Origin of the sequence: Corynebacterium sp. HMSC14H10 (assembly GCF_001807105.1) — a bacterium.
GTDB lineage: Bacteria > Actinomycetota > Actinomycetes > Mycobacteriales > Mycobacteriaceae > Corynebacterium > Corynebacterium jeikeium_D.
Genome location: NZ_KV787443.1, coordinates 57,672 through 114,299, shown reverse-complemented (window position 1 = coordinate 114,299; position 56,628 = coordinate 57,672). Strand labels below are relative to the sequence as shown.

At 58.8% G+C, this 56,628-nt stretch carries 50 protein-coding genes and 3 tRNA genes (1 of these 53 cut by a window edge); 26 read left to right on the top strand and 27 right to left on the bottom strand.

Annotated elements, in window-relative coordinates; all coding sequences use genetic code 11:
* Together HMPREF3135_RS09090 and HMPREF3135_RS09085 are read right to left on the bottom strand one after the other, a co-directional pair.
* A protein-coding gene (locus HMPREF3135_RS09090; protein WP_049189819.1) for an alpha/beta hydrolase family protein crosses the window boundary here: on the bottom strand, positions 1-860 show its 5' portion. The gene continues 88 nt to the left of window position 1, outside the view; the window shows 860 of its 948 coding nt (coding positions 1-860); the start codon lies at positions 858-860; its stop codon lies off the left edge, out of view.
* A 109-nt stretch (positions 861-969) separates the two neighbouring features.
* Entirely contained in the window at positions 970-1,863 is an 894-nt protein-coding gene (locus HMPREF3135_RS09085; RefSeq protein WP_070439271.1) for a cation diffusion facilitator family transporter, read from the bottom strand.
* Positions 1,864-1,906: 43 nt separating this feature from the next.
* On the opposite strand from HMPREF3135_RS09085, the gene HMPREF3135_RS09080 reads away from it, so the two are divergent.
* Positions 1,907-4,324 (top strand): ATP-dependent RNA helicase, encoded by a 2,418-nt coding sequence (locus tag HMPREF3135_RS09080; RefSeq protein WP_070429091.1) that lies wholly within the window; start codon positions 1,907-1,909, stop codon positions 4,322-4,324.
* A 12-nt stretch (positions 4,325-4,336) separates the two neighbouring features.
* Here HMPREF3135_RS09080 and HMPREF3135_RS09075 read toward each other — a convergent pair whose 3' ends face one another.
* Positions 4,337-5,503 (bottom strand): glycosyltransferase 87 family protein, encoded by a 1,167-nt coding sequence (locus HMPREF3135_RS09075; RefSeq protein ID WP_246815081.1) that lies wholly within the window; start codon positions 5,501-5,503, stop codon positions 4,337-4,339.
* An 84-nt stretch (positions 5,504-5,587) separates the two neighbouring features.
* Here HMPREF3135_RS09075 and HMPREF3135_RS09070 point away from each other — a divergent pair, with 84 nt between their 5' ends.
* Both HMPREF3135_RS09070 and HMPREF3135_RS09065 read left to right on the top strand, forming a co-directional pair.
* Positions 5,588-6,310, top strand: a complete 723-nt coding sequence (locus tag HMPREF3135_RS09070; protein ID WP_070429089.1) for a YggS family pyridoxal phosphate-dependent enzyme — start codon at positions 5,588-5,590, stop codon at positions 6,308-6,310.
* A gap of 30 nt (positions 6,311-6,340) precedes the next feature.
* Complete coding sequence (locus HMPREF3135_RS09065; protein ID WP_049172555.1) at positions 6,341-6,727, top strand: Rieske (2Fe-2S) protein; 387 nt, start codon at positions 6,341-6,343, stop codon at positions 6,725-6,727.
* A 14-nt stretch (positions 6,728-6,741) separates the two neighbouring features.
* Here HMPREF3135_RS09065 and HMPREF3135_RS09060 read toward each other — a convergent pair whose 3' ends face one another.
* Positions 6,742-7,956, bottom strand: coding sequence for a Fic family protein (locus tag HMPREF3135_RS09060; protein ID WP_070439268.1), 1,215 nt, complete (start codon positions 7,954-7,956; stop codon positions 6,742-6,744).
* 200 nt (positions 7,957-8,156) lie between these two features.
* Positions 8,157-9,365 carry an MFS transporter gene (locus tag HMPREF3135_RS09055; protein WP_070429088.1) on the bottom strand — a complete coding sequence of 403 codons (1,209 nt, stop codon included), beginning with the start codon at positions 9,363-9,365 and terminating at the stop codon, positions 8,157-8,159.
* Between the two features lie 106 nt (positions 9,366-9,471).
* Between HMPREF3135_RS09055 and HMPREF3135_RS09050 the strand changes: the two genes are divergently transcribed.
* Positions 9,472-10,689: a saccharopine dehydrogenase family protein gene (locus tag HMPREF3135_RS09050; RefSeq protein WP_070429087.1), complete on the top strand. Its 1,218-nt coding sequence runs from the start codon at positions 9,472-9,474 to the stop codon at positions 10,687-10,689.
* A complete protein-coding gene (locus tag HMPREF3135_RS09045; protein ID WP_070429086.1) occupies positions 10,686-11,537 on the top strand; it encodes an SDR family NAD(P)-dependent oxidoreductase in 852 nt (283 codons plus the stop codon). The genes HMPREF3135_RS09050 and HMPREF3135_RS09045 overlap by 4 nt, the downstream gene beginning before the upstream one ends.
* Position 11,538: 1 nt before the next feature.
* Here HMPREF3135_RS09045 and HMPREF3135_RS09040 read toward each other — a convergent pair whose 3' ends face one another.
* From HMPREF3135_RS09040 to HMPREF3135_RS09030, 3 genes are all read right to left on the bottom strand, one after another.
* Positions 11,539-11,874, bottom strand: a complete 336-nt coding sequence (locus HMPREF3135_RS09040; RefSeq protein WP_049189837.1) for a YciI family protein — start codon at positions 11,872-11,874, stop codon at positions 11,539-11,541.
* A 108-nt stretch (positions 11,875-11,982) separates the two neighbouring features.
* Positions 11,983-12,387, bottom strand: a complete 405-nt coding sequence (locus tag HMPREF3135_RS09035) for a hypothetical protein (protein ID WP_049172567.1) — start codon at positions 12,385-12,387, stop codon at positions 11,983-11,985.
* Between the two features lie 79 nt (positions 12,388-12,466).
* Positions 12,467-13,795 (bottom strand): PepSY-associated TM helix domain-containing protein, encoded by a 1,329-nt coding sequence (locus HMPREF3135_RS09030; protein ID WP_070439262.1) that lies wholly within the window; start codon positions 13,793-13,795, stop codon positions 12,467-12,469.
* A gap of 145 nt (positions 13,796-13,940) precedes the next feature.
* On the opposite strand from HMPREF3135_RS09030, the gene HMPREF3135_RS09025 reads away from it, so the two are divergent.
* Positions 13,941-14,978 carry an aldo/keto reductase gene (locus HMPREF3135_RS09025; protein WP_070439259.1) on the top strand — a complete coding sequence of 346 codons (1,038 nt, stop codon included), beginning with the start codon at positions 13,941-13,943 and terminating at the stop codon, positions 14,976-14,978.
* On the opposite strand, the gene HMPREF3135_RS09020 is transcribed toward HMPREF3135_RS09025, so the two are convergent.
* The gene (locus tag HMPREF3135_RS09020) at positions 14,962-15,960 is read right to left on the bottom strand and encodes an LLM class oxidoreductase (protein WP_070439256.1); all 999 of its coding nucleotides are present in this window, start codon (positions 15,958-15,960) and stop codon (positions 14,962-14,964) included. The genes HMPREF3135_RS09025 and HMPREF3135_RS09020 overlap by 17 nt on opposite strands.
* A 54-nt stretch (positions 15,961-16,014) precedes the next feature.
* On the opposite strand from HMPREF3135_RS09020, the gene HMPREF3135_RS09015 reads away from it, so the two are divergent.
* On the top strand, positions 16,015-16,932 hold the full coding sequence (locus HMPREF3135_RS09015; RefSeq protein WP_070439253.1) for an FAD-dependent oxidoreductase: 918 nt from the start codon (positions 16,015-16,017) through the stop codon (positions 16,930-16,932).
* Here the strand turns inward: HMPREF3135_RS09015 and HMPREF3135_RS09010 are convergent.
* Complete coding sequence (locus HMPREF3135_RS09010) at positions 16,889-17,410, bottom strand: GNAT family N-acetyltransferase (RefSeq protein WP_070439250.1); 522 nt, start codon at positions 17,408-17,410, stop codon at positions 16,889-16,891. The genes HMPREF3135_RS09015 and HMPREF3135_RS09010 overlap by 44 nt on opposite strands.
* 296 nt (positions 17,411-17,706) lie before the next feature.
* On the opposite strand from HMPREF3135_RS09010, the gene HMPREF3135_RS09005 reads away from it, so the two are divergent.
* Positions 17,707-18,936 carry an HNH endonuclease signature motif containing protein gene (locus tag HMPREF3135_RS09005; RefSeq protein ID WP_016421766.1) on the top strand — a complete coding sequence of 410 codons (1,230 nt, stop codon included), beginning with the start codon at positions 17,707-17,709 and terminating at the stop codon, positions 18,934-18,936.
* On the opposite strand, the gene HMPREF3135_RS09000 is transcribed toward HMPREF3135_RS09005, so the two are convergent.
* Positions 18,933-19,259 (bottom strand): transglycosylase family protein, encoded by a 327-nt coding sequence (locus HMPREF3135_RS09000; RefSeq protein ID WP_005511827.1) that lies wholly within the window; start codon positions 19,257-19,259, stop codon positions 18,933-18,935. The two genes, HMPREF3135_RS09005 and HMPREF3135_RS09000, sit on opposite strands and share 4 nt — an antisense overlap.
* A 93-nt stretch (positions 19,260-19,352) precedes the next feature.
* Between HMPREF3135_RS09000 and HMPREF3135_RS08995 the strand changes: the two genes are divergently transcribed.
* Both HMPREF3135_RS08995 and HMPREF3135_RS08990 read left to right on the top strand, forming a co-directional pair.
* Entirely contained in the window at positions 19,353-20,366 is a 1,014-nt protein-coding gene (locus HMPREF3135_RS08995) for an App1 family protein (protein ID WP_070439247.1), read from the top strand.
* On the top strand, positions 20,363-21,055 hold the full coding sequence (locus HMPREF3135_RS08990) for an AAA family ATPase (protein ID WP_070439245.1): 693 nt from the start codon (positions 20,363-20,365) through the stop codon (positions 21,053-21,055). The genes HMPREF3135_RS08995 and HMPREF3135_RS08990 overlap by 4 nt, the downstream gene beginning before the upstream one ends.
* Here HMPREF3135_RS08990 and HMPREF3135_RS08985 read toward each other — a convergent pair.
* Positions 21,039-22,421, bottom strand: coding sequence for a DHA2 family efflux MFS transporter permease subunit (locus tag HMPREF3135_RS08985; RefSeq protein WP_070439242.1), 1,383 nt, complete (start codon positions 22,419-22,421; stop codon positions 21,039-21,041). The two genes, HMPREF3135_RS08990 and HMPREF3135_RS08985, sit on opposite strands and share 17 nt — an antisense overlap.
* Positions 22,422-22,480: 59 nt before the next feature.
* Between HMPREF3135_RS08985 and HMPREF3135_RS08980 the strand changes: the two genes are divergently transcribed.
* Positions 22,481-22,897: an iron chaperone gene (locus tag HMPREF3135_RS08980; RefSeq protein WP_070439239.1), complete on the top strand. Its 417-nt coding sequence runs from the start codon at positions 22,481-22,483 to the stop codon at positions 22,895-22,897.
* Positions 22,898-22,935: 38 nt separating this feature from the next.
* Here the strand turns inward: HMPREF3135_RS08980 and HMPREF3135_RS08975 are convergent, their stop codons facing one another.
* Positions 22,936-23,751 carry a hypothetical protein gene (locus tag HMPREF3135_RS08975; protein ID WP_070439236.1) on the bottom strand — a complete coding sequence of 272 codons (816 nt, stop codon included), beginning with the start codon at positions 23,749-23,751 and terminating at the stop codon, positions 22,936-22,938.
* Between the two features lie 635 nt (positions 23,752-24,386).
* Positions 24,387-24,470, bottom strand: a tRNA-Leu gene (locus HMPREF3135_RS08970).
* 265 nt (positions 24,471-24,735) lie between these two features.
* Here HMPREF3135_RS08970 and HMPREF3135_RS08965 point away from each other — a divergent pair.
* From HMPREF3135_RS08965 to pknB, 7 genes are all read left to right on the top strand, one after another.
* Positions 24,736-25,635 carry a DUF3662 and FHA domain-containing protein gene (locus HMPREF3135_RS08965; protein WP_070439233.1) on the top strand — a complete coding sequence of 300 codons (900 nt, stop codon included), beginning with the start codon at positions 24,736-24,738 and terminating at the stop codon, positions 25,633-25,635.
* A 136-nt stretch (positions 25,636-25,771) separates the two neighbouring features.
* Positions 25,772-26,233, top strand: coding sequence for an FHA domain-containing protein FhaB/FipA (locus tag HMPREF3135_RS08960; RefSeq protein ID WP_016421758.1), 462 nt, complete (start codon positions 25,772-25,774; stop codon positions 26,231-26,233).
* Positions 26,230-27,564 (top strand): PP2C family protein-serine/threonine phosphatase, encoded by a 1,335-nt coding sequence (locus HMPREF3135_RS08955; protein WP_016421757.1) that lies wholly within the window; start codon positions 26,230-26,232, stop codon positions 27,562-27,564. The genes HMPREF3135_RS08960 and HMPREF3135_RS08955 overlap by 4 nt, the downstream gene beginning before the upstream one ends.
* Positions 27,561-28,922, top strand: a complete 1,362-nt coding sequence (locus HMPREF3135_RS08950; protein WP_016421756.1) for an FtsW/RodA/SpoVE family cell cycle protein — start codon at positions 27,561-27,563, stop codon at positions 28,920-28,922. Before HMPREF3135_RS08955 ends, HMPREF3135_RS08950 begins: the two co-directional genes overlap by 4 nt.
* Positions 28,923-30,359, top strand: a complete 1,437-nt coding sequence (locus HMPREF3135_RS08945; RefSeq protein WP_070439230.1) for a penicillin-binding transpeptidase domain-containing protein — start codon at positions 28,923-28,925, stop codon at positions 30,357-30,359.
* A gap of 2 nt (positions 30,360-30,361) precedes the next feature.
* The gene (locus HMPREF3135_RS08940) at positions 30,362-31,834 is read left to right on the top strand and encodes a serine/threonine-protein kinase (RefSeq protein WP_070439227.1); all 1,473 of its coding nucleotides are present in this window, start codon (positions 30,362-30,364) and stop codon (positions 31,832-31,834) included.
* Positions 31,835-31,887: 53 nt separating this feature from the next.
* Entirely contained in the window at positions 31,888-33,957 is a 2,070-nt protein-coding gene (gene pknB / locus HMPREF3135_RS08935; RefSeq protein WP_070429076.1) for a Stk1 family PASTA domain-containing Ser/Thr kinase, read from the top strand.
* 3 nt (positions 33,958-33,960) lie between these two features.
* On the opposite strand, the gene HMPREF3135_RS08930 is transcribed toward pknB, so the two are convergent.
* A complete protein-coding gene (locus HMPREF3135_RS08930; RefSeq protein ID WP_048731900.1) occupies positions 33,961-34,632 on the bottom strand; it encodes an aminodeoxychorismate/anthranilate synthase component II in 672 nt (223 codons plus the stop codon).
* Between the two features lie 135 nt (positions 34,633-34,767).
* On the opposite strand from HMPREF3135_RS08930, the gene crgA reads away from it, so the two are divergent.
* Positions 34,768-35,037, top strand: coding sequence for a cell division protein CrgA (gene crgA / locus HMPREF3135_RS08925; RefSeq protein WP_005511903.1), 270 nt, complete (start codon positions 34,768-34,770; stop codon positions 35,035-35,037).
* Between the two features lie 698 nt (positions 35,038-35,735).
* Here crgA and HMPREF3135_RS08920 read toward each other — a convergent pair.
* Complete coding sequence (locus tag HMPREF3135_RS08920; protein WP_040361963.1) at positions 35,736-36,284, bottom strand: peptidylprolyl isomerase; 549 nt, start codon at positions 36,282-36,284, stop codon at positions 35,736-35,738.
* A gap of 292 nt (positions 36,285-36,576) precedes the next feature.
* Here HMPREF3135_RS08920 and HMPREF3135_RS08915 point away from each other — a divergent pair, with 292 nt between their 5' ends.
* From HMPREF3135_RS08915 to HMPREF3135_RS08895, 5 genes are all read left to right on the top strand, one after another.
* Positions 36,577-37,470 (top strand): hypothetical protein, encoded by an 894-nt coding sequence (locus tag HMPREF3135_RS08915; protein ID WP_016421751.1) that lies wholly within the window; start codon positions 36,577-36,579, stop codon positions 37,468-37,470.
* A 599-nt stretch (positions 37,471-38,069) separates the two neighbouring features.
* Positions 38,070-38,273 (top strand): helix-turn-helix domain-containing protein, encoded by a 204-nt coding sequence (locus tag HMPREF3135_RS08910; RefSeq protein ID WP_070439224.1) that lies wholly within the window; start codon positions 38,070-38,072, stop codon positions 38,271-38,273.
* Between the two features lie 366 nt (positions 38,274-38,639).
* Positions 38,640-40,085: a DNA primase family protein gene (locus tag HMPREF3135_RS08905; protein WP_168163241.1), complete on the top strand. Its 1,446-nt coding sequence runs from the start codon at positions 38,640-38,642 to the stop codon at positions 40,083-40,085.
* Positions 40,085-40,738, top strand: coding sequence for a hypothetical protein (locus HMPREF3135_RS08900; RefSeq protein WP_070439218.1), 654 nt, complete (start codon positions 40,085-40,087; stop codon positions 40,736-40,738). Before HMPREF3135_RS08905 ends, HMPREF3135_RS08900 begins: the two co-directional genes overlap by 1 nt.
* Before the next feature lie 365 nt (positions 40,739-41,103).
* Positions 41,104-41,802, top strand: coding sequence for a recombinase family protein (locus HMPREF3135_RS08895; protein WP_083280643.1), 699 nt, complete (start codon positions 41,104-41,106; stop codon positions 41,800-41,802).
* Between the two features lie 791 nt (positions 41,803-42,593).
* Here HMPREF3135_RS08895 and xerC read toward each other — a convergent pair.
* The 5 genes from xerC to gyrA all read right to left on the bottom strand — a co-directional run bounded on the left by xerC (position 42,594) and on the right by gyrA (position 47,333).
* A complete protein-coding gene (gene xerC / locus HMPREF3135_RS08890; protein ID WP_168163240.1) occupies positions 42,594-43,784 on the bottom strand; it encodes a site-specific integrase in 1,191 nt (396 codons plus the stop codon).
* Between the two features lie 227 nt (positions 43,785-44,011).
* Positions 44,012-44,084: transfer RNA gene (locus tag HMPREF3135_RS08885), tRNA-Ala, on the bottom strand.
* A 31-nt stretch (positions 44,085-44,115) separates the two neighbouring features.
* Positions 44,116-44,189: transfer RNA gene (locus tag HMPREF3135_RS08880), tRNA-Ile, on the bottom strand.
* A gap of 203 nt (positions 44,190-44,392) precedes the next feature.
* A complete protein-coding gene (locus HMPREF3135_RS08875) occupies positions 44,393-44,725 on the bottom strand; it encodes a DUF3566 domain-containing protein (protein WP_016421749.1) in 333 nt (110 codons plus the stop codon).
* Between the two features lie 4 nt (positions 44,726-44,729).
* A complete protein-coding gene (gyrA, locus tag HMPREF3135_RS08870; protein ID WP_070439212.1) occupies positions 44,730-47,333 on the bottom strand; it encodes a DNA gyrase subunit A in 2,604 nt (867 codons plus the stop codon).
* Positions 47,334-47,516: 183 nt separating this feature from the next.
* Here gyrA and HMPREF3135_RS08865 point away from each other — a divergent pair, with 183 nt between their 5' ends.
* On the top strand, positions 47,517-47,744 hold the full coding sequence (locus HMPREF3135_RS08865) for a CopG family transcriptional regulator (RefSeq protein ID WP_070439209.1): 228 nt from the start codon (positions 47,517-47,519) through the stop codon (positions 47,742-47,744).
* Entirely contained in the window at positions 47,741-48,079 is a 339-nt protein-coding gene (locus tag HMPREF3135_RS08860; RefSeq protein ID WP_049181939.1) for a hypothetical protein, read from the top strand. The genes HMPREF3135_RS08865 and HMPREF3135_RS08860 overlap by 4 nt, the downstream gene beginning before the upstream one ends.
* A 13-nt stretch (positions 48,080-48,092) precedes the next feature.
* Here the strand turns inward: HMPREF3135_RS08860 and HMPREF3135_RS08855 are convergent, their stop codons facing one another.
* The 6 genes from HMPREF3135_RS08855 to dnaN form a co-directional block, all read right to left on the bottom strand.
* A complete protein-coding gene (locus HMPREF3135_RS08855) occupies positions 48,093-50,045 on the bottom strand; it encodes an alkaline phosphatase family protein (protein ID WP_070439206.1) in 1,953 nt (650 codons plus the stop codon).
* A gap of 47 nt (positions 50,046-50,092) precedes the next feature.
* Entirely contained in the window at positions 50,093-50,989 is an 897-nt protein-coding gene (locus tag HMPREF3135_RS08850) for an alpha/beta fold hydrolase (protein WP_368664798.1), read from the bottom strand.
* A gap of 74 nt (positions 50,990-51,063) precedes the next feature.
* Positions 51,064-53,103, bottom strand: coding sequence for a DNA topoisomerase (ATP-hydrolyzing) subunit B (gyrB, locus tag HMPREF3135_RS08845; RefSeq protein ID WP_016421743.1), 2,040 nt, complete (start codon positions 53,101-53,103; stop codon positions 51,064-51,066).
* 289 nt (positions 53,104-53,392) lie between these two features.
* The gene (locus HMPREF3135_RS08840) at positions 53,393-54,055 is read right to left on the bottom strand and encodes a DciA family protein (protein ID WP_070439200.1); all 663 of its coding nucleotides are present in this window, start codon (positions 54,053-54,055) and stop codon (positions 53,393-53,395) included.
* A gap of 5 nt (positions 54,056-54,060) precedes the next feature.
* A complete protein-coding gene (gene recF / locus HMPREF3135_RS08835; RefSeq protein WP_049170115.1) occupies positions 54,061-55,260 on the bottom strand; it encodes a DNA replication/repair protein RecF in 1,200 nt (399 codons plus the stop codon).
* Positions 55,261-55,269: 9 nt separating this feature from the next.
* Complete coding sequence (gene dnaN / locus HMPREF3135_RS08830; RefSeq protein ID WP_048731377.1) at positions 55,270-56,460, bottom strand: DNA polymerase III subunit beta; 1,191 nt, start codon at positions 56,458-56,460, stop codon at positions 55,270-55,272.
* Between the last annotated feature and the right edge of the window lie 168 nt (positions 56,461-56,628).

The window sequence follows — 56,628 nt, the reverse complement described above, 5'->3', positions numbered from 1 at the left end:
TTGCCGCCAGCCGGCTGAGCCTGGCGCTTTTCAATCTTTTCAGCAGAGCTCATCACATTGGTGATCAGGTCTGCCGAGGACTCCTCAGTCCAGTAATCATCCGGAACGCGGATGGACAGGAACGGCTGCGGAGCCTTGGAGAAGCGGTTAGCGAAGTCGAACTCGGAATCGTCGAAGAAGTAGCCTTCCTTGCGAGCCCAGCGAGCCCACTGACGCATGACACCATTCGGCGGCTCAACAGCCAGACGCCACGCCGACGCCGGAATGTGGCCGGTAATGAAACCGCTAATCGGGCCGAGAATATTGAAGATGAAGAATGCGCGGACCTTGCCCGCCACGGACGGCACCTTGGAAATACGCATACCGCGGCAGTTGACCAACGCCGCTGCGTCATAGGTGCCCTCGGAGCCGGCGTAGACGATGCCGTGACCGCCAACCGCGTGGCCGACAGCGAAGTGCGGTACGTCCGGGTAGGTCTCCTTGGCCCACTCGATCACACCCGGAATATCCTTGGTGATCCAGTCCGACATCCGGATGTCTTCGTTGTTCTGGTCAGTCTTCAGAGCGGACTGGCCAATTCCGCGGTAATCATAGGTGATAACGCCGTAGCCCTTTTCTGCCACGGTCTCAGCGAAACGGTGGTAGAAACCCTGCGGCACACCGGTACCGGAGTGAACGGTGATGATGCCGTTGGGAATGTTCTCTGGGTTCTCCTTCGGGCGGAACATGGTTCCGCGCAGCAGGACGCGGTCATTAGCCGGAATAATGATGTCCTGCCGAGGGCACGGCTCCGGCAACTTCGGGCTCTTCGCGGAAAAACGGCTATCCCCAGTGGAAGTGGTTGAGGCTTCGGAGGTCATTTATGCAGTTCCTTCGAGTGGACTTAAACAGTGCATGATTTTGTATACACAATCTTAAAGTGTAAGGCTCATCACTTTCAGCGCTTTCGTGGAATTTGCCTCACACGCGTTACAACTGCACATCCCCATAGGCGCGTTCGTCCTCAATTGGCTCCAGATGCGAGGAGATATGCACACCTGGGAAACGCTCCCGCAGCTCATCTTCCATCGCGGTAAGCACATCGTGACCGCGCTCCACGCTCCACGCGCCCGGCACCAGCACATGGAACTCAATGAACTTCTGATGCCCCGACTCGCGAGTGCGGATTTCGTGGACGTCGATGCCACGACTCCGGTCACGGTGCGAGGCCAAAATCTCATCCACCGCCACGCGGTCGTCGCCCTCCATGGCCTTGTCCATCAGGCCGTTACCGGAATCGCGCAGCAGCTTGTAGCCGGTGACCAGGATGTTTACGGCCCCGGCCAGCGCGATAATCGGGTCGAGCCACCACAGGCCGGTAACCCACACCAGCGCCACACCTACGAGCACTCCGGCGGAGGTCCACACGTCGGTCATCAGATGCTTGCCGTCGGCGGTCAGCGCCAGGGAGTTGTGCTGGCGCCCGGCCTTAAGCAGAATCAGCGCCACCGCACCATTGATCACCGAGGCAATTACGGTCACGACGAGGCCCTGGCCAATCTGCTCAATCGGCTGCGGGTTCACCAACCGCTCGATGGAGACATAAATAATGGCCGCCGCCGCCACGAAGATCATGGCACCTTCCAGCCCGGCCGAGAAGTACTCTGCCTTGGAATGGCCGAACTCATGATCACGGTCCGCGGGCCGCGCGATAACCTTGAGCACAATAATTGCGACAACTGCCGCAACCAGATTGACAATCGACTCCGTCGCGTCGGAAAGCAGGCCCACCGATCCGGTCAGAGTGTAGCCCCAAAACTTCAGCGCGATGGTGACGACCGCCGCCCCCACTGAAAGCCAACCAAAACGAGATAAGTCCTGCATATGCGGGCACTTTACCCGCCTTTCCGGAGTTACTACCAGTTCTATGAGCACCGATTTCCAGTTCAATTTGCAGAACATTTCTGCAGGCCTGCCGTTCGCGTCGCAACTCGCCTCGCTTGCCGACGCCGTGCGCGACCACGACGTAGTAGTCCAGGCCCCACCGGGCACCGGCAAGACCACTTTGGTTCCGCCGGCAGTAGCCAACACCCTGGGCGGCCGCATTGTGGTCACGGCTCCCCGGCGTGTGGCGGTGCGCTCGGCAGCGCGGCGGTTGGCGCAGTTGTCGGGCACCAAGCTCGGTGAGGAAGTTGGCTACTCGGTGCGTGGCGACGCAAAAGTTTCCCGCGCCACCCGCGTGGAGTTTGTCACTCCCGGTGTGCTGCTGCGCCGACTGCTGCGCGACGGCGACGTGGATGCCAGCGCGGTGCTCATCGATGAGGTACACGAGCGCGGCTTGGACACCGACCTGGTGTTGGCAATGGTGCGCGACTTGCGGGATATCCGCGATGACCTGCGCCTTGTCGCTATGTCGGCAACGGTGGACGCACCGAAGTTCGCGGCCTTGCTCGGCGGCTCCACCCCGGCTCCCATTGTGGCGGCGGAGGCGGAGATCTTTCCTCTGGACATCCGCTACGCGCCCTTTCCGCAGCGGCTGAATGCACGCGGTGTGACCGACGACTTCCTGCAGCACGTTGCCGCCCAGGCCAGCACACTCGCGGAAGAAGCCGCCGGTGATGTGCTGGTTTTCCTCCCTGGCATCCGCGAGGTGGAACGCTGCGCAGGCTATATCGCGGATTCCTCGGAGGTGGCGGTGCTGACGCTGCACGGCCAGCAGAGCTCCGAGGAGCAGGACCGCGTGTTCCGTCGGCAAGCGGATGGTAGACGCGTAATTGTGTCCACCGCGATTGCGGAATCATCCGTGACTGTGCCGGGCGTGCGCGCCGTTGTCGACGCCTGCCTCGCGCGCGGACCGCGACTCGACATTGCGCGTGGCTTCTCCGGCCTGGTCACCAGCTCGTGTGCGCAGTCCTCCGCGAACCAGCGCGCTGGCCGAGCGGGACGTGAGGGCCCGGGCATCGTGGTGCGCTGCGTCTCCCAGTCGGAATTCGCGTCCTTTCCCGCCTGGCCCGCGCCGGAAATCGAGGTCGCCGACCTGACCCAGGCGCTCCTCGACGCCGCCGCGTGGGGCACGCCGGGGATGCAGGGACTGAAGCTTCTCGACGCCCCACCACCCCACCACGCCGAGGCTGCAAACCGCATTCTCGCTGGCCTGGGCGCTGTTGATGAGGCCGGTGACATCACGGAACTCGGCCGCACCCTGGCTACCCTGCCGGTGCATCCGCGCATGGGACGCGCGCTGCTGACCGCCACGGCCATGATGCCGCAGCACGCCGACGCGGTCGCACGCGCGGTGGAGAAACTCACCGATGCCCGCGGCTTGGCCAAGCAGGTGCGCCGCATTGAGCTGGATACTGAAGCCCCCGCCAACCTGCTGCCCTCGGACATCCCCGCGCTGGTCACGGCCCTGGCGTGGCCGGATTTCATCGGGCGACGGCGCAGTGCGAATTCCGACGAGTACCTTTTCACCGGCGGCACCGCAGCGGAACTCGCCCGCGGTTCTGACCTACACGGCCACGAATGGATCGCGGCCGCCGACATCTCGCGGCTCTCACACGGCCGCGCACTGATTCGCGACGGCGAGGCGATCGACCTGGAAATCGCCATGCTCGCCGCCGGCCACCTCGCCCGCACGGAGACCACGGCGCGCGTCGAACAGGGCCGCGTTCGCGCCCGCGAGCGTGACCTGCTCGGCGCCATCGAGCTGTCCTCCCGCCAGGTCTCCCCAACACCTGAGCAGTGCATTGCTGCCAACTCCGCCTGGCTTGCCGACGCGCTTGCCGACGCCGCCCCCAACCTCGACCGCGACACCGAACAACTCCGCCGCCGCATGGCCTTTCTCCACACTCATCGCGGTGCCCCATGGCCGGATGTCTCCCCCGCAGGGCTCGCGGCCCAGGCCGAGCTCCTCTTTGCTGGCGAGCTGGACCGCCCGACCCCTCCCAAGCTAGATGCCGAGCACCTCCGCCGCCTGCTGCCCTGGCCGGAGGCCACGGACTTCGACCGGCTGGTGCCCGAACGCCTGGAGGTCCCCTCCGGTTCGAAGATTCGCCTGGAGTACCCGGAGGACCCCACGAACCCTGAGGCAAAGATTGTGCTCGCCGTGAAGTTGCAGGAGTGCTTCGGCCTGGCGGAGACCCCGCAGGTATTGGAAAAGCCGGTGACAATGCACTTACTGTCACCGGCTCAGCGACCACTCGCGGTCACTGGAGACTTGGAAAGTTTCTGGAATGGCGCCTACGCACAGGTTCGCTCCGAGATGCGGGGCCGTTACCCCAAGCACCCGTGGCCGGAGAACCCGTGGGAGGAGCAGGCTACTGCGAGAACGAAGCGCCGTCGTTAAGCAGGCTCGTCGTTAAGCAACTGCCTGCGCCCGCACGCGACTGGGTTTGTACCAGAGGTAGATTGCGTAGCCCAGGCAGGTGAAGAAGAGCACGCCGCCCATGATTCCCTGCATGTTGCCGTAGAACCACTGCCCCACGCCCGCGGCGTGACCGAAGTCGTTGCCCACGAAGACCTTGTACGGCGCCCACCAGTGGGCGATCATGAACAAGGTGCCGACAACGATGTTCCCGATCTCGCGGACGAAGAGCACCAGCGGCACAAAGACCATGACAATCGACCAGTGGTGGCTGACCGCGTACGGTCCAGCAAAGCTGACCGCCAGCGCGACGAAACCGAGGGCTGCGACCTCATAGCCATTGCGGTGGTAGATCCACGCCACGAAAGCAGCGGCGATGGCACCAAAGAGGAAGAAACCGTAGATGCCAATATCGAGCGCAGTGCCCTCCACCCCGGCACGGGCGAGCAGACCACTGAACGCCTGGTTGGCCTCGTAAGCCGGGGCGCCACCGCGGTTGCCGGCGAAGAACTCATCGGTCCAGAAGTAGATGGACTCTTTAAAGCGCACGGCGAAACCAATGGCGACGGTCACCAGGAACCAGCAGAAGCTCTTGGCCACGGCCGCAAAGTCACGGCGCATGAGGAACACCAGCGCATATGCCGCGGGGGTGATCTTGATACCCGCCGCGATACCCACGCCCAATCCACGCAGCTTCTTGGGCAAAAAGCCCAGCACATCGGAGACCACCAGCAGCGCGAGGAAGACGTTGATCTGCCCGAAGAGCACGTTGGCGCGCAGCGGGTCGAGCAGCATCACCACCCCGAGCAGGCAGGTAGCCATCAGCTTCGGACGCTCAGAGCCGAGACGAGTGAAGACCATCCACAGCATCGCCCACACCGCCGCCAGCGTGGCGAACGTCCAGATGATTTGCAGGGTGACCGGCCCCGCCCAGGTCAGCGGGTAAAACAGCAGCGCTGCAAAGGGTGGGTAGATGAAGCGGAAACCCGATCTGGTGGGAAACTCTGGTGAGTAGAGATCCTGGTCTCGTCGTAGCGCCCAGCCGGCGTCTTGGAAGACCTCGAGGTCCATCATGTAGGCAGTTGCCGCAAGATAGATGAAGTCGATGACAACGACCAGCGACACCAGCCCAAATACAATTGCCAAGATCCGTCTCTGCATGACGGAAAGCGTCGAGAGTCTGTCCATGAGCATGATTCGACACTACCGCACAGTTCTTCCTACTCAGGCCTTAGAGTGGGAGGTATGTTCGTGGAAAACTATCGCAAGGTTCGCTCCGAGATCGACGACGCTTGCCGACGAGCTGGGCGCCAGCCCTCCGAGGTCCGCCTGCTGCCCGTCAGCAAGACTGTGCCTGTCGACGCCCTGGTGGAATCCTGGCCGGAGCTCGCAGCAGCCGGCTGCGCTGGCCTGGCGGAAAACCGCGTCCAGGAAGCGGTGGCCAAGGCGGAGGCATTCCGGGAGGCCTTCGGCGACAAGGCACCGCATATGGCCATCATTGGTCCACTGCAGACGAATAAGGCCGGCCACTTGGTCAGCTGTGCCGATGAGTTTCAGGCTCTGGACCGCCCGAAGGTGGCCGGAGCACTGCAGCGTCGCTTGGCCGATTCCGAGCGCACGCTCGATGTGCTGATTCAGGTCAACGCCTCCCGCGAGCCGCAGAAGTCGGGGCTGGCACCAAGCCACGCGGCGGAGTTTGTCCGCATGTTTGGACCCGATGGCGAGTACCCGAACCTGCGTCTGCGCGGGTTTATGACCATCGCGGCCCAGAATGATCCGAATGTGCGCGAGACCTTCGCGGAGCTGCGGGAGCTGCGGGACAGTCTGCTCGGGGATTTACCGGAGGGTGTCAGCCTCGACGAACTGTCAATGGGTATGTCCGGCGACTACCGCGAAGCCATCGCCGAAGGGGCGACCACCGTGCGTGTGGGACGCGCCATCTTCGGTGAGCGCTCCTATCAGAAATAAAGGTAATCAAATGAAGGTAATCTCAGTGCCATGAGTTCTGATGTCTCCCCGTGCTCCCGTCGTCGTTTCCTCCTGGGAACTGCCGCCACTGCAGCTGGCGCACTCGTAGCCGCTTGTGCACCAAAGTCTGCGGTGGAAAAGGTTGACGCTGCCGACATTCCGGTTGGCGGCGGTGTGGTGATTGGCAATTACGTCGTCACGCAGCCGGAGGAAGGCAAGTTCGCCGCTTTCTCCAGCTCCTGCCCGCACCAGAATGGTCGTATCACTGAGGTCAGCAATGGTGTGATGATTTGCCCGAACCACAACTCACACTTTGATATTGCTACTGGTGAGGTTGTTTCTGGCCCCTCGCGTAAGCCCGCTGGTCAGGCATCGCTTTCAGCCGAAGGCACTGAGCTGATTGTGGGCCAGAAGTAGGTTCCGGAAGCAGATTAGTGTTCGGTAGGTTCAAGGCCTAGAAGGTCTACGCCAGCCGGCGCCAGCTGGAATCGCAGCGGGCGGCGGCTCGTCGGCGTTGCCAGTCCTTGAGCCTCTAACTCGGCGAGATACTTTCGCGCTGTCCGCTTCTCCTTGCCGATGGTGTCGGCGACGTGTTCGAGCTTGATTCCATAATCAGGTCCGAACAACCGAGCCTGTGCCAGGACAAACAGCGTCCCGATTTCGTTGTCTGTCAGCGACACGGACAGTGCCTGCTCGGGCGAGTTGGTTAGCTCAGCTACCCGCTGTTCAAGCTTCTCGCACTGGTGGGACTTCATCTGCAGCTCTTCCAGCAAATATTGCTGAGCATTCAGAATGACATCAGCCATCACCTCGACGAAGAACGTGACTTCGCCCCGGTTCATTGGGTCTTCCGTAGTGGTAAAAGCCTTGTAATACTTCGCTTTATCCTCAGCAAGTTGGCGAGAAATAGTCAGCGCTGTGGCAGGTGAGAGTGTCTCCCGCAAAGCCACTGACAGCAGAAAACGCCCCATCCGACCATTGCCGTCATAAAACGGGTGAACGAACTCGAACATGAAATGGCTTGCCAGAATTCGAATAAGCCGATTGTCCTCTGAGGAATTCACCGTTTCCAGGAACTCATTGAGAAGTTGGTGAATGGCAGCTTCACTTTCAACACCGCGATGAATCTGTCGCTGCCCATCGGTAATTGTGACCGTTGATGCTCTAAAGAGTTCACCGTCTAACTCATCCTCGGCGCCAATTTCATCGCCGAGAAGTTGATCGTATTGCTGCCGGATCCCTGTGAGCGTTGTCGGAAACTCAATCCGCTCATCGTTTGCCAGCCGGAAATAGAGCTGACTGAACTCATGAAAGCGCTTGTGCTGGGTTCCCGAAGTGTTGTCCAACGCCTCGGCGACTTCTCGCCGTGTGGAGTGGATCCCCTCAATCTCATTGGTGGCTACCACCTCGGCCAGGAGCAGATTGAAGAGATAGTGAGTCCGCGCTGCACCCGGCAGGCGATTCCACAACTGTGAAATCTGCAGCTCTAGAGACAGAATCTTTTCAACCTTGGCTGCGAGATCGCTTGTAATGCAGCAAAAGAGTGGCCACTGCCCCAGCGGAAAGTGCCACTGAATCGTCGACGGGGAGTCTTTGCGTGACTGATACTCGCGCTCCACTGCCTGTTCCGCATCGTGTGCAGACATGTGGAAGATCCTCTTAAGCAGATAGTGCTTCACGGCGAGTCTCCCCCTTCTGTTTCCAATGCTTTTTACATGATGCTTTCTACATATAGTGCCCTAAAAACGAACCCTTAATGTAAAAAATCACCGTTTTTTACATTAAGGGTTCGTTTCTTGGTGTCTAAATGTACCTTGCTGGCGATTTTCCCCCTACCGCGTTACCCTTAGCGCCGCGGCTTCAACCCCGCCACAGCACACGCACCTGCGATGAAGGACAGCGCCACCAGCCATGGAATCAGTCCTGCCCACTCGAAGCGACTGAACACCATGCCGGATACCCAACCGACAATGGACGAACCCGCGTAGTAGCTGAACAGGTACATCGATGATGCCTCGGCGCGGTCGCGCTGTGCCACCAGCCCCACGCCGGACGAGGACAGCGAGTGCGCCACGAAGAACGAGGCCGTGAACACGAGCACGCCCACAATCAGCGCGGGCAGCCACGGTAGCAGCGCCAGCCCCAGGCCCAAGCACGCGGCCAGAGTCGCAATGGCGATGAGCCGACGGCGGCTCACCGTCTTCGCCCACACACCCGCGCGTGCCGACGACCATGTGCCCGACAGGTAGAGAATAAATACGAACCCTGCCAGTGCCGGGGAGAGCCCGAACTTATCGCCCAGTCGGAAGCCCAGGTAGTTGTACAGGGAGACAAACGCTCCCATAAACAGGAACGCCAGGGCGCACAGCGCCAGGATGCGCGGGTCGCGCAAGTGTCGCGCAATGGCCTGCCCCTCCCCTGCAAACGACAGTTTCTTCGGCTTAAACCTGCGCTGTTGCGGCAGGAAGTACCAGGTCAGAATGGCGAAGATGAACGCCACCGTCGCCGAGACCGCAATCGCCACCCGCCAGGAGGCGAACTCCAGCACAATGGACGGAATGATACGGCCGAGCAGGCCACCGACCGTCGTGCCCGAGATATACAGCCCCATCACGCGACTGACGTGGTCGGCGTGGACTTCCTCACTGACATACGCCATAGCCACTGCGGGCACACCGGCAATGACAATGCCCTGCAACAGGCGCAGCGCAATCATCGAACCGATGCCCGGCGCGATTGACACCACGAGCCCCAGTAGCGTTGCCACAAATGCGCTGATGACGATGACGCGCCTGCGTCCAAAGCGCTCCGACAAGATGGACACCGGGATAATCGCACAGGCCAAGCCACCGGTGGTGGCGGATACCGTCAGCGCCGCGGTGGCGGGGTCGACCGATAGCTCGTCGGAAAGCGTGGGCAGTAGCGCCTGCGTTGCATAGAGCGCTTGGAACGATGCCAGGCCGGCGAAAAGCACAGCGATAAGCGCGCGACGGAATCCGGGATCTTCTGGCCGTAGTCCTTCGATCTGTTCGGGGTTTTCGTTAGCGCTAGTCACTTGTCCTAGGTTAGCCCTCCCTCCAAACCCCTCGCTGAATACACGGATTCAGAAAACCTTTTTAATTCGCCCGCGGTATCGCTTTCGTTTTATTAGTTTCGTAGGCATGACTACTTCTTCCGCACAGCCACAGAGTCGCAATCACGACCGCGAGTACGACATCGTCGTCTACGGTGCCACGGGTTTCGTGGGCCGTTTGATTGTGGACTATCTGGCTAAACACGCCGGTCAGACGAAGGTGGCGCTTGCAGGCAGGAACGCCCAGAAGCTTGCCGACGTCGCGGAGAACGCAGGCGTATCGGACTGGCCGGTCATTGTTGCGGATGCTGCCGACCAGCCGGCGGTGGCTGAGCTTGCGGCCAGTACAAAGGTGGTGCTGACCGTTGTGGGGCCGTATGCGAAGTACGGTCGCACCCTGGTGGCCGAGTGCGCCAAGGCCGGTACTCACTACGTCGACCTTTGTGGCGAGGTGCTGTTCGTCCACGACTCCATTGCGAATAACCACGAGGTGGCGCAGCAGACCGGAGCGAAGATTGTCCACTCCTGCGGCTTCGACTCGATTCCTTCCGACGTCGCTGTCCGCGAGCTCCACGAGGCGGCCCACACCAAGCTCGGTGAGACAACCCTGTTGTTCAAGCACGTCAAGGGCGGGGTCTCCGGCGGCACTATCGATTCGGTCCGTGTCCAGCTAGCACAGGCCAAGAAGGACCCCAAGCTGCGTCGCATCATCGCGGATCAGTACGCCCTGGCTGAGCCGGGTCCCGACCAGGGTAAGTTCGGCGTCGACCTGCGCCCGGCGCGCTTCCGCCGCCATTGGCGAGCACCCTTCTTCATGTCGCCGTTCAACACCCGCATTGTTCAGCGCTCGGCGATGCTGGCGGATTACGGCGATTCCTTCCGCTACCGTGAGCTACTCAATGTCGGCCGTGGTCCGAAGGCTTTCGTGCGCGCAAATATTTTCGCGGCTGTCTGCAGGTTGGCGCTGGCGGCGATGGCGTTCGGGCCGACGGCCAAGCTCATTGATAAGAAGCTGCCGAAGCCGGGCGAGGGCCCAAGCGCTGAAGAACAGGCCGAGGGACGCTTCACCATCGAGGCCTACACCGTCGATACCTCCGGTATTCACTGGCGTTCCAAGGTGTCGCTCGAGGAAGACCCGGGGTACGCAGGCACCGCGATCATGATTTCCAGCGCCGCCCTTGCACTCGTCCACGACGATCTGCCGGACGCTACCGGCGTGCTCACTCCCACTGTCGCGCTTGGCGACGCCCTATCCCGCCGTCTCCGCGCGGGCGGCATGACCATTGAGGCGGTGCAGGCTCGATGACTGATGGCCTGACCGGTGCTTTTGCGAATCTCACCCGCGGACCGAAACTGCCGAGTGTAGGTGGCGGCCGTGCGTTAGTGACCGGCGCTTCCTCCGGCATCGGTTGGGCATGCGCGGAGGCACTGGTCAAGGACGGTTTCGAGGTCGTTGGCACGTCCCGCAGGGGCGCCGAGGCGCCGCACCCCGAGGGCGTGCAGATGGTGGCACTCGACATGTCCAGCGCCGACGACATCGCTGCTGTGGTCGCCCACGGGCCTTACGACGTCGTCGTCGCCAACGCCGGTGAGAGCCAGTCGGGCGCTTTCGAGGAGCTACCCCGCGAGGCGCTTGAGCGTCTCTTCCAAGTCAATGTTCTGGGGCAGGTGGAGCTGTTACAGCAGCTGCTGCCTGGCATGCGCGAGGCCGGTCGTGGCCGAATTGTGCTGGTTGGCTCGATGCTCGGCGGGTTGCCGCTGTCCTACCGTTCTTCCTATGTGGCGACGAAGGCCGCTATCCGCGGCTTTGGGCTTTCGTTGCGCGGTGAAGTCGCGCAGTTCGGTATTGGGGTGACGGTTGTCGAACCGGGTGCCATCAACACGGGGATTTCTACACGTCGGACGACGTATGGCGATGAGGGCTCCGTTTACGCTGCTGATGTCCACCGCATGCTGACGAAGTTGAACGCCAATGAGGAAGATGGCATTCCCGCTTCGGAGATTGCTGAGGTGGTTATGCGCGAGGTATCTGCCGAGCGACCTTTGGCTCTGGTGGCGCGGGGGTCGTCGGCAAGCGTTGCAGTGCCCTTCATGCGGCGAATCCCGACGCAAGCGGTGTTGACCATCATGCGCCGGGTGCACGGGCTGCGGTGAGTTAATCGGCGACGGCGCGCATTTCAACGGCCTGTGCACACGCCTCCGCGGCTTCGTGGGCTAGGTTGATGGCCTCTTGCTCGTCTGCGACTTGGACAATCCAAAAAGCTGACGGGAACGTCATCGCGTTGTAGTACGGCAAATCGCTATGTGAACCATCCGGCAGCACCGTCATGGCATCCTCCGGCGGTACCAGCCCGCCGGACATAACCCAGTGGCCTTCGTCCTGGAGCTTCTGATTGAAGCGTCCAATCCGTTCAAAGGCAGCGTGCATTTCCTCATCAGAGTCATACGCGTTGATATCTCTGCGGCCATGGACCGTGAAAAAGTACTGCACACCAAGCTCCTGGGTTTCGTTTTGCTAAGTGTAACAGATTGCGCGGGGCTGAAACCGGGAATTTGTGGGAATTTTAGAGCTTTGGCTGAGCGTTTTTGCGGCCAGGGCCTAGTTTTCCTGCCGCGCAGCGGCGGCTCGCTGTGCCCTGATCTCCGCTACCTGCTGCTTGCGGGTATTGAAGCCCATGCGCCACGGGGCGGCTAGACCTGACTCGGGGGCATGCGGGTTATCGCGCCAAGATTTGCCCTCGTTGTAGGCCTGCGCGCCCTCACGGTATGCGGCGGATTGCTCAGTAAAGGTTGGGTACGGCTGTTCGGTGGCTTGCCTGGTCTGCGCACCGACCGATTTCATTCTCGCGCGCAGTTCCTTGATTTTGCTCTTCACCCTTTCGTTATGCTGTTCCTGCTGCTCGGTGATCTCAGCGAGTGCCTGCTGCTCGGTGATGGGGTCGCACCAGTCTTCCTGACCGTCGTCTTTGTAGATACTGCCGCTGTGGTCCCAATACCTTGTCATGCGTTTACCCTCCTGAGTGTTTTTCATGGGTCTTACCACGCCGTTAGGTACAGGGAACCCGAAGGCGACAGAACCTACACTAACCTCTCCGCAGCTTCCGCCAGACCCAATCAACAATCACGAAGCCAACAAGCGTCACACCAAACCGTGGTGAAACCACCGAGTAGGCAATCAACAGCGCCACAACAGCTGCTGCAACACCCGGGCGAATGTCCCGCCAACGCGTCGGCGCCGGGAGCCTGCCCGGGCGGCCACCTCGACCGCGCCCAAACCACATGGCGTACCCGCGCACAATCATCGCCAACAAAGCGACACCGATCAGTGCCAGGACCAGCTGATTCACCCAACCGAACAGGATGCCCATGTGCGCGTTAATCAGCCATTCGGTCAGCTTCGCCGGCAGCGGCCAATCCGCGAAGTGAATCCGATCGACCATCGCTCCGGTCGAGCCGTCAACGGTGACGGTCTCAATGCCCATCCGCCATTCCTCGCGGGCTTCCTTGGCCATCCACACCGTGCCAGCCTCCGGTGGTGTCAGTTCGACTTTCCCGGACAGGCCCTCGGCACGTGCGAGGTTCATAACACTATCTGCCTCTGACCAGTCATAATTCGCTGGTGCAGTCGCAGTCATGGCTGGTTTCGGTGCGTACCAGTCCATCGTCTCGCGCAGCTTTGCGATGCCCGTTCCAGCCACCCACGACCACGTCAGGCCGGTGACGGTCAGGAACAGAAGTCCAACGCTAACCGCCACGCCAACATTCGCGTGACGACGCATATGATGCGCCCTCTTACTTGTTCCCTGTGTCCGCTTGCGACGCGAACGGTCCCACCAGAGCCAGAGGCCACCGATAGCCAGTGCGCCCATCCAGGATGCTGCCGTCTCGGAGTAGAGACGACCAAAGTTGCTATCAATCCAGAGCCTGCGGTGCCCTTCCGAAATCCAGGCCCGCAGTGGCAGCGCCGCCGAGGAACCGTATTGCACCAGGTCACCCTTGATGCTCAGGTCACCTGGGTCGACAAACACCGCATGTCGGTAGGACTCCGACTTCAGCTGCTCGTCATTGAACATGACTCGCGTTGTCTGCCCCGGCTTTTCCGGGACCTGCACCGCGGTTACCGGCAGGTTCGGGGGCACGCGCTGCGCGACCTCAACCTGCTTTTCCAGTGGTTGTGCGGGAAGGCTCGATGTTGCAGTTAGTTCTTCGTGGTAAATCACCTTTTCTATGCTCGGGGCGAGGGCATACGCCACGCCTGTGATAGCTGCAATAACAAGTAGTGGCGCAACGAGGATGCCTGCAACGACATGGATTCGGTGCAGTAATGCTCGTGGCCCACCATTTTTCTGAGTCTGTGCGACGGGGTTTGCGGCTGGCGTTCCAGCGGCATCGCCTGTGGCTATTGAAGTCATGCCTTATTAGTCGGACGAATTGCCTCAGTTGTTCCCCAGCAAGCTCACTTTTATTACTTCCAGGGGTAGCCATTCGGCCACGCACCTCGTTGTCGGCCACCTTGTGCACAACTACCCGTCGTTAAGCACGCGTACCCTCGTAGACATGGCTTATCCAGACGTGTACCACGCCGATGACAACCGCTATGAGACGATGCCGTACAACCGCTCCGGCAGCACGGGGCTGAAGCTTCCAGCCATTACGCTGGGACTTTGGCATAACTTTGGTGATGACCGGCCGCTCGAGACGCAGCGCGAGATTCTGCGCACCGCGTTCGACCACGGCGTCACACACTTCGACCTCGCCAACAATTACGGCCCACCGCAGGGCTCTGCGGAGGCGAACTTCGGTCGCATCATGGCCAAGGATTTCGCTCCTTACCGCGATGAAATGATCATTTCCTCCAAGGCCGGTTGGTACATGCAGGATGGCCCCTACGGTTTCGGCGGCTCGCGGAAGTACCTCGTGGCCAGTTGCGATGCCTCGCTGAAGCGCATGGGGCTGGATTATGTGGACATTTTCTACCACCACCGCCCCGACCCGGATACGCCTATCGAGGAAACCGTCGCCGCCCTCGACTTCCTCGTCCGGTCGGGTCGCGCGCTCTACGTCGGCGTGAGCTCCTACTCCCCCGAGCTCACTCGCCGCGCGCAGAAAATCGCCCGTGAGCTGGGCACACCGCTGACCATTCACCAGCCGAGCTACTCCATGTTCAACCGCTGGATCGAGGACGAGCTGCTGGCAACCTGCGCCGACGAAGGCATGGGTGTCATCGCCTTTTCCGCGCTTGCGCAGGGGCTTCTCACCGACCGCTACTTGGATGGCGTGCCGGAATCCTCGCGTCTCGGGGCGCACAAGATGAACTCGGGGTTCCTCAACGACGACACGCTCACCGCCATCCGCGAGCTCAACGCCATTGCTTCACGACGAGGCCAGTCCCTGGCACAGATGGCCATCTCGTGGGTGCTCCGCCGTGACGAAGTGACCTCCGCCCTGATCGGCGCATCGTCGGTGGAGCAGCTGAAGAACAGCCTCGGCGCCTTGGAGGCTGCGCCGTTTAGCGATGAAGAACTCGCGGAGATCGACAAGTGGGCCGTTGACCGCGGGATCAATCAGTGGCAGGGCGCTACGGAGTCTGTGTAGGGAGCTCATCGAGCGCCGGCAGCACATACTCAATCAGCTCATCAATCTGCTCTTCCGCATCCCGCTTCGAGGTACGAAAGTTGATGCTGACGTGGTTGATCCCGAGCTGTCGCTGCGATTGCAGCAGCTCAATTAGCTTGTTGCGGCCAAGGCGGTACCCGAAGTGGCCGCCCTGCGCGGGCGCGTCGGGGTCTTCATGCAGGTCAATCCACAGTGATTCCAAGAAGGGCTTGAACACGCCCTCACCGCCCTCCTGGGCCACCGCCTCCTGCCAGTTGGCGATGTTTTTCTTCTGCATCTCCAGGCCTTTGTGGTACATGAACCACCCGTCGGTATGCGCGGCCTTCCACTCCAGGCTCTGCTGACAGGAGCCAGTGGCCAACAGCGGAACTCGGCGTGCCAGTGGCTTGGGCACCACATCGGATCCGCCCATCTTGCCCTCGGACCAGCGGATGGGCCGGTAGCTAGTACTGAGGGCCTTTTCATAGACCTCGATATGCTCGCGGAAGCGCTCACCGCGCTTGCCTTTGTCCTGGTTAAAGGCGGGGAACTCCTCGGGTCGGTCACCGGTGGCAACGCCAAAGAGGAAACGGCCGTCGGAAAGCCTGTCCAGTGTGGCAGCGCGCTTGGCCATCACCAGCGGATGCTGGAAGGGCACGACGACTGCACCGGTGCCGAGCGCGATATCGGTGGTGTGTGCGGCGATGTAGCTGAGGTACATCCAGGGGTCGTAGACCTGGCCGACGTCGCCAAATGTTTCCACGCGCAGCGGGATGTCGCGTGCCCAGACCGCCGCGATGCCTGCGCGTTCGACTTTCTGAATCAGCCGAATCTGGTTGCTCAGCGCGTCCCTGGGCTCGGCTTCGGCGTCCTGCTCGATGGGCAGACTCAGCCCTACCGTGAGTCGGCCCGGCGCGAATGTGCGCTGGTAACCGGGTAGTTCGTCGATAGGCTTGTCCGAAAGATCAAACAGCGAGTTCATGGTGCTCCACGGTAGTACAGCTCGAGGTGCGGCACTCGTCGTTAAGCTGGGAGCATGCTTGAGGATGTCATCATCGTCGGTGGCGGCCAAGCTGCCCTCGCTACCGCCTATTACTTGCACAAACGCGGCATTGATCCGCTCATTCTGGACAATCAGCCCGCTCCCGGCGGCTCCTGGCGCAGTGTCTGGCCCTCACTGACGCTCTTTTCCACCCCGGACTTTTCCAACCTTCCGGGCATCCAGATGCCCGATTATGACGGTTTCCCGCCCGCTTCCCACGTGATTGACTACCTCAGCTCCTACGAAAAGCGCTACGAACTGCGCGTCCAGCGCCCGGTCACCGTCACGCACGTCTCTCACGACGGCACCTTCCACCTCACCAGCGATGCCGGTGACTTCGAATCCCGCCAGCTCATCGCCGCCACCGGCAACCGGCCCTTCGTCCCGTATTACCCCGGCCCGACCGCCGCAAAACAGTGGCATTCGGCCAACTACCCAGGTCCCGAGCCATTCGACGGCTCCCGCGTTGCCGTTGTCGGCGCGGCAAACTCCGGCGCACAAATAGCCTCTGAACTGGTGCTTTCCGGCATCGACACCACCTGGTTCACCCGCCACGAACCACGCTGGATGCCCGACGACGTCGACGGCCGCGTCCTGTTCAAACGCTACCGCCAGGGCGCCACCGACAGCATTGGCGACATCGTTGCCCTACCGCCCGTCCGCAAAGCCCGCGACTCCGGCGCACTCACCTGGACACCCATGTTTTCTTCGCTTGACGACGTCCACGCGGACCACCTCATCTGGTGCACCGGTTTCCGCCCCGCGCTCGGCCCTTTCCGCAGCATCGACTCTGACCTCATCGAGTTCGTCGGCTACGGCGACCGGGTTGGCCCCGGCGCCGCCACGATCATGGGTGTTAGCCCCTTCGCTAAGCGCGCGGCCGAGCGGGTGGTTGCCCGCCTGTCAGCATGACCTGCATCAACAGCATGTCCAACCAGCGCCCGTTCTTCGTCCCCACCTGCGGCAGTAGCCCAACACGCTGGAAGCCATACTTTTCGTGCAGCGCAATCGACCCCTCGTTACTGCCTTCAATCGCCGCAACCAGAACGTGCTTTCCCGCCTCGCGAGCAGCATCGATGGTCGCGCTTAACAGTGCGCCTCCAATTCCCCTGCCTTGAAAGTTCGGATGCACGTAGATGGAGTTTTCCACCGTGTACTGAAACCCGTCGAAGTCACGGAAATCGCTAAAGGTGGCATATCCAGCGACTTCGTCGTCAAGCGTGGCGACGAAAACCGGGTAGCCCTTGTCCCAGTGCGCCTCCAGCCATGCGATGCGATTCTCCGCGCTGACGGTGTCATCGTTCCAGATGGCGACGGTGTTGATCACGGCCTCGTTGTAGATCTCCGCGATTGCTGCGGCGTCCTCCCGCGTTGCCTGTCGGATGATCATGGTTTTACTCCCCGCTGTCTGCGCTGTTTCTGTGCTGTTTTCTACAACTCCGCTTTTATGAAAGCGAGATTACCAAGCTTTCAATTTCGAACGGGTGTTTTATTTGTATTTTGGTACGCTACCCCGCGAACAACCCACAAACACCCAGGTAACATGTGCTTTTATAGTCGGCTAACCATCTTCGAAAACTCCTCAAAATTCTCTTTCATTTCTCTTTACAAACTAGAAACATGCCCGTATGATAGCAAGTAAGTTCGAAAGAAAACCGACAACCATTGGAGCACCAGGGGGATCCAATGAAGTCCGAACAAGTACCCGAACCATATTGGGCTCATGAGAATTCTGAAGATGAGCTCTCAGCACTCGCGCGGGCTACCAACCGCGCCCAACTTGAGTTGATTGAAGCCTGCTGCCCTGCAGGTGATGATGACGTTGAAAACCATGCCGCTCGCATCAGCGTTCGGTTGGGAATCACTCGCAGTGAGGCACTGCGTATCTGTGACATTGGCCTGTTGCTGGAGAAAATGCCACAGTTGGCGGAATATGCCCGGGAAAGCTGCGCATTATCCATGCGGCAACTCGGCATCATTGCACATGGCGTAGTCGGCATCGAGCCTGATCAAATACCCGATGCAGAGAAGAAGATTCTGGCATTGGTTACGCCACGGAAGCGTCGTCAAGCAATGATTGGTCCTCGCACGCTCACCACCAAAATTGGTGATATTGCTGCGGATTTGGATGACCGCGCTCGTGCCGACGGCACAATTCCCACCATCACCGATACGGAATCGGTGACTCTGGTGGAACGTCCCGACAGCTACTCTCAAATCATTCTCACACTGCGGCCGGACCGCGCCTATTTTGCCATGTGCGCGATTGAAACGGTTTTCCGCGCGAATGAGGAAATGACGCAGGCGGATGCATTTGTGGAACTCATCCACCAGCGCACCAATGCGGAAGTTGTGCTCAATGTTTTCCGCGAGCCCCACAGTGATGATGCCTGGCTGGACGGCGCCGGCTGGCTTGGCGCGCTGGTCACGGAAGAGTGGATGCAAAAGGTGACGCATGTCCGCCTCTCAGCAGACAGCGCCACCAATGGTTACCGTCCAACTCCAGCGCAGGTCGCCCGCGTCCACGGTCGCGACGGCACGTGTCGCTTCCCCGGCTGCGAAGTCCCAGCATATAAGTGCGATATTGACCATATCGCGCCGTACAACCAGGAAGCCCCCGAAGCCGGTGGCCCCACCGACACACAGAATCTGCACTGCCTATGCAGGAAGCACCACAACCTGAAAACCCACAAGCTCTGGGATATCACCGCTTATGAGGACGGCTCAGAGGTGTGGTCCTCTGCCGACGGTATTACCGCGGCGACCGTCCCGGCCGGACCATTAGCCGGGTTCGGGCGACAGACTTTTGACAAACGCGCTACTCAGAAGACGAAAGCACGCCATGACCACTACATGAAGTGGTGGCTGTCATTCGCGGCTGTGCCAGATCTGGTCTTTGATGATGGGGAGGATTAACCCAGCGGACCACCGCAGTTCGGCCATGCGCCAGCACCCTGGGAGGCAAGCACGCGCTCGCCAATCTCAATCTGCTGCTCCTTAGTGGCCTGGTCAGCTGTCGGTGCGTACTGGTCACCGCCGTGGCCACTCCAGGTCTGCTGCGAGAACTGCAGTCCGCCGTAGTAGCCGTTACCGGTATTGGTCTGCCAATTTCCGCCGGACTCACATGCCGCAACCTGATCCCAGGCGCTGACTGATGCAGCGTTAGCGGCGGCGGTCGGGGCAGCAATCATGCCTGCTGCCACAGCGGCGGATGCGATGAACTTACCGGAAAAACGCATAAAAAGAGAACACTCCTAAAGGGTTGACTTTTCTCTTGGGCGACCAACCTACGCGCACCCTCCCCCGTCCTGTCAACCCGTATCCTGGAAAGCATGTCCGTGGCAGATGTCGTCCGCAAGACCGAGAGAAGGATCAACGCGCTGGCCGCCAAGCGTTCCAAAAACGCTGGTTGGGAACCGGAAATCATCGGTTTCACCGGGTACGGAAATGCAGAGCGCGTGCGCGTATTCGGCCGTGTCCTCCTGAAGGATCCGGCCAAAAAACGAGACGAAGAACGAAACAAAAAACGCGGATTTTGGCAGTTCTTTACCGTCGAACTCGCGGACTTTCCCGTCACCATCACTGCCGGCGACCGCACGGTGGAAACCACCACGGATAGCAACGGCTACATCGAGGTGCTGATTCGGAATCACGGCCTCGAACCCGGCTGGCACGAAATTACCATCAACGACACTTCCGCAGAGGTACTCATCCTCTCCCCGGAGACCAAATACGGCATCGTCTCCGATATTGATGACACCGTGTTGGTCACCATGCTGCCGCGCGCCCTCATCGCCGCCTACAACTCCTGGGTCAAGGAGACAGACGAGCGCAAGGCCGTCGCTGGCTTCGGCGAGTTCTATGCGCAACTTCGCCGTCGTTACGCGAGCAAAACGGACGAGGACACGGACGTCCCCGTCATCTACCTTTCCACCGGAGCGTGGAACACCTTCAGCACACTAAAAAGATTCCTACACCGCAACAACCTGCCGAAGGGCCCACTGCTGCTCACCGACTGGGGGCCAACGCCCACCGGCCTGTTCCGCTCGGGCAAGGAACACAAGAAGGTGCGACTTCGCGACCTGTTTATTGACTTCCCCGAAATCAACTGGATCCTCGTCGGCGATGATGGCCAGTACGACCCGCTCATCTACGGCACGGCCGCGGCGGAGCATCCGGACAAGGTCGCGGCCATCGCAATCCGCAACCTCACTCCCAGCGAGCACGTGCTCTCTCACGGCACGGCAGTGCCAATTGAAAAGCTGGAGAACAAGGAGGTCCCGTTCATCGAGGGCGCAGACGGCTTTGAACTGCTCAAACAGATCGACCAACTGCCGCAACCATGATCTACCTCCGCCATGCCCGTATTCACGATGATGCCGAGCTCCCGGCGTACGTCGTAAAGCTCGCCCTGCCCTTCCCCATGGCCTTCACCACGCCGATTACCATTCTGACCGGCGAAAACGGCAAGGGAAAGTCGACGGTGCTGGAGGCGTTGGCGTCGGCGATGGGTGTCGATACGGACGGTGGCTCGCGATACAAGACGCAAGAGCGCACCTCCCCGGTCCCACTGGCGCTGACCAGGCGCAATCCCCCGGACACGTTCTTCTTTCGCGGCGACGCGCACCTGAACCTCGCGCGCTATTACGAGTCGCTTGGGCAGCTACCAGGTGGCAGAGAAATGGCAGACCTCACCCAGATGAGCCACGGCCAATCCATCATGACGCTGGCCGAACGCCGCTTCAGTCCCGAATCACTGATTTTCCTTGACGAACCCGAGGCCGGACTGTCGGTCCTACGCCAACTGGAGCTCCTCGGCCGCCTCGGCGCGCTCGCGGAAGCCGGCGCACAAATCATCATGGCGACGCATTCCCCCATCCTGCTCGCCACGCCAGAAGCAACGATTATTTCGCTTGACGACGCCGACACCACCCACTTCGAAGACACCCTCGCGGTACGGGCAACCAGGGATTTCCTAGCCGATCCCGTCGGCATCGCGGACTACATGGTGGAGCGTTTTACTTCGGATTCTTAAGCCCCAGCGCCGCCACGACACCCAGGGCCGACAGTGCCACCGGCAACCACATCGCGTCACTCATGGCGGTGGTGAAGTCGCCACGGTTGCTGCTGAGCGCCGCCGCCATGACGGTGGCAATCAGTGCGCTACCCAGCACACTGCCAATCTGGCGGATGGTGTTGTACACACCGGAGGCAGCACCGGCGAGGGACGGGTCGATGTTGCGGGTGGCAGCCGTCGACAGCGTGCCCCAAATAAACGCGTTTGCCACACCGAATGCGGCGCCCGGCAGCAGCAGCCACAGCACGGAAAGGTCCTCGTGGATGAGGTAGTGGAACCCGAGCATGCCCACCAGTGAGGACCCAAAACCAATCAGCGCGAACTCACGGAACTTCAGCCGGTCTAGCATTCGCCCAGTCCACGGTGCCATGACACCGGAGATGACCGCCTGCGGCACGAGCAGTAGTGAGGCTTGGATGGTCGATAGGTCGCGGGCATTCTGGGCGAAGAGGATGATTGGGAAACCAACCGCGACCACCAGCGCCCCCGTCACAGCAATCGCCAGCGAGGAGATGGTGAAGTTGCGATCCTTAAAAAGGGACAGCGGCATCAACGGTTCGGCCGTGGTCTTGGCCTCCCACGCGGTGAATAGTCCAAGAACCACCACGCCACCGGCAATCAGTGCCCAGATCCAACCGGACCAGTCGGCACTCTCCCCCTCCTGAATGCCGAAGACCAGCAGGAACATACCAATCGCGCTGAGTACAACACCGAGATAATCAATCTTGTTGCGGTGCGTCTCAAAGGTCGGCAGATAGCGGAACGCAAAAACGAGCCCGATCAGCCCAATCGGCACATTAATGAGGAAAATCCAGCGCCAACTCAGCAGCTCAATCAACACGCCACCGGCCAGCGGCCCCGTCAGCGAGGCAATTCCGGCCGCCGCACCCCACAGGCCCATCGCCGCACCGCGATGCGCCGGCGGAAACATCTGCGTAATCAGCGCCATCGTCTGCGGCGTCAGCAGCGCGGCCCCCAGTCCCTGCACCACGCGGGCAATGATCAGCATGCTTAACGACGGCGCCAACCCACACGCCAGCGACGCCAACACGAAGATAACCAGGCCCGCTACATAGGTGTGCTTGACTCCCCAGAGGTCACCGAGCCTGCCAGTAATGAGCAACGGCACGGCATAGGCCAGCAGATAACCACTGGTCACCCACATGACCTGGTTGAGCTCACCGCCCAGTTCATGCTGGATGGTGTTGATACCAACGGTGACAATGGTGGCGTCGACCAGGATCATGAAGAAGCCGAGTAACACGGTCCATAGCGCTGGCCACGCCTTTTTGGGATCAAACTGAGTATTCAAATCTGTAGCCACTCGGAGTTATGTTAGTTGATGGCTCGGGTGTTAGTTGATGGCACAGTAAAATCCAGGCTATGGCTGTTCAGCATATGACCGATGAAACCATCGCCGAGTTCTTCGCCAATCACCTCTCGCGGGTAGATGATGACACGCAGCGCGCTGTCGCTCTCGAGGTGTTGGAATGGGTTCATGAAAAGTACCCGGAACTCGGCGTTCGCATTGCCTGGAATCAGCCGATGTTCACGCTCGATGGCACTTTTATCATCGGTTTCTCCTACGCCAAGAAACACATGGCGATTGCCCCGGAACGCGCAGGTATTGAAAAGTTCGCCGACGACTTCGATGCCCGTGGCCTCTCCTACGAAAAAATGATGGTCCGTTTCCCCTGGCCAAAGGACGGCAAGGCCGAGTCCATGCCGCTGGACCTGCTGGCCAAGATGATTGAGTTCAACATGGAGGACAAGCGCGGGATGACCAAGTTTTGGCGATAGGCCGGGGTTGATTACCAGACCTGGAAGCTGCCAAGCATTTAATGAGCATTCCTTTCCTCAGCGAGATTGCGGAGGAATGCGTCTTTGTCGTCGCAGTAAATCTCAATCGAGAAAACGGTCATTAGCCCCTTGTAAAGATCTTCTGCCACGACTTGCGAATCCACTTCTAATCTGACGTTCACTTCACTCAAAACAGGCACCCTGAGATTGCCGTCCTCGTCAATTGCTATGTCCCCTCCTTCACCTGCCGTTACGGAGCTCGCATGACGTAACTGTGACCACGGAATTTCGCAAATAAGCCTTCGCCCATTTCGCAGTACGAGTCCTTGCGGTGTTATGAGATGCGGATGGTCCCGAACAGTTACGTAAAATCCAGATAGAAGAACTACGGCATAAACACTAATTACCAGCAATAAATATCGCCAAAGTGCATTAGAAATGGCAAAATGCACAATGCTGATTTCTACAACGCTTAGCGCCAGTATCATAAAAACAACAGTTCGAAGGTTTCTATGTACAGTGAAGGATCTGACTTCACTGTCGACATTTCTCTGAGGCTTAAAAAAGGTGAAAGCAGCTAGCAGCGAACCAACTTCCGAAACGAGTAACGCTAGTATTTTTCGAGGTACGCCAAATTTCTTTGACGTCTCGGACAGCGAAGCAGCCCATGACCTGCCATTTCTGAGATAGTCTTGCCACATACCTCCAAACAGTAAGAGAAAAGCCGCAACCACCACGGCAAGTGGTAACAGGAATACCCAACCCGGCAAACCAGATACCACATTCATAAGAAGGAAAAGAACTGCTTCAAGAATAATTGCGGTAACCAGAATTGCTCTAAATATAATTTTCATGCCTACATTCCGACTATGAATTGACAGGCTTTCCTCGGAAGAAGATTCCTCACCATGCAAGCTCTCTCTTAATATTTCTTACACATTCTTGAGTTGATTTTTCACGATATAAACAGGTACCAAACAATCGTTAAAATATGGCCGTGAGCCAAATTCATGACTGAACACCGCTATACCAATGTCGCAGATGGGGGCCGACCGCCCTCATGCTCATCTCAAAACTATTCAAGTTTTCTTCTACTTTCAATACAAAATGAGTTTTGAGATTTCTACATTTCTTCTCGCGAGCTGGCTGCAATGCTCGCTGGCCCACGCATCCGACGACTTATGGCCACGCTATTCACCTATCGATGCGCTACAGCGTGTCCACAAGTGAATAGCGCATCGACAAGTGAGAGAGCCTGGCCCACAGCGTGCGCATAAGTGCCGAAAAACCATCGATAAGTCAGGAGAATCCATCGACAAGTCCCCGAAACCTGGCCATAAGTGCCGGACAGGGTTAAAGGAGAGTTAAAGGACAAGCCAACAACGTCAGCTCAGCATCTGCCTCTGCTTCAACCCAAGCCCCACCCCAAACCCCAACCCCAGAAACAAAAAATCCTCGGAAGCCTTTACACTTCCGAGGATCTTCGCTGTGGGCGAAGGGGGACTTGAACCCCCACGTCCGTAAAGGACACTGGCACCTGAAGCCAGCGCGTCTGCCATTCCGCCACTCGCCCGTGGGAACGAATAGAACTATAACACCCCGCGCTAATACACCACCAAATCCCCAGGCCAGCGCACGTTTTCCACCACTTTTCAGCACTTAGCAATAGCAACTTCCCCCACAACCGTCGTCACTATTTGATAAACCTCAGTAGTTCCTAGCCCTTAACTGAAGGTGTAGGGCTCTATACTGTTGCTTAGTATCGATAATTTTTGTGCACATTTTTTTTCACGTAACCCGCCGCGGTTTGGCGGGAGAAGGCGAATTTCTTTAGTCAGATGGATTTCCTAGGACGCATCCGCAAGCTCGATAGCTCGCTTCAGCGCGGGCTCGATAACAGCTTTGCGCGCGTGTTCGGCGGCAAGGTTGTCCCGAATGAGTTAGAAGAATGCCTGAAGCAGGAAATTGAAGACTTCCTGATGCAGGACGCCAACGGTCAGTACTTGGCACCCAATGATTTCCGCATTGGCATCAGCGCTGCCGACTACAAGAACCTTTCTGCGTCCGAGCCCAACCTGCCGAATCAGTTGGCTGACCGCATGACACGCTACTGCCGTAACAACGGCTGGGGCTTCACCGGTTCCATTAGCGTCCACCTGCAGGCAGTGGAGTCTCTCCACACCGGCCAGTTGAAGACGGCCAGCACTTTCACCGAGGACACCGTGGGCACCTCGGAGTTCGCCCCATTCGAGGACAGTGCCGATGATGCCAACACTGACGCAGCCCCGTCGCAAAGCGATGATGAACCCCAAGCTGCAGAGACCTCTGCCGCCTACCACCCGCAGCCTGAAGCTGAGCAGTTCCCCACCGCTTCCCGCCCCATCCCCGCGGTCGACCCAGAGGCTGCAACTGAGCTGAGCAGCGCGACCGTGGGCGAAGACCAGTCCCAGGAAAAGACCGTCACCCTGCTGTTGCAGGACGGCTCCTCGCGCGTATTTGAGGTGCGCCATGGTTCGAACATCATCGGCCGCGGCACCGCTTCCGACTTCCGTCTCCCGGATACTGGTGTTTCCCGCCAGCATGCCGAGATCACGTGGGACGGCCAGGACGCTGTGCTCGTCGATTTGCATTCGACCAACGGCACCATTGTCAATGGCGAACCCATTGAGAACTGGCTGCTGGCCGACGGCGACGAAATCTCGCTAGGACATTCTGTTCTCGAAGTTCAGATCCGCTGATTCAGATCCGCTAAGTAGTGAGGTTCACCAGGTTCACATGCCACTGCCCTAGGTTTGCCGACACATTCCTGGAATAATTACGTCCGTGTGTTCGGTTTGCGGACCCACCAGCTCTACATAAGGAGGTTCCTCGGACGTGGAAGCTATCGTTTTTCTGCTTTCGCGCATCGGCGTGCTGGTCGTCCTGTGGTTTTTCATTTGGATGACGCTTCGCACCCTGCGTACAGAAACAACAGGCTCGGCTCCGCTGCGCCCACTTCGGCAGGCCAGCAGTGCTCCGGCCAAGCGTTTCCAGCGCTCGCAGACTCCACATCAGCTCCTTGTCACCTCCGGGCCGCTGGCGGGTTCGCGCATGAACCTAAACAACCAACGCGACATCACTATTGGCCGTTCAGAGTCGAATGCCTTCGTCCTCAACGATGACTTCGCCTCGGGCCAGCACGCTCGCGTCATCAACCGCGACGGCATCTGGTACCTGGAAGACCTGGACTCCCGCAATGGCACATTCCTCAATGGCCAGCGCGTGGAACAGCCGGAACGCCTGGCTTCGGGTATGGAATTTCGTATTGGCCGTACAACTTTGAGGTTGCAACCATGAGTCTTGCTCTGAATTACACGGCCCGCTCTGACCGCGGCCTCATCCGACAGAACAACGAGGACTCCGCCTATGCGGGTTCGCGTCTGCTCGCGCTTGCCGACGGCATGGGTGGCCACGCCGCCGGAGAAATCGCATCTCAGCTGATGATTGCGGCCGTCTCTCGGCTGGACAATGATCAGCCCGGCCCCGATTTGCTCGAGTCCCTGCGCAGCGCCTGCATGGAGGGCAATAACTCCATTGCGGATGAAATTGAGCAGAACCCCTCTACGCAAGGCATGGGCACTACGCTGACTGCTCTGCTTTTCGACGGCACCCGCCTGGGCATGTGCCATGTCGGTGACTCGCGTGGCTATCTGCTGCGCGACGGGGAGCTCATCCGCATTACCCGGGATGACACCTATGTGCAGTCCCTGGTGGATGAAGGCAATCTCACCGAGGAAGAAGCGGCAATTCACCCTCAGCGCTCACTGATTTTGAAGGCTCTCACCGGTCGCCCGGTGGAGCCTACTTTGTCTTATCGCGATGTTCACGAGGGCGATCGCTACCTGCTGTGCTCGGATGGTCTATCCGATCCAGTGTCCGCGGATACCATCAAGGATGTGCTCTCGGAGGGCACTCCGGACGAGGCCGCTACCAAGCTCATTGACTACGCGTTGAAGTCTGGTGGTCCGGATAACATCACCGTGGTGGTTGCCGATGTTGTCGATTCGTCGGCACGCACGCCTTACGAGCCCGCCCTGGCCGGTGCCCTACAGAGTGCGGAGGAGGAACTCCCCCGCCCCAATACGTCAGCGGGACGCGCGGCGGCACTCCGCCCGCGGAAGTCGCAGGAAATTGCAGTGACTTCGGCGCCGGAGAAGAAAGCTTCCAAGGGCAAGTGGCTCGTTATTTCTGTGGTGCTGGTGCTGGTGGCCGGGTTGGTCGGCCTTGGTATTTGGGGCTGGCAGAAGAAGGAGTCGATGTACCATCTCGCGGTGGTCGACGGGCAGGTGCAGCTGATGCACGGCGTGCCCGGCAGTTTGCTGGGCTTCGATCTGCAAGAGCCACATCAGTTCATCTGTTTGACCGATGACAATAAAGTTCAGCTTCCTCCGGCTGGGACGCCGAAGGAGAAGGTCGACTGCCACATCATGACGCCGGAAGATCTCTCGCCGGCGGCACGCAATTCGCTGGAAGGTCTGCCGGCTGATTCCTACGACGGTGTCAGCGACCAGATTGGACGTTTGGCGGAGTCGGCACTGCCGGTATGTCTGTCCGTTTCCGACGATGACAAGAAGGATGAAAAGCTGGGCTCGAAGCCAGGAGTCAACTGTAGGCAGGTGCGAAAATGAGTGAAACTACCACGAAGCGACAGCTTCGGATGAAGGAAATGCTCCTGCTGCTGCTGTCGGCAGGATTGTTGCTTTTGGCACTAATTTCGCTGGAACTGGCTCAGGGCAACTCTCTGACCGCAGATGTCTTTTACATCATTGGCGGATTCTTTGTGATCTTTGCAGTGGCGCATATCGCGCTGACCTTTGTGGCGCCCAACGCCGATCAGGTGATGCTGCCGGTTGCAGCAACGCTCAATGCCTTGGGGCTGGTGATGATTCACCGCCTCGACCTGGCCAACGACACCTCGTTAGTGCGCAATCAGATCATGTGGACCGTACTCAGTGTCGCACTGTTTATCGGCGTGATTGTCCTGCTGCGCAACCACCACTCGCTGTCGCAGTACTCGTATCTGCTGGGTCTCGGCGGCTTGATTCTGTTGGCGCTACCGCTGGTGTGGCCGTCGTCGATTAATGCTGATGCCCGCATCTGGATTTCCATCGGCCCGTTCTCCATGCAGCCGGGTGAGTTTGCCAAGGTCATGCTGCTGATCTTCTTTGCTCAGCTGCTGGTGAATAAGCGCTCGCTGTTCAATGTGGCGGGCAAGCGTTTCCTGGGCATTGATTTCCCGCGTGTTCGCGACCTGGGTCCGATTCTGCTGATCTGGGGCATCGCTACCGTCATCATGGCTCTGCAGAATGACTTTGGACCGGCGCTGGTGCTCTTCGGCACTGTGCTGGCAATGCTCTACGCTGCCACCGGTCGTGGTTCCTGGCTGATCATCGGCATGGTGCTGGTGACCGTCGGCGTTGTCGGTGTCTACATGGTTTCGGACAAGATTCAGGCGCGAGTCACGCATTTCCTGGATCCGTTGGGCTCCTACGACGAGGGCGGCTATCAGCTCTCCCAGGGGCTGTTCGGCATGAGCTGGGGTGGCATCGGTGGTACCGGTCTGGGCCAGGGCTACCCACAGAACATTCCGGTGGCACACTCTGACTTCATCCTCTCGGCCTTTGGTGAGGAGCTCGGTTTTACCGGCCTGAGTGCCATCATCCTGCTGTTCGCGATTCTGATTTCCCGCGGTATTTCGGCGAGCTTGGCGGTTCGTGATTCCTTTGGCAAGCTGCTGGCGGCCGGTGTCGCATTCTCTATGGCCATTCAGCTGTTCGTGGTTGCAGCCGGTGTTTCCAAGCTGATGCCGCTGACCGGTCTGACTACTCCGTTCATGTCAGCCGGTGGTTCCTCACTGCTGGCCAGCTACATCATGTTGGCCATCGTGCTGCGCGTCTCTGACGAGGCCAACCGCCCCTGGGGTATTCCAAGCAACCCTTCGGGCCTCAACGACAATGCCACCGCATCTCAGGAGGTGAACCAGTAGATGAATAAGACCATTCGCCAAATCTTTGTTGTCGTTCTCGGACTCTTCGTTCTTCTACTGGCGAACCTGACCTACATCCAGGGTTTCCAGCAGGATAAGTACGCCCACAATCCGCTGAATAGCCGCCAGTTCCTGGAGGAAAAGTCCAAACCTCGCGGCCAAATCACCACTGACGGCGACATTCTGGCCCACTCGGTCAAGGGCGAGAGCGGCTTCTATGACCGCAGCTACGACACCGACCCGGAGGCATATGCCGCGGTGGTCGGATACCTGTCGGACATCTACGGCTCCGCCGGTATCGAACGCTCTCAGAACGAGATCTTGAACGGCAGCGACCCTTCGCTGTTTACCTCCCGCGCCCTCGACATGGTCACGGGCAAGGAACCCTCTGGGGCCTCCACGGAGCTGACGCTGTTGCCGAACGCTCAGCGGACTGCGTACCAACAACTCGCTGAACGCGGCTACGTCGGCTCCGCCGTCGCCATTCGCCCATCGACGGGTGAAATTCTCGCGATGGCCTCCACACCGTCGTTCAACCCGAATGACATCGCTGCCGGCGACGAGAGTACCTGGCAGTCCGTCAATAACAATGAGGGCGCACCGCTGCTCAACCACGCCACTCAGCGTCCGCTGCCGCCGGGTTCCACTTTCAAGGTGTTGACCACGGTCACGGCACTGGAGCAAGGCGCTTCCCCGGACACCTCGGTCACTGGCGCACCGCAGATTACGCTGCCGGATACCACCACTACGTTGGAGAACTACGGTGGCTCGACCTGTGGTGGGGCTACTACAACTCTCCGCCAGGCTTTCGCGCAGTCCTGTAATACGGCATTCGCTGAGCTCGGTATGCAGTACGGGGCCGATGCGCTCAAGGACGTCGCTAAGCGATTCGGCATCGGTGAGACCCACGACGACGCGGGCCTGCCGATTCAGCCCTCCGCTGTCGGTGATATTCCGGATCAGTCCTCGCTGGGTCAGACCTCCATTGGTCAGCGCGACGTGTCTTTCACGCCGCTAGACAACGCCATCATCGCCGCCACGATTGCCAACGGCGGCGTGCGCATGGAACCCCAGATCATCAAATCGGTGCGCGGTGCCGACCTCTCCGAAATCAAGTCCTTTAAGCCGATTGAAGCCGGCGAGGCGATTTCGCCGGAGGTCGCGGAGACCGTAACTGAGCTGATGCGCGGCTCCGAGTCGCACTCGGGCGGTAACGGTTCGCGTATTGCCTCCAAGACCGGTACCGCCGAACACGGTGCCGTCCGCGGCGAGTACGCACCGCACGTCTGGTACATCGCCTTCGCGCCGGACTCCGATGTCGCCGTGGCTGTCGTCGTGGAAAACGGTGGCGGCCAAGGCCAGGGCGCTACCGGCGCCTCCGTTGCTGCCCCGATTGGCCGTGCACTCATTGACGCGGTCGAACAGGCGGGTCGATAAGCATGGATGCCCACCAAGTTCAAGACATCGTTGGCGACCGATATCACGTTCGCCGTCTGCTCGGCCGTGGCGGCATGTCCACCGTCTGGCTTGCCGACGACGCCACCAGCGGCGAACTGGTTGCAATCAAACTTCTGAACCAGGAGTACTCGGACAACTACGAGTTCCGGCAGCGTTTCCAGAACGAAGCCGCCGCTGCGCGCAGCGTCAACAGCCCAAACGTGGTGAAGATTGTCACCTACGAGGAAGGCGACATCGGCAGCCACGGCGCGTGTTACATCGTCATGGAGTACATCCGTGGCGAATCTCTGTCGCAGGTGCTGCAGCGACGTCGCACCCTGCCAGAGCACCTGATGCTCGACGTGCTGGAGCAGACTGCACACGGCCTGTCGGCAATTCACGCTGCGAACCTTGTCCACCGCGACATTAAGCCAGGCAACCTCCTGGTGACGCCGGAGGGCACCGTGAAGATTACCGACTTTGGCATTGCCAAAGCCGCTGAAGCGGTGCCTCTGACGCGTACCGGCATGGTCGTCGGCACCGCGCAGTATGTCTCACCGGAGCAGGCGCAGGGCAAACAGGTGAGTCCGGCGACAGACATCTACTCGCTTGGCTGTGTCGCCTACGAAATGGTGGCCGGCGCCCGGCCCTTCCAGGGCGACTCCACCGTTGCGGTTGCCGTGGCACACATCAACGAGGCACCACCTGCGTTGGCGCCGACGGTCAATCCGCATATCCGCGAACTTATTGGCATTATGCTGCGCAAGGATCCGCAGCGTCGCTATGCCGATGGCCGTGAGCTGGCACAGGCTGTTTTGCGAGTGCGCGCGGGGCACCGCCCACCGCAGCCGCGTGGTGTGACCCCAACGGTGCACCGCCAGTCCAACGCTGCCAACCCGGCGACCACCGAACTCGGTGCCATGACGCGACCGCCCATGCCGGTGTCGCAGCCACCGCAGCAACCGCAGCGACCACCGCAGCAACCCGCCCGACAGCGTAAGCCGGCAAAGAAGCGCAGTGGCTGCGGTTGTGGCTGCGGCAGCATTGTGCTGTTGGTGCTGCTAGTGTTGCTGGCCGGTGCTATCGCAGTCGTCTATTCGCTGTCGACTACCGGTTCACTACCAACCATTCCGAACTTGGAGCAGTACATTCCGAACCAGTCACAGCAGCAAACCACAGAGGAAAACACCGACCCCAACGACGGTTCTGGTTACGGTTGGTCGGGCGACAATTCCGGTAACTGGGGAAATAACGACGGCGGCAACTCTGGGGAAAACTACGGCGGCAACAATGACGGTGCCTCTGACAGCTCCACTGAGCAGGACACCAGCGAGACCGCTCCGGATACGTCCGAACCGACCCAGGATTCGGGCAACGACAATGGCAACGACTCCAGTGGCGGCGTTCTGCCCGGTATTCAATTGCCCCTGGGAAATGACTCCGGTAATACCTTGGGGACTCCAGATGCACAGTAATATTCAGGTACAAGATGTTTTGGTGGAAATCCTTCCGAAGGGACTGACGAACAATGTCTGGCAATGACGATCTCCTCTCCGGCCGTTATCGGCTCGGCGAGCTCATTGGCGTTGGCGGCATGTCCGATGTCTACCGCGCTGAAGATACTGTTCTCGGTCGCTCTGTCGCGGTCAAGATGATGAGGGCCGACCTTGCCAGGGATGAGAACTTCCTCGCAAGGTTCCGTCGTGAAGCGAAAAACTCAGCGCTGCTGAATCACCCGTCGATCGTGTCGGTGTACGACACCGGCGAGACGGATAGCCCGATGGGGCGCGTGCCTTTCATTGTCATGGAGCTGATTCAGGGCGAGACCCTGCGTGATCTTGTTCGTCGTGAGGGGCGGCTCGACCCGAAGAAGGCCGCATCGATCATGGCATCGGTGTGTGATGCGCTGACGGCATCGCACCATGCGGGCATTATTCACCGTGACATCAAGCCGGCGAACATCATGCTGACCAACACCGGCAAGGTGAAGGTGATGGATTTCGGCATCGCTCGCGCGCTCGGTGATTCCACCACGATGACGCAGACTGCGGCGGTGCTGGGTACCGCGCAATACCTCTCGCCGGAGCAGGCGCGCGGTAAGACCGCCGATGCCCGTTCCGATATTTACGCTGTCGGCTGCGTACTTTTCGAGGCCGTCACGGGCGCCCCGCCATTCACCGGTGAAACCCCTCTTTCTGTCGCTTACCAGCACGTTCAGGACCAGCCGCCGCGACCTTCGGGGAAGCTCAACACCGACCCAAACACGGCTCAGGCCCTCGACGCGGTGTTGTTGACCGCGATGGCCAAGGACCCGATGGAGCGCTATGACTCCGCAGAGGACTTCGCCCAGGATTTGCGTCGTCTTGCACGCGGCGAGGATCCGTTGGCGCTGGCGCACCACGGCGCGCATGACGACGACGCGAAGACCACCGAATTCCTTCCGGCAGCTCCATCGGATGCTGAGACCCGGGTGACCCCTGCACAGCAGGCAACTCCGGCTCCGGCTCCGGCCGCTGTCCCTGCTCCGGCTCCGGAACCGGAGAGAGCGGCTGCCCAGCCGGAAGCCCCTGCTCAGATCGCTAACACTGACGAGCCTGAGAAAAAGAAGGGTGGCGCAGGAAAGACTGTCGCACTGGCGGCTGCTGCGCTGGTCGCTCTCGGCGGTGTCGGCTACGGTGCCTACCAGCTCTTCAACTCGTCCACCGAGGTCGAGACCGTTGCCATTCCGCAGGTCGAGGGTCTAAATGTCAATGAGGCAACGCAGGTTCTCGAGCAGGCTGGTTTCGTGGTCAACCGCGTCGACGAGCCGAACCCAGATGTGCCCCGAGACACGGTGATTGCCACCGAACCGGGTGTGGGATCGGGGTTGCCGCAGGGATCTCGTATCAAGCTGCGCGTATCTTCGGGCCCAGAGTTGACCAATGTGCCGGATGTGCGCGACAAACAGGCCGAGGAAGCTCGCCGCCTGCTCGAGGAGGCGGGGCTTGTCGTCAATCCAAAGCTGCAAGAGGAACCGAGTGAGGACGTTCCGCGCGGCAATGTCATCGAGCAGTCTCCAGCTGCCGGTTCTCAGGTGTCGAAGGGAACCCGTGTAACTTTGACTGTCTCCTCCGGTATCGAGACCAAGACTGTTCCGGATGTCACTGGTCAGAGGTTGGATTCCGCCCGCACGACCCTCGAATCCGCTGGTTTCGTTGTCGAGGTGGTGGAGGTTGACTCCACTGAGGAACAGGGAACCGTTGTTGAGGTTCCCCAGAAGGGCACGGAGCTCACCGTCGGAACGACTGTCGAGCTGCACGTTTCGCGCGGCAACCAAATTAAGATGCCACGAGTTGAGGGCCAGACTCGCAGCGATGCGGAGAAGGCACTCACCAATGCCGGCTTCGAGGGAACTATCCGCACCGAGGAAGTCACCACGCTGGATCTGTCCAAGGTCGACCACGTGGAGAAGGCCGACCCGTCGGCCGGCTCCAAGGTCAACAAGGACGGCGAGGTCACCCTGCGCGTCTACCGGCTGGGGGTTGCCCCGGAGAGCTCTTCAGAGGAACGGCCTGCTCCGGAACCTCCCATAAGGCTGCCGGATCTGCTGCCTAACTAGCGGCTAGTGTGCCAGCACGTCTGAGAAGGCGCGCTGGTACACGGCCTGCTGCTCTTCCAACTCCGCCAGGAGTTCCTCGGTGTACTCACCGCCGGCCAGCCGCAGCCAATTGACCAGCATGCGGTGCCCGTACTGGGTGAGTACTGACTCCGGGTGGTACTGCACGCCGTGAATCGGCAGGTCGCGGTGGCGCATCGCCATCAGCATGCCCGAATCCGTGAATGCCGTGGCAATGAGTTCCTCCGGCAGTGTCTTCGGATCCACCGTCAACGAGTGGTAGCGCGTGGCAATAAAAGGACTGGGCACATCGGCCAGAACACCCGTGCCGTCATGAGTGACCGGGGAGGTCTTGCCGTGCAACAGCTCGTCGGCACGCACGACCTGCGCACCAAAGACCTCACCAATCGCCTGGTGACCCAAGCACACACCCAACACCGGTGTCGGCTCGTCCTGCCTGCTCACCGCGCGAATAATGTCCTCTGTCCACCCCGCATTAGACGGCTCACCGGGACCGGGCGACAGTAGGATTGCATCAAATTGCTTTACGACGTCGTCAACATCGCGGAGACGCGCATCATCATTGCGCCAGACAGTAACCGTTTCGCCGAGCTGGCCTATGTACTGGACCAGATTGAATACGAAGCTGTCATAGTTATCGACGACGAGAATCTGCATAACTGGGAATTCTACTGCCTGCGAACTTCACTGGTAAGTTCGGATGCAAAGTTTACAATTATGCATATACCGCGGGAGTGTAGATACCGCGCTGATCGCAACCTGCTGACCACAACCTAAGGAGTTTAAAGCGCTATGCCTAAGGCAAAGATCGAAAGCACTAATTCACCACAATCCGGTGGCTCCTCCGTCAGCCGTACCCCGGTCAAAATCAACAGCACTCAGACGCCGGTGTGGTACAAGGTGCTGATGTTCGGGTTCATGCTGATTGGTTTGGGCTGGCTGCTGGTCAACTACATCGCGGGTCCGCATATTCCGTTCATGGTGACTTTGAACGCATGGAACTACGTCATCGGCTTTGGTCTTTTCATTGTTGGTCTGCTGATGACTATGGGTTGGCGTTAGTCAGCTCTAATACATCGCACCCCCTCAGGCGCATCCACTTTTGGATGCGCCTTTTTTTCATACCTAAAAACCCAGGTCAATTCACCCCCGTCAATACACCCGTTTCCCACACGTTTTTCGACGAATGAGGATTTCCCTCCTACTGATCGCGCAAAAAAGTTATCCACAGAAACCTGTGTAACAATCATGTAATTTGTGGATAACTGTGGAGAGATTTCGTCCCAAATTTCTCACGGGTTACGTGACAGAAACCGTAAAGCATGACAACTTTGGTTCTATCCCCTGTGTCCACAGTATCCACAGCCTGTGGATAACTCTGTGAACAAGTAACATAGTTGCAAGTCAAGTTGTGCGTAACTCCAATATTCTGCGGAGTTCGACCACTTTCGAACGCTGGTTCGTAAATTACAAGAATGGAATTATCCACACATGTGCACAAGTCTGTGGACAACTGTGAATTGTTGTAATTTGTGAAAATTGGAACCCGTAACGTGCTTCTTGGCCCGTGTTCACCTAGGTGAACAGTGGAGAATTTTTTCCACAGGGCTGTGGACATGTGGAGAATCAACACGATGTGCTACTACCCCCACTACCCCTAAACACAACATTGAAGTTACGGGCCGTCGTAAAGCGAAAATGGGCATGAAAAAACCCGCCCGGAACAACCGGACGGGTTAAAGAGCGTAGAAGCTAGCGGATTACTTCTCGATGTCGATGGAGGTAATCACGACCGGCTCCAGCGGGCGATCCCAGTGATCGGTAGCCACACGAGCGATCTCGTCGACAACCTTCTTCGAGGCATCATCAGCGACCTCACCGAAGATGGTGTGAGCGCCATTGAGGTGCGGGGTCGGAACAACGGTGATGAAGAACTGGGAACCGTTGGTACCACGGCCGCCGCGCTTGCCGGCGTTTGCCATAGCGAGCAGGTACGGACGATCGAACTGGAGCTCCGGGTGAATCTCATCGTCGAACATGTAGCCCGGGCCGCCGGTGCCGGTGCCCAGCGGGTCACCACCCTGAATCATGAATCCAGCGATGATGCGGTGGAAGATGGCCTCATCGTAGAACGGGCCGGACTCGGTGCCAGAGGCGTTCTGCCCCTTGTACTCCTTGGTGCCTTCTGCCAGGCCGATGAAGTTGTCGACGGTATTCGGCGCGTGGTTGCCGAACAGGTCAATCACGATATCGCCATGGTTGGTGTGCACAGTTGCAGTAGCAGTCTTAATAGTCACGTTCCTTAGGATACCGACCTTGGTGGCCAATTGCTCCTACTGGTGAGTTTCTCCGTGGCAGAAACCAGCGAAAATGTTTCTCAAGATAAGGAAAAGAGTTCTTCGTTGACCCCCATGGAGGCCAAATAGTGCCTAAGCTGGAATGTGAGCCTGCTGCAAATATTTCGGCGCTAGGCCTAACTGGGCCCTAGCTCTTGGACTTAGAAGCATCTTGGTCTCAGAGGCACTGGCGCCGCAGCAGTATTAATCATTGATTGAGAATTAAAGGCGATGCCTGTTGGCGACGCACTAATAAAGGAGAGTCATGAACCCCAACGCAATCTCGCTGGCTGTCAAGGGACTGAAGTCCGCTTACGACAGCTACTCGGATTACCGGGACAAGAAGGCTGCAGAGCTCTACGACACGATGCAGGAGGCTAAGAAGGTGGCAGCTGCACAGAACGAGGCAGCAAAGGACGCAGCAACCAATTGGGCGGAAGACGTTAAGGAAAAGGTTTCCGACGCCCGCGATCAGCTCGCTGAGCAGGCCGAAGAACTGACCGGCAAGGTTGAGAAGAAGTCCAAGGAGACCAAGAAGCAGGCTAAGAAGGCTGCGAAGCAGGCCGAGAAGGACGCTAAGCGCAAGGGCAAGAAGACCCGTTGCAAGGCTCGCTGCGAGGCTAAGAAGGCTGAAAAGAAGGCCAAGAAGGCTCGCAAGGACCTCGAGGTGCGTACCCAGAAGGCTATCGACAAGGTAACCGGTAAGGAAGAGCAGCGCGCCAAGAACGGTCGCATCGCAACCGCTTCCCTGGTCTTCGCTGTTGTTGCAGCAATCGTCGGTGTCATCGTTTGGAAGCTGCGCAAGGACGACAAGCTCCCGGTTGACCCAGCTCCGTACCAGCAGAAGGCCCAGGAAGTTAAGCACAAGGTCGAAGAGAAGGCCGCAGAGGTCAAGGAGACCGTTGAAGAGAAGGCTTCTGAGGCTAAGGACAAGGCTGAAGAGGTAAAGGGCAAGGCAGCCGACAAGGCCGACGAGGCCAAGGACAAGGCTGCTGAGGCCAAGGAGACCACTGAGGAGAAGGCCGCAGAGGCTTCCAAGCAGGCTCAAATCAAGGTCGACGAGGTCAAGACCGAGAAGAAGAACGCTGACGACGCTAAGAAGATCTCTTCCAAGCCGTCCAAGCCGGCTCCGAAGCCGGGTCAGGCTCGCAAGAAGTAAATAGGCGGCTAGATAGCCAAAAGCCTTTTCACGCCCGATTGTTCTGTGCAGTTGATGCGCAGGCGGTCGGGCGTTTTTGGTTAAGCAGCAAACCTGACAACTTCAGAAAGACGGGCTGCAAATGTGAAACTGTGCAAGTTTATGACAGTTTCAAGCCATTTTTCACACCATTTTTGTCATAAACGCAGTCAGTAACTCGGCGTTCTTGCCCCCTCCCCTTCTACATCCCCAAAACGCAAAAATCCCCCGGCCTTACGACCGGGGGATTTTGTTCCTTGTGGAGCTTAGGGGAATCGCCATTATCTCGATTTATGCAGGTAACGGCGATTTTTGTCGGAATAGGAGGACTGGATGTCCACTCAGTGTCCAGAGAAGGCAAGGTGGGCGTTTTCGTGAAGTTCCCCGCAATCTCGGTAAGGGTGATGGAAATCACATTCTCTACATCAATCGCGGTTTGAGCAAGCTTTTTACCACACATGAAACACCGTAACTTATGAACATTACACGAATAGAAGAATATCGCTACATCAAGCCACCCCCGAATTAGTGTATATTGATGATTGTCATCGAAAGTTACCGAGCAGAGAGGAAACCCTTTCATGACACAGACAGCACCTACAACCCCGTCGCCGCTACTGACAATCGAGCAGGCTGCCACTTACTTGCAGCTCAGCGAGTTGACAATCCGACGTCGCATCAGCGACGGCACGCTGCCCGCATACCGCTGGGGGCGAGCAGTTCGCATCCGCCAGGAGGACATCGACGCAATTTTCTCCCCAGTCGGCCCGTACAGCGGCCTCTGACCATAAAAAATGCGACTTCCCGAACCCCACGCTCGGAAAGCCGCTAACCACCCTCAGTACGAAAGAAGTGATACCCAAATGGTAACACAGCAAAAGGAAAACACAAGGACGATTCCGTCCCCTGGATCACCCACCGCAGTTGCCGAGTGGCTGGTCAAAAACGAATTTGTTTACGCTGGAGGAAACGCTCCAACCCTCGTTGGTATCGGGGACTCGATCTACCAATGGACACCCATATACGCGTGGCAGGAAATCTCAGAGCGCACACTCAAGACAATCCTGTATCGAGTCCTCCAGCACGCCGTCTGTGGGCAAGGTGAAGATACGCGACCGTGGAACCCCAACGCGTCTTCGGTATCGCGTGTCATGGAGGCCCTTCGCGCTGCAATCCAGATTGATCTAGAGCACACCTCCCTTGGCGCGTGGACGAGTCGCGAGATCCTTCCTGGCACCTGGCTGCATGAGGACCGAACGGATACTTATATTCACATGGCGGACGGTATCCTCCGTCTCCGTGACCGCGAACTTTTCCCCCATGACCCGCGATTCTTCACCCAGACCGCGTTAACGTTTGCATGGAAGGGAGCCACAGGGTGCGACCTGTGGCTAAAGACTCTCCACGAGAACTTCGGCGACGATGACGATGCTGACCGACAAATCGAGCTTCTTCAGGAATGGATGGGGTATCTCGTTAGCGGGCAAACAAGCCTCCAAAAAGCAATGTGGCTCTGGGGGTTGCCACGCTCCGGCAAGGGACTGATTGTCCGAATGTGCGCGGCGCTCGTCGGGCAACAAAACTTTGCAGGTCTATCGTCCGCGTCGTTGTCGGTAGGGGGGTCTGCGCTATCGCCAGCAATCGGTAAGTCGCTCTGTTCAATTTCTGACGCGCGCCTCGACGGACGCACCGCACGAAAGGCAGTAGAGGCCGTACTCATGTGGACCGGCGAAGATCACTTCACTATCGACCGCAAGTACATGAGCTGGTGGACCGGCGCAATGTCCGCGCGCCTCATGTTTGCATCCAATGAGCCACCAAAGTTTGTAGACGCCTCACCAGCCGTGATGAATCGATTCGTCGTGCTGCAAACGCGCGCCTCGAATCTCGGCAAAGAGGACCCTGATTTGTTTGCGAAACTGACCGCGGAACTCCCTGGCATTCTGCGCTGGGCCCTCGACGGTCTCGACCGCCTGACCTCGCAAGGGCGCTTCACCGTCACCAGCGAGACTCGCAGTGCCATTGAGGAAGGTCGGCGTGAGAGCATCCCTCTTATTGGATTCCTTGAGGAAGAAGTTGACATCACAAGCGACCCAGAGGATTGGGTGGATCGCAAGACATTTTTTGACCGACTCAATGCGTACCGAGAAGATCTCGGCTACGGAACGACCACTATGGGGCTGATGAAAACCGACATCTCCGCTGCCGGTTACCGGAACGTTTCAGTACGACGCCTACGCGATGGAGACGGTCGCAAGTATGTAGTGACTGGTGTGAAGTTTCGAGAGCCGAACTGGCGCGCGGCACCGACTCCAGGGGGCACACCAGACACCCCAACGGAAGCCGGCGAGCCGGCTCTGACGGAGTTTCAAGAAACCCTCCTGAGGGTCTGCGCGGATCGCCCAAGGAATGTTGCGGATGTTCTTTTTGAGGCGGGAATCCCTGCCGACCAAAAAGGGTACACGACCAAAACACTGAACGGCTTGGCGCGTGACGGACTACTCGTCAACGACGCCAGCGGATACCGTGCGACCGCAGTCGGACGTGCCGCAATCGGAACAGCAAAGCAACTCGACCTCGAAGGAGCAGGCGTCTAATGCAAACGTCAACCGTAGATGCGACCGTAGAGTCGCTCACCGAAATCAAAGCGGAGCTCGAAGCTGCGGCACTAGCCGGGTATAACGACATTTCCGACCCCCACTACGCGGCTGCCGGCTTTACTGCACTTCAGCACAGCGAAGCCATTCTCAGCCCTGAGAACGCCAGGTGGAAGCGCGAGAGCGCCCGCAATCTGCTCGACTCCGGCTACTCACTGGCGAGTACCGCCAGCCTTGTCGGTGTCAGTAATCGCACCGTTGCTGCCTGGTCTAGCAGTGACCCCACACCCCGCCACGTTGTCCCTCTAGGGGATCTCACGCCAGTCGATGATGCCGCCAATCACGTGGGCGTTGCCATGCTCATACCGGCACTTGCAGGGCTGGGGCGCGCGCTTGGATCCATCACTGACGAGGCTGCCAAGGATAATCCCGCCAAGTCCGCCGCGATTACGCTCCTAGCGGTGGCCTCTCCCAGCCCAATCTACAACTACCACCTGGCGCGCGCGCTCGCCGGACTGCACCTCAGGGGGGCGACACTGGAAACCCTCGCCAGGGGAGTCGGCAGATCGACATCATGGGTGAAGGCGCGCATCGCGTCCACCGGGGCAAGTCACTGGGTCGAGGCTGAGCGGGAAAAAAGAAACACCCCCTAGAGAGGATTTACCAGGCGTTTTACAAAAACGCTCCTGAAAGTGTGGAGCACTCCAGCGGAAATGCCGGGGTGTTTCGCACTTAAATGCTGAGCACTCCAGCGGAAATGCTAAGCACTCTCCCAATTCGGAATCGGAAATTTCGAAAAATGCTGAGCACTCCAGCGAAAACTGGGGTGCGGGACGGGGAAAATCGCATTGCAGGACGCTACTTTTTCACTCCAGCGAGAATTCTTGCGGGAATTCCCGCGAGAGTTCCAGCGAGCATTCCTGCAGGGGTTCCAGAATCTTGCGACTGTTTTGTGCATTACCACATCACTCAGGATATGGCCACTCATGTCTACCCCTGAAAGTGGTAGACTCTAGTCATGACCACGCAAAAACCGAATGTTTATCACGGGGACGAAATCGAGAAGAACTCCCTAGATGCTATCTCGCAATTAATCCCCGCAGGAACGCGGGATCCATACATTGTCGGATATGCCCGCGTCAGTACAGACAAGCAGGACTGGGCTCTACAGCATGATGCGATTCAGCCATTCACCGACTGGATTGTTACGGAGACTGCGAGCGGCGCACGGGGTAGATTGCGTCCCGTGCGCGACGCCCTTTTGGAGAAGTTAGGTCAAGGTGACGCGCTCGTGATTTGGAAACTTGACCGCCTTGGTCGTAGCACAATCGAAATTCTTTCCATTGTCGAAGACCTCGCCCGCCGTGGTGTGCAACTAATTTCTGTCACTGACCATATCGACCCCACCACCAATGAGGGGCGCGCCATGCTCGGTATCTTGGCGGTCATGGCGGAATACGAGAGGGGGCTCATCGTTGAGAGGACAAAGGCAGGCATCGCCGCCGCCAAAGCCCGCGGAGTGCGCGTTGGGAGGCCTACGGTTGTCAATCGCGAAGTGATCCGTAGTGTCGATGAAATGACCGCAATGGGGTCATCAATCCCCGAGATTTCACGCCTCTTAAAAATCAGTGAAAGATCAGTTTCAAAAGCGCGACAAATCGCGCGCGACGAAGCGGACACTTTCTGGAATGATCCTCGGTACAACGTCACCCGCTAAAATTTTTCACCCTCTCAGATTTTTTCTGAGGGGGTCTTTTCTTTTTCAAAAACGCTGCACGTGTGCAGCCCTCGAAAGTTTTTGAGGCGCTGGAAAATTTTTCACCGGGAGGCCTGACACGCTCCTAGATAATTTTGACAACCTAACCTTTTTTTGATTTTGATGGGGAAACGTTTTAGGGGTCTGTAAAAGTGCCGCGCAATCCCTCGATTTTCTTTCCTCAGTGACTCCTGCGGCGTTGCTCGGCCCTACCATGAGAATCCTGTGCAGAGCGCTCCGCGCACTGTGAATTTTCTTTGTCGCGGCTTCGCCACGACGTCGCTGACGCCCTCTTTTCTGTCACTGTGACTCTCCGTGTCGCGCCTACCCCCGGTAAAAAAATCAAGGAGTGAGGATCACTACTCGTCCTTGATAAGGCCCGCTACGCGGGCCCTCATAGACGACGGAAGAAACCAAAGTGGTTCCTTTTTCAAAGGGTGTCAAAACCCTCAAAAACAATAAACACAGGGACTAAATGCAAGGCTCTCGGCAGAATCTGAGAAAGTTTCCCAAAAAATCAGTGACCACGGTGACCATGCAGGTCGCAGGGTCAAAATGACGATGACCAGGCGATGACCGGTCAGTGACCATGATGACCAAAGCGGTGACCAAACGATGACCACGGTGACCGGTCACCGAAATGGTCACCCAAAAAATAGGGTCTGACCTGCATGGTCACCGTGGTCACTGATTAGAAGTAAAAGTAACTTTGCCAGAAATTTAGACTGCACCAGAGGGGTTTTCTGCGAGGGCTAGTTGCGAGAAATCGTGGAATTCACCTTTTTCATCAGCTCTGGCGGGCGAGCGGAGTTGACCTTCATGTAGACCGACATGATGACCTCCAGGTCGCTATCTCCAACGATGGCTGCGATCTCTCGGACGTGCGCCCCCTGCTCTGCGAGACGGGTAATGATCCACTTGCGGCCGCTATGTGGATGAATTCCAGGCTGCAATTTTTGCTCGGTCGTGATGCGATTTAAACGTGCACGGTAGCTGTTATCCGTAACCGCGCCGCCACGAGGCGAGGTGGTTAGGAGACGGAACTTTCGTGTTCCTGAGTCTGACTCAGAGAACCAATATGGTAGTTCGATCTCGGCATCGACGCCGAGTGCTAAATGTTCAGGGATAAGGTTCGCGTACTTCCCTAAAACGGGAACGATACGAACCCCCGCTGGGGTTTTTGTGGGGTGCATCGTCATGGAGCCCACACCGCCTTTTGTGACTCTCACGAGAGCCTGACGTACATGGACCTCCCACTCAGGTGCATATGGAGGTGGAGTATGGGGGGCAAACTGGAGATCGCTACGCTCAAGCCCCAGCGCTTCACCTATACGTAGGCCGTGCGCAAGCATTAGGGCGGTGATGAGACGGAATTGCTTGGGCATTTCGTCGATGATGACACCAATCTCACCATCTTTAAGCAGCGGATCTGCATGTTTAGGGGATACTCTCCCTGCCGCGCCGGCAATGTCGCAGGGATTTTTTTCGATAATGCCGCGGTCAACAGCCGTGCGGAAGATTGACCGCAATTCCTTGTATGCCTTCTGTGTCCTATCGCGACTCTCAGGATAGGTGACAAGGAGTGCATCGAACCACCTCTGACAATCAGCCTTAGTAATGTCACTCAGGGGCATGTCAGCAAGGAAACCAATGTCAGGGTTGCCGGCTCCCGCCCCCACAGGCTGAGTGACTCGATTCGCAAGGATTTCGCGGCGTTTTTGCAGAGTGGACGGTCTAGGAGGGCGCAGAGCGCTTTGAGAGAGTTCCAACGCCCTATCTATCCACTCACGTAGCGTTAGGTGCTCTACGGGCGCTCTGGAGCGCCGCTTTTTCGGCGGTATCCAGGATCCGGCTGAGATAGCAGCCTGATCCGCATAGTAAGCCTGAAGAACCTCCTGCTTCGTGTCGGCAGAGAGCGAGTGCCTGACAAGATCAGGTCCCACATATCTGATTCTCCAAAACCCGTCGGACGCGCTGGCGTTCTTCGCTCTGGAGGGGACCCATTGGGGCTTAGGTGTGCGGGACATTTTTGCGGTCACTGTCCATTCGGTGTCCATTAGATGTAATATTGCGAACGTTCACGATCTACCAGTCGAGAATAGCGCACCGTCGTGACCTGCATAAACATGGAAAAACCCCAGGTCAATCGCGACCTGGGGTTTTGTTCCAGTGGAGCTTAGGGGAATCGAACCCCTGACCTCCTGCTTGCAAAGCAGGTGCTCTACCAATTGAGCTAAAGCCCCGTACACCGAGCAATTATACCTTGTTCGGCAGTGGGCCTAGGAGGACTTGAACCTCCGACCCCTTCGTTATCAGCGAAGTGCTCTAACCGCCTGAGCTATAGGCCCCGTGGAACGAGATATAACTTAACCCGTAACCATGACACTTCACAAATCGACTGGTCAGCGGCCTAAATATTGAGTTAAAAAGCAGTCATTAAGTAGTCATTACGGCTACTCCATAACCAGATCACTGAAAACACCTCTGAACCAACGCGGCCCCGGGGCCACCGAACGGGGGTGACACCGGGGCCAGCGGGAGGCTAGGCAGCCTAGTCGTCGTCGGCAAGCGAAATCTTGAGACCTCCGACGAGACCGCCGCAAGCGTTGTAGATGACCGCGCCGAGGGCCATGAGCCCAATCGACAGCACCCACCACAGCGCTCCTACAGCGGCCGCCAGGCCAAGGACGAGACCCGCGCTGATGGAATCCTCCCCGCCGACCATTTCACTAATCGGAGCGAGCAATCCCATCCCGGAGAGCAAGAGGTAGAGCAGGCCAACCGCGGCAAGCCAGACGAGGAAGCAAATGAAACCAGTGGCCGCCGTAATGCGCATGGCGGACCAGGGGCTCACCTTGTCGACTACCAAGTTAGTTTCGGCCATGCGCTTACTCCTTCTCCGCCTCCGAGTCACCGGACTCGGCAGCGCCGGTGCTCTTGGTGGCGCCGGTGCGCTTCGGGACTACGTCCAAGGTTCCGGCCTCAGAGACCTTAGAAGCGGTCTCTTCGCCCTCATCCTCGACGTTGCGGTCGATAGCCAGCAGTTCCACGCCGTCAGCGAGGTTGACCAGGCGCACGCCCTTAGTGGCACGCGAGGTGGCGCGAATCTCGTTGACGTTGGTGCGGATGATGTCGCCGGCGGAGGTGACAGCGAAGATTTCGTCGTCGTTGTCCACCACCAGGGCGCCCATCAGCGGACCACGCTTCGGGTCGTACTTGAGCGTCAGCACGCCCATACCGCCGCGGTTCTGCGGGGTGTACTCGCTGAGCTTGGTCTTCTTGCCGAAGCCGCCGGTCGTTGCGACCAGCAGGTTGTGCTCTTCCTCGACCACGACCATGCTGAGCAGCTTGTCGTCGCCCTTGAAGCGCATGCCCTGGACACCGGCAGTGGCGCGGCCCATCGGGCGCAGCGCGTCGTCGGAGGCGGTGAAGCGGATAGCCTGGCCGCGCTCGGAGACGAGCAGCAGGTCATCGTCCGAAGAGCACAGACGAGCACCGATGAGGGAGTCGCCTTCGCGCAGGTTGATGGCAATTAGGCCAGCGGAACGAGCGGACTCGTAGTCCTCCAGGCGAGACTTCTTGACCTTGCCCTCGCTGGTGGCCAGCACCAGGTACGGGCTGTCCTGGTAGCTCTGAATCTGCAGCACCTCGGCGATACGCTCCTCCGGCTGGAACTCCAGCAGATTGGCGACATGCTGGCCGCGGGCAGCGCGAGTGGCCTCCGGCAGTTCGTAGGCCTTGAGTCGGTAGACGCGACCCTTGTTGGTGAAGAACAAAATCCAGTCGTGCGTGGAGCAGACGAAGAAGTGGCGGACAATGTCGTCCTGCTTCAGGTCCGCACCGCGCACGCCCTTGCCACCACGGCGCTGGGCCTTGTAGGCATCGACCTTGGTGCGCTTGGCGTAGCCCGTGGAAGTAATGGTCACAACCACGTTTTCGCGGGCGATGAGGTCCTCTTCGGTGACGTCGCCCTCAGCGGCCACAATCTGGGTACGACGGTCATCGCCGTACTTCTCCACGACCTCGCCCAGCTCTTCCTTGACGATGGCGCGCTGACGCTCCGGCTTGGCCAGGATGTCCTTCAGGTCGGCGATCTCGAGCTCGATCTCAGCCAACTCGTCAATGATCTTCTGGCGCTCCAGAGCAGCCAGGCGACGCAGCTGCATCGCCAAAATGGCGTCAGCCTGAATCTCGTCGATTTCGAGCAGACCCATCAGGCCCGTGCGCGCGGTATCAACCGTGGCGGACCGGCGAATCAGGGCGATGACCTCGTCCAACATATCCAGAGCCTTGACCAGGCCGCGCAGGATATGGGCGCGCTTTTCCTTCTCGTCCAGGCGGAACTGGGTCCGTCGAACAATGACCTCAATCTGGTGGGCGACGTACAGCGTCACCATCTGGTCAATACGCAGCGTGCGTGGCACACCGTCGACGATGGCGAGCATGTTCGCACCGAAGCTGGTCTGCAGCTGGGAGTGCTTGTACAGGTTGTTCAGCACCACACGCGGCACGGCGTCGCGCTTGAGCTTGACGACGATGCGCATGCCCCACTTCAGATCAGATTCGTCATCAATGGAGGCAATGCCCTGCAGACGCCCGTCCTTGACCTGATCTGCGATGTTGGCAATCATGCGGTCCGGGTTGACCTGGTACGGCAGCTCAGTGATGACAATCGACTGACGAGTGCCCTCCTGCTCAATCGAGGTCACACCGCGCATGCGGATCGAACCGCGACCGGTGGTGTAGGCCTCCTTGATGCCCTTGTCGCCGACAATCTGGGCGGCAGTTGGGAAATCCGGACCCTTGATGCGCTCCATGACCGCATCCAGCGTGGTCTTTTCATCCGCTTCCGGGTTGTCCAGGCACCAGTTAATGGCATCCGCGACCTCACGGAGGTTGTGCGGTGGGATGTTGGTGGCCATACCGACGGCAATACCGCCGGAGCCGTTCATCAACAGCTGCGGGACACGCGACGGCAGAATAACCGGCTCTGTCGTACGACCGTCGTAGTTCGGCTGGAAATCGACGGTGTTTTCGCGAATGTCGCGCACCATTTCCATGGCCAACGGCGTCAGACGGGCCTCGGTGTAACGCATAGCTGCGGGGCCGTCGTCACCGCGGGAGCCGAAGTTACCCTGACCGTCGACAAGCGGATAGCGCATGGACCACGGCTGCGCCATGCGCACCATGGTGTCGTAAATAGCGCTGTCGCCGTGCGGGTGGTAGTTACCCATCGTGTCCGAAACCGGCTTTGCGGACTTCACATAGCCGCGCTCCGGGCGGTAGCCGTTGTCGAACATGGCGTAGAGAATGCGGCGGTGCACCGGCTTGAGACCATCACGGATCTCCGGCAGCGCACGGCCAACAATCACGCTCATGGCGTAGTCGATATAGCTCGACTGCATCTCTTCATTGATGTCGATCGGGCGAACCTGGTGGCCCAATACTCCACTTCCGAAAGATGAGCCGTCGTTGTTATTATCGTCGCTCAATGACTGCTTCCTTTACTTAAAAGAGGTTCGCATCCATTCTACAGGGCCTTAGAGCCCGCTTTACGACGCCGTGTGCAACTTTTCGATACCATTGTGGTATCAAATCTGGGGTTTTAGGCCTGATAGCGGAAACAAACCAGCGCAGTTAAGAAGCGCGGCTAGGTAGCAAGGAGCAAGTGCACGATGGCGATGACCTTAAGGCTCACGAAAGAACAGGACACCGCCCTGGCGCTGCTGGCGCAAATGGGGGGCGTATCCAAACACGAGGCCGTCATTCGCGCCATTGAATCCGCCGCCGCGAGAGCCCTTCAACAAGGCCAGGCCAGGGAAATCACCGCAAGTGTGACTGATACCGACATGGCGCTGCTGCGAAAGTTGAGCTCCCCGAGCCCCCGGGGAGCAGAGGAATGAGTGCGCCCCAAGTTCAGCCTCTCAGCGAGGCCGCAATCCTGGCGGCTACCGACGAACTGGTGGCCAAAGTGCCGGAATTGGCTGACGCTACACTTGTGCGACCATGGGCAATCAGCGCCATTGCTGCCGCCAGCTCAGGTGTCATTGCTGGTCACCGCAGCTTTCCCACGGTTTCTGCGGCTGCACAAGCGGTCGCTTACGCAACGTTTCACGTGAAACCACTGAGTTTCGGAAACACCGCGCTGGGCGCACTACTTGCGCACATACTCCTCACCACTAATGGCGAAGAAGTGTCATTCACAGAGACATGGAAACTGGTCAAAAGCGGCATTTAGCCAAAGACGCGGCCTAGTCGATTTTCCGGGTGAACGGGCTCGTCGGAATGCGATTACCGGACTCCAGTCGACCCGTGTAATACGCCGTGGCCTCACCTTCAGTCAGCTCGACCTCGTACCAGCCATCACGGACATAATCAGCCGTTCGGTCCTGCCCGCCGACGAGAACACGTCCCGACACGTGCTCCAAAGTGACCTCCGGCAACTCCTTCGCCGTCTTGCTGAACACACGCAGGAAGCGGTCCGGGCCGCACACGGTAAGTTCGCGGTCTAGAAGTCCAATTCGCAGCTCTAATGTGCCGAGCACGGTGTGGTGCTCTACCTTGTTACCACTGTAAACAGCGAAAACAGCCTCACGGGAACCGTCGTTGACCAGCACAAGGTTGCCGTCTTTAAGGTAGGCGTGAAGCCGGTACGGTGTTGGCAGCGCGGTCGCCTGCTCGGACTCCTGCACTGGATAGTCACCGGCCGGCTCCGCCTCCCAGCGCTTCACAAACTCCGGTGCTGGCCCCGGCTGCTCTGGAAGCTGCATTCCCGCAGATGCCGAGAAGTCGAGTGTGGATACCAAATCACCACATACCCGACGACGCCAATCAGTGATATTTCCGCAGCTCACGCCGGTGACTTGCTCCAGGAAACGGATCACCGAAGTGTGATCGAAGACCTCTGAGGACACCAAACCACCCACCGACCACGGTGAAATGACAGTCATCGGGACACGGAACCCGAGCCCCTTCGGCTTGCCCAGGTACCACTCCCCCGGCTCATTCTTCGGCGGCAGCGGCGGCACCACATGGTCGAAGTAACCATCAAACTCGTCAAAGTTAATCAGGAAGACGGTCTTGGCCCACACCTCCGGGTTGGAGGCCAACGCATCCAACAGGCGGTAAGTGATATTCGCCGACTGAATCGGCGAGGACGCTCCCGGGTGCTCGCTTTCCGCGGCCGAAGGCACAATCCAGGACACCTTTGGCAGCTCCCCAGATTCAACATCCCGTCGGAAAGCGTCGGTTAGCGTGCCCGGCTGGCGGCGGTGCAGCGCGCGATCATAGAGATCCCGTTCCGCCTCAGGCAGCTTCTCCACAGCGGCATTCAGGCGGTCGACCATCTGCTGCTGCTCTGCAGTTGGCGGCGTGCCATCACCCATCGCCCCAAGCAACTCATAAAAGCCAGTCAGATCGAGCCCTGGCAGTCCGGCCTCGCGGATGACCTTGCGGCCAATATTTCGAAACGCGGCGAAGAAATCCAGGTTGTTGTCCGTGTAGTTATCCCACTCCTGGTAGACGCGCCATGGCACCCCAGCCGCCGAGAGATCCTCGGCATACGTGCGCCACCTGTACCCCGGGTGCGTCGACTCGTACGCCGCATTGCCAACCGCTCCAGTCCCCCACGGTTCCTTTCGGGTATCACCCGAGAAGAGGTAGTTACGGTTCGGGCTTGTCGACGTAGGCATTGAAGAAAAGTAGCCATCACAGATAGTGAATGTCTCTGCGAGTGCGAATTGGAACGCGATGTCCTGACGGTCATAGCAGGCCATCGTGCCTTTGCCCTTAGCCTCAATCCAGCCGTTGCAGCGTCCACCGTTTAGTGCAATCTGCCCGTCCTCCCAACCGTGCGGAAGACTTGCAATGTACTCCACCGAAAGATCACCGCGATTCGCAGCGTTTCGAATTAGGTACGGGCTAATCCCACTCTGGTTAAAAACACCCGGCAAAGCGGAATTGTCGTTGTACCCCCGCACACCTCGGAGAGTGCCGAAGTAGTGATCAAAAGAGCGGTTTTCCTGCATCAACACGACAACGTGCTCAACCTGGTCGAGGGAGCCAGCCGGTCGGGGCTGCGCGAGTGCATGGCGCAATGATGGCGGCAGCAGCGTGCTCGCAGCGGTGACGGCACCGACTCCTGCGGCAGTCTGCAGGAAATGTCGACGGGAAAACTCAGATATATTTTTAGGTGAAGTTGCCATAGGCATCTACGTTAAGAAGCGCAGATTACCAGCCGGCGAACTGCCGCTTAATTCTCCTCGATAAATCGCTCGAAACGGTCAACCACAGCCTGTGGCTCACGCGCCCACTGATTATGGCCAAGGCGCTGCTCAATGAACTCGTACTTCGCAGACTTAGGCAACATCCGAGCTAGCGCTTGCGCAGATTCCGCTGGGCAATCACGGTCACCGCCACAGTTCAGCAATAACGCTGGGGTAGTTACTTTCGGCATCTCAGCGGCATAGTCGATGTCTGCACCCCGTGGTCGCAGCAAGCCCGTGCGCGAGAAGCGCGCCCACTCCACCACATGATTGCGAGCCTGCCGACCGTAACCGGCCACATCGAACCTGCCTGCCGGCCAATAACCCAAAATCTGGGATACCACCTGCATAAATGGTGCACCGTAACGAAGCCGCTTGTACTCGTTGCCAGTAAAACACCTATAGTGCGGGGTGCCGGATCCGACCATCACCACGCCGGCCACATCCGCTTCCGGTCGGGCCAAATACAGAGAAGCAATCTGGCCGCCCATGGAATGACACAGCAAATAAACGGGAAGCTTCTCCCCTGCTGCCAGATGGTCGAATTCCTTCCGAGCACGAGCCACCGCCAAGGGATAATCCACCGACGCTAAATCCTGGTAGCCCCAATTGTGACGGCGGGTGGCCACCGCAGTCTGGTTACCCTGGCCGCGTAACTCCGAGGTCAGGACGCAAAAACCTCGACGCTGTAACTCTTGGGCAATCGGCCGGTAGTAGCGAGCACCCATGCCAAAGCCCGGCCAAATAACGACAATGCCCCGAGGCGAACCTTCGGGAAACCGAAGCGCCATCGGGGTCACGGAGCCATCTGGCAATGTCTCCTGCACAATACGTGGCTCGACTGGCGGTTCCCCGTTGACCATGCTTCCCCGAGTATCTTCCATTTCATAAACATTAATGGCTGAACGGAGGTTTTGTCAGGGGAACCGACAAGCCGATAACCAGACTTGGTATCGGCTTAGACGTCGAGGAAGCGAACGTCCTTCGCATTACGGGTAATGAACGAACGTCGTGAAGCGACGTCATCGCCCATCAGAATGGTGAACAGTTCGTCCGCCTTCTGCGCGTCCTCGAGGGCGACCTTACGCAGCACGCGGTGATCCGGATCCATGGTGGTATCCCACAGCTCAGCGGCGTTCATCTCACCGAGACCCTTGTAACGCTGAACACCATCGTCCTTGTTGATCTTGCGGTTGGCAGCCAGCCCCTCTTCCAGCAGCTGGTCGCGCTCAGCATCGGAGTAGGCGTAGCCCGGCTCACCCTTGGCCCACTTGAGCTTGTACAGCGGCGGCTGGGCGAGGTAGACGTGCCCTTCATCAATCAGCGGACGCATCAGACGGAACAGCAGCGTCAGTAGCAGCGTGGCAATGTGCTGACCATCGACGTCGGCGTCGGCCATCAGCACAATCTTGTGGTAGCGCAGCTTCTCGATGTCGAATTCGTCGTGAATACCGGTGCCCAGCGCCGTAATAATGGCCTGGACCTCGTTATTCTTCAGCGTCTTATCCAGGCGCGCCTTCTCGACGTTCAAGATCTTACCGCGCAGCGGCAAAATGGCCTGGAACAGCGAGTTTCGGCCTGCCTTTGCAGAACCACCTGCGGAGTCACCCTCCACGATGAACAGCTCGGACTGCTTCGGGTCCTTCGAGCGGCAGTCCGCCAACTTACCCGGAAGACCGCCAAGATCGGTCGCGGACTTACGACGCACCAGGTCACGGGCCTTACGAGCCGCCTGACGGGCATGTGCCGAAGCAATGGCCTTGTTAACAATGGCCTTGGCCTCAGCCGGATTGGCCTCCAGCCAGTGACCGATGTGCTCATTAGTCATGCGCTGGACGAAGGAACGCACCTCGGTGTTACCCAGCTTCGTCTTCGTCTGGCCCTCGAACTGCGGATCGGCGACCTTCACCGAAATCACGGCAGCAAGACCTTCACGGCAGTCCTCGCCGGAGAGGTTGTTTTCCTTCTCCTTCAACAGGCGGTGCTCACGCGCATAGCGGTTCATCAGCGATGTCAACGCAGAACGGAAGCCCTCTTCGTGCGTGCCACCCTCAATGGTGTTAATGGTGTTGGCGAAGGTGTGCACCGACTCGGAGTAACCCGAGTTCCACTGCATTGCAATCTCGACCTCGTGGCCGTCACCTGCAGCATCGAAGGAAATGATGGTCGGGTGGATGATGTTCTTCGACTTGTTCAGAGTCTCGACATAGTCCCGCAGACCATTCGGGTAGTGGAAGACCTTGCGGCGCTCCTTCGGCTTGGTGGTCTTCTCTGCCTTCTCCTTCTGCTCCTCAACCGCATCCTTGGCGATTTCAGCGGATTCGGTCTCCGCCTGCTCCGCCAGAGCCTCAGCCTCGAGCTCCTCCTCGGAGACACGCTTGTCCACCAACGTGATGGTCAGGCCCTTGTTCAAAAACGCCATCTCGCGCAAGCGGCGAGAGATGGTGTCGAACTTGAAATCGGTGGTCTCAAAAATCTCCGGGTCCGGCCAGAAACGCTGCGTGGTACCCGAACCGCGAGTCTTCTTACCTCGGATAATTTCTTCCGGAACAGCCTGGTCGAAGTTCTGGTACCAGGTGTAGCCATCGCGGATGACCTCGGTTTCCATGCGGGTCGACAGCGCGTTAACCACCGAAATACCCACACCGTGCAGACCACCGGAAACAGCGTAGGACTCGGAGTCAAACTTGCCGCCGGCGTGCAGCTGAGTCATAACCACCTGCACCGTCGGCATACCCGACGGGTGCATTTCGACAGGAATACCACGGCCGTTATCGCGGACCTGAACGCCGCCGTCTTCCAGCAGAGTGACCTCAACATCGGTGGCGTAACCCGCCATCGCCTCGTCGACGGAGTTGTCTACAACCTCCCACACCAGGTGGTGCAAGCCACGCTCACCAGTTGAGCCAATGTACATACCCGGCCGCTTACGCACGGCCTCGAGGCCCTCGAGGATGGTAATCGATGAGGCGTCATATTGATGTTCGGTAGCAGCCACGGTTCGGCGCGTCTCCTATTCTTGGTTCTCTCCCCGCACAACATTCGTCAGCGCGCGAAAAATAGGCCGGCGGTCAAGCGCTATCAGCGCCAGCCAGAACTACATAGGACTACTAGATAGGTCTGGCTAGTTTGGAAGTCGATAACGTCTCAAGAACCGCCTGCCGGTATTCTCCTGCCCATCTTACCCCAACGTAGTCCCCTACTGTGGATATAGCCGATGCGCTCAAAGGACCAAATTTCGCAGTTTTACGCATACCGACGGCTAATCGTAGACCGTTTACCGACCTTTACCCATAAGTATCACGCGGTCCTCGGCCCTCGATGTGCAATTTGCCCTTGCGCCAATTCGGCGCTTTCGGCCCCAGCACCTTAATTTCCTCAACCACCCCATCGCCGACGCGTTCCGCAATCGACTTCAAAACCTGTCGCTGCGCTAACCGCAGCTGTGTTGCCCATGCTGTCGATTGGCACTCGACCACCAAAGTGCCGTCCTTGAACTCCTTGACCTGGGAGTGTTCCGCGACAACCTTGCCGACCATCGAATCCCACTCCGTCATGATCACACCGTGGGCAATGTGGATCTGCCAGCCGCGATCGACTACTGCCTTATTCAGCACCGCACCAATCGGCGCAGGTCGACGGTCATATTTCCGGTACAGCCGAATCCCCGCCTCCTTCAATAGGCTCGGTGAAATCACCGTACCGGCACGATCTCGCACCACTGCTTGCGCTGCCCGCTGCTTATCGACGTCCGCAACAATCCCCTCCGCGGCCTTCACAGGCACACGGCTATCGAGGCCAGACCACGAGCCCTTCTTCTTCGGTGGCCGCTGGAGATTCGGTAACCTGTGACCGCCCTCCTTAGCGGCATCGCGCATGCGGAAGAAAGCGTCGCTGATCAGGTCCTTTTCTTCTTCCGGTGAGTTATCCGGCTCCATGTTCTCGACCATACCCGTCACTCTTCCGCGACTGGGTTTTCATCCAGCAGTGAGATTCGCCCCTGCTCAGTCTGCGCCACCGTCACCGTGTGATGAGTGACAGAAGAATCCTCGACCAGTGCCTGAGGCAACTCCTCCCCCACCGCCGAGGTGATCAACACCTGCTCAGCCTGCTGCGCGATCTCCATGAGAGCTTCCCGACGATGCCGGTCGAGCTCCGCAAACACGTCGTCAAGCACCAAGATCGGGTCGGGCCCATCGGCACGGAGCAAAAAGTACGCGCCGAGACGCAGCGCGAGTGCAAAAGACCAGGTCTCGCCGTGGCTAGCGAAGCCCTTGGCGGGGTCATTGCCGAGAATGAGGTCGAGATCATCGCGATGCGGACCAACGAGACAGGAACCGCGCTCAATCTCCGCGGTGCGGCGCTCCGCCATCTTCGTCAGCAGCAGTGCCTCGAGCAGCTCCGGTTCGCTGGGCAATGGCCCGCCATCCAGGCTGTCGACCTTCGGCGCATAGGCAATCGTGGCTGGGCGCGAGTGCGGGGCAAGCGTGGCATAGGCCTCGCTGACATGCTCGGAAAGCTCGGCGATCAAATCCATGCGCGCAGCCATTAACGCCGCTCCCACCTGCGCCAATTGCGCATCCCAGGTATCCAGCGTGCTCAGTGCGGCCTGCCCCTCCGAGGAAGAATAGCCACGGCGCAGCGTCGAGCCCGCCGACTTCAGCAGCGCATTCTTCTGACGCAAAATCTTGTCATATTGAATGCGGATACCGGCGGACAGTGGCCGTCGTAAAGCGAGCAAATCATCGATGTATCGGCGACGGGAAGCGGGCTCGCCCTTGACCAGCGTGAGATCCTCGGGCGAGAAAAAGACCGACTTAACGATTCCCAGCAGCTCCCGCGGAGACTTCAGCCGCGTGCGATTAATCTGCGCTTGATTCGCGCGATGCGGATTGATGAGCAGATGCGCCGTCAGCTCGCGGCCATCATTGACCGCCGTCGCCGAAATGCGTGCCGACGGGGTCCCCGAACGAACCAGCGGAGCATCCGTAGACACTCGATGCGAGCCGAGCGTGGAGAGATATCCAACGGCCTCAACAATATTGGTCTTGCCGTAGCCATTTTGCCCGGTAAATACGGTAATTCCAGGCGTGAACTCGACTTCCAACTCCGGCCAGGAGCGGAAGTCCCGCAAGGACAAATACCGAATGTGCATAGCCGCAAACTAGCCCGGCAGGCGCACAGGCATCAGCAGGTAAGTGAAGTCGGTCTCCGGCGTTGGGTAGAAGCCGTCCTCACCGAGCTCCGGGATAGCTTCCGGCTCTGGAATGAGAATCGCGGGACGCGACGGCTGCGTAAAGCCCAGCAGAACGCGGTGGGAGCGAACAGCGCTGAGCCCCTCGAGCAGGTACTGCGGGTTGAAGGCGATCAGAAGTGGTTCCCCATAGAAGTTGCAGGCCACAGTCTCTTCTGCGTGACCGACCTCGTCGCCATGAGCGGAAAGGACAACCTGGCCGTCGGAGAAGTCCATGCGAATCTGCGCACCGTGATCCGCCATCAGAGACACACGACGGATGGCATCCTGCAGCTGGTCGACACGGGCAACAGCCATGGAGGAATGCTGCTTCGGCAGCAGCGGACGGAACTTCGGGAACTCGGCGTCCAGCAGTCGCGTGGTAGTGCGACGAGGATCGGCGAGGATAGCCAGCAGACCTTCGGAGCCGACCTCACGATCATCAGATCCGTCGCCGAATGCCAAGGTCACTGGCTCGCTGGAAGTGGTATCGAGAGTGCGGGCAGTCTCCGCGAAGGTCTTTGCCGGGATGAGCAGCTTGGTCTCCCCCTCCGGGATCTGCTCCCACTCGAAACTGCGAACCGCCAGGCGGAAACGGTCGGTGGCAGCGAGAGTGACCTCGTTACCTTCGGTTTCCATCCGGATGCCGGTCAGCATCGGCAGCGACTCATCCTTGCCGGCAGCGATAGCGACCTGACCAATAGCCTCAGCCAACAGAGCGGCATCGACAGTGCCGGTAGCAGCCGGAGCTTCTGGTAGCTGCGGGTAATCCTCCAAGGTCAGACTTGGCAGTTCGAAGCGGGAAGAACCACAGCGAACGATGACCTTAGTGCCATCAAAGTGCATCTCTACCTGCTTATTCGGCAGCTTGGAGACAATGTCAGAAACCAACTTGCCATTGACGGCGAAGCGACCGGGCTCATCGACCTCTGCGCTAATACGAATCTGAGTCGAGACCTCGTAGTCATAGCCAGCGAGCTGCAGACCATTGTCATCCGCGAGAAAAATCATGCCACGCAGAATCGGCTGAGTCGGGCGTGCAGGCAGGTTACGAGCAACCCAGCTCACCGCACCCGCGAGATCGTCCTTAGCCGCGCGAATACGGACTTCGGTCTGCTCCATCGTTCCTCCACCGGTATTGGATGTCTGTTATTAGCCGTCTTTTGTGTTGTCAGCGCGCTATGTCAGCGCACATGACTGGAGTTACAAAGATTCCATCGTACAACTCTACTGCAGACTGCCAAAGACCTCACTGGGATTCTTGTAGTCCGTCTAGTGCTTAATCCTAGT

What these genes read in the sequence shown, in the direction of transcription:
- HMPREF3135_RS09085 (WP_070439271.1), bottom strand. Translation starts at nt 1,863, where the DNA reads ATGCAGGACTTATCTCGTTTTGGTTGGCTTTCAGTGGGGGCGGCGGTC.
- HMPREF3135_RS09080 (WP_070429091.1), top strand. Translation starts at nt 1,907, where the DNA reads ATGAGCACCGATTTCCAGTTCAATTTGCAGAACATTTCTGCAGGCCTG.
- HMPREF3135_RS09075 (WP_246815081.1), bottom strand. Translation starts at nt 5,503, where the DNA reads ATGCAGAGACGGATCTTGGCAATTGTATTTGGGCTGGTGTCGCTGGTC.
- HMPREF3135_RS09070 (WP_070429089.1), top strand. Translation starts at nt 5,588, where the DNA reads ATGTTCGTGGAAAACTATCGCAAGGTTCGCTCCGAGATCGACGACGCT.
- HMPREF3135_RS09065 (WP_049172555.1), top strand. Translation starts at nt 6,341, where the DNA reads ATGAGTTCTGATGTCTCCCCGTGCTCCCGTCGTCGTTTCCTCCTGGGA.
- HMPREF3135_RS09060 (WP_070439268.1), bottom strand. Translation starts at nt 7,956, where the DNA reads ATGTCTGCACACGATGCGGAACAGGCAGTGGAGCGCGAGTATCAGTCA.
- HMPREF3135_RS09050 (WP_070429087.1), top strand. Translation starts at nt 9,472, where the DNA reads ATGACTACTTCTTCCGCACAGCCACAGAGTCGCAATCACGACCGCGAG.
- HMPREF3135_RS09045 (WP_070429086.1), top strand. Translation starts at nt 10,686, where the DNA reads ATGACTGATGGCCTGACCGGTGCTTTTGCGAATCTCACCCGCGGACCG.
- HMPREF3135_RS09035 (WP_049172567.1), bottom strand. Translation starts at nt 12,387, where the DNA reads ATGACAAGGTATTGGGACCACAGCGGCAGTATCTACAAAGACGACGGT.
- HMPREF3135_RS09030 (WP_070439262.1), bottom strand. Translation starts at nt 13,795, where the DNA reads ATGACTTCAATAGCCACAGGCGATGCCGCTGGAACGCCAGCCGCAAAC.
- HMPREF3135_RS09025 (WP_070439259.1), top strand. Translation starts at nt 13,941, where the DNA reads ATGGCTTATCCAGACGTGTACCACGCCGATGACAACCGCTATGAGACG.
- HMPREF3135_RS09020 (WP_070439256.1), bottom strand. Translation starts at nt 15,960, where the DNA reads ATGAACTCGCTGTTTGATCTTTCGGACAAGCCTATCGACGAACTACCC.
- HMPREF3135_RS09015 (WP_070439253.1), top strand. Translation starts at nt 16,015, where the DNA reads ATGCTTGAGGATGTCATCATCGTCGGTGGCGGCCAAGCTGCCCTCGCT.
- HMPREF3135_RS09010 (WP_070439250.1), bottom strand. Translation starts at nt 17,410, where the DNA reads ATGATCATCCGACAGGCAACGCGGGAGGACGCCGCAGCAATCGCGGAG.
- HMPREF3135_RS09005 (WP_016421766.1), top strand. Translation starts at nt 17,707, where the DNA reads ATGAAGTCCGAACAAGTACCCGAACCATATTGGGCTCATGAGAATTCT.
- HMPREF3135_RS09000 (WP_005511827.1), bottom strand. Translation starts at nt 19,259, where the DNA reads ATGCGTTTTTCCGGTAAGTTCATCGCATCCGCCGCTGTGGCAGCAGGC.
- HMPREF3135_RS08995 (WP_070439247.1), top strand. Translation starts at nt 19,353, where the DNA reads ATGTCCGTGGCAGATGTCGTCCGCAAGACCGAGAGAAGGATCAACGCG.
- HMPREF3135_RS08990 (WP_070439245.1), top strand. Translation starts at nt 20,363, where the DNA reads ATGATCTACCTCCGCCATGCCCGTATTCACGATGATGCCGAGCTCCCG.
- HMPREF3135_RS08980 (WP_070439239.1), top strand. Translation starts at nt 22,481, where the DNA reads ATGGCTGTTCAGCATATGACCGATGAAACCATCGCCGAGTTCTTCGCC.
- HMPREF3135_RS08975 (WP_070439236.1), bottom strand. Translation starts at nt 23,751, where the DNA reads ATGAAAATTATATTTAGAGCAATTCTGGTTACCGCAATTATTCTTGAA.
- HMPREF3135_RS08965 (WP_070439233.1), top strand. Translation starts at nt 24,736, where the DNA reads ATGGATTTCCTAGGACGCATCCGCAAGCTCGATAGCTCGCTTCAGCGC.
- HMPREF3135_RS08955 (WP_016421757.1), top strand. Translation starts at nt 26,230, where the DNA reads ATGAGTCTTGCTCTGAATTACACGGCCCGCTCTGACCGCGGCCTCATC.
- HMPREF3135_RS08950 (WP_016421756.1), top strand. Translation starts at nt 27,561, where the DNA reads ATGAGTGAAACTACCACGAAGCGACAGCTTCGGATGAAGGAAATGCTC.
- HMPREF3135_RS08945 (WP_070439230.1), top strand. Translation starts at nt 28,923, where the DNA reads ATGAATAAGACCATTCGCCAAATCTTTGTTGTCGTTCTCGGACTCTTC.
- HMPREF3135_RS08940 (WP_070439227.1), top strand. Translation starts at nt 30,362, where the DNA reads ATGGATGCCCACCAAGTTCAAGACATCGTTGGCGACCGATATCACGTT.
- pknB (WP_070429076.1), top strand. Translation starts at nt 31,888, where the DNA reads ATGTCTGGCAATGACGATCTCCTCTCCGGCCGTTATCGGCTCGGCGAG.
- HMPREF3135_RS08930 (WP_048731900.1), bottom strand. Translation starts at nt 34,632, where the DNA reads ATGCAGATTCTCGTCGTCGATAACTATGACAGCTTCGTATTCAATCTG.
- crgA (WP_005511903.1), top strand. Translation starts at nt 34,768, where the DNA reads ATGCCTAAGGCAAAGATCGAAAGCACTAATTCACCACAATCCGGTGGC.
- HMPREF3135_RS08915 (WP_016421751.1), top strand. Translation starts at nt 36,577, where the DNA reads ATGAACCCCAACGCAATCTCGCTGGCTGTCAAGGGACTGAAGTCCGCT.
- HMPREF3135_RS08910 (WP_070439224.1), top strand. Translation starts at nt 38,070, where the DNA reads ATGACACAGACAGCACCTACAACCCCGTCGCCGCTACTGACAATCGAG.
- HMPREF3135_RS08905 (WP_168163241.1), top strand. Translation starts at nt 38,640, where the DNA reads ATGGAGGCCCTTCGCGCTGCAATCCAGATTGATCTAGAGCACACCTCC.
- HMPREF3135_RS08900 (WP_070439218.1), top strand. Translation starts at nt 40,085, where the DNA reads ATGCAAACGTCAACCGTAGATGCGACCGTAGAGTCGCTCACCGAAATC.
- HMPREF3135_RS08895 (WP_083280643.1), top strand. Translation starts at nt 41,104, where the DNA reads ATGACCACGCAAAAACCGAATGTTTATCACGGGGACGAAATCGAGAAG.
- HMPREF3135_RS08875 (WP_016421749.1), bottom strand. Translation starts at nt 44,725, where the DNA reads ATGGCCGAAACTAACTTGGTAGTCGACAAGGTGAGCCCCTGGTCCGCC.
- HMPREF3135_RS08865 (WP_070439209.1), top strand. Translation starts at nt 47,517, where the DNA reads ATGGCGATGACCTTAAGGCTCACGAAAGAACAGGACACCGCCCTGGCG.
- HMPREF3135_RS08860 (WP_049181939.1), top strand. Translation starts at nt 47,741, where the DNA reads ATGAGTGCGCCCCAAGTTCAGCCTCTCAGCGAGGCCGCAATCCTGGCG.
- HMPREF3135_RS08855 (WP_070439206.1), bottom strand. Translation starts at nt 50,045, where the DNA reads ATGGCAACTTCACCTAAAAATATATCTGAGTTTTCCCGTCGACATTTC.
- HMPREF3135_RS08850 (WP_368664798.1), bottom strand. Translation starts at nt 50,989, where the DNA reads ATGGAAGATACTCGGGGAAGCATGGTCAACGGGGAACCGCCAGTCGAG.
- HMPREF3135_RS08840 (WP_070439200.1), bottom strand. Translation starts at nt 54,055, where the DNA reads ATGGTCGAGAACATGGAGCCGGATAACTCACCGGAAGAAGAAAAGGAC.
- recF (WP_049170115.1), bottom strand. Translation starts at nt 55,260, where the DNA reads ATGCACATTCGGTATTTGTCCTTGCGGGACTTCCGCTCCTGGCCGGAG.
- dnaN (WP_048731377.1), bottom strand. Translation starts at nt 56,460, where the DNA reads ATGGAGCAGACCGAAGTCCGTATTCGCGCGGCTAAGGACGATCTCGCG.